This window comes from Flavobacterium algoris (genome assembly GCF_048158525.1).
GTDB classification, from domain to species: Bacteria; Bacteroidota; Bacteroidia; order Flavobacteriales; family Flavobacteriaceae; genus Flavobacterium; species Flavobacterium algoris.
This window is the reverse complement of the sequence record NZ_JBLNKT010000022.1, coordinates 1-57,671: the sequence shown is the minus strand read 5'-3', so window position 1 is coordinate 57,671 and position 57,671 is coordinate 1. Positions and strand designations below refer to the sequence as shown.

The following is a 57,671-nucleotide window of genomic DNA, read 5'->3' as shown; positions in this document are numbered from 1 at the left end:
AACTCTTTGCGCCATTTGTACAACTGTGGTGCTGTTACTCCCAGCTCTCTGGCCAATTCTGATATGTTTGTTCTCTCATAACTCAATTGGACGGCTTTTTCTTTGAAAGCTTTGTCATAAATTTTGCGCACTTGTTTCATAGGTTAAAATTAAGATTATTTCTTAACTTTCTGTGATGGCTAAGTTAGCATGTCCAAAATGACATTTCTTGTTAAAAAACAATAAAGAAAGGTATTTATCTGACTTTTTTATAATCTTTTTAATCGCTCTAATTTTTAGTGTTTAAATTGAAAATAAATTTCATTTGTATTTTAAATCTATAATTTTTATTAATAATAATAAATTATGAAAAATAGATTAAATTCGTAAATATCAGATTAAGTGTGTTTTTAATAATTTAAAACAAGAATAATCTTTCTTTTTTAAATTTTTAAAACGATTTTGTTTCATTTTTTTTTGTATGATTAATAATTTAAAATACATTTCTACCTCAAATTTATATTTTAATAAAAATTAGAATTAAAAAAAAAATTGTAATTTGTAATCTCAAAAAAACTGACAAAAATATTTTTATATAAAAAAATAGAAGCATGAAAAACTTAATATTAATTCGGCATGCGAAGTCAAGTTGGGAGGCTCCATTACATGATAAGGATAGACCTTTAACAAATCAAGGAATGAAAGATGCACACCTTGTTTCCTCACATATTAGTGATTTTATACCTAAAACGTATATGATTTGGAGTAGTTCAGCAGAAAGAGCCTCGGAAACGGCAGTAATTTTTGCGCAAAACATATCCTATCCCATAGAATGCATAGATTATAAAGACGAGCTTTACACCTTTGATGAAAATAAATTAGAGAAAGTTATCAAATCTTGTGATAATGGTATAGAAAGTGTTATTCTTTTCGGACATAACGAGGCTATTACAAATTTTGTTAATAAATTTGGAGATGCTTTTATTAATAATGTTCCTACAGCTGGATTTGTGTCTTTACAATTTGACACAGACAACTGGGATAGGATTAAAAAAGGCAAAACAAAAAAAATAATATTTCCAAAAGAATTAAAATAAAAAAAGTGTTAGAACATAAATATATTGATAGAGAAAAAAGTTGGTTAGCGTTCAATGCAAGAGTACTTCAAGAAGCTGCAGATGATTCAGTACCGTTATTAGATAGATTGCGATTTTTAGGTATTTTTTCTAACAATCTTGATGAATTTTTCAGGGTTCGATTTGCCGCCATCAGACGATTAAGTCTCTCAGGAATATCCGGAGAGAAATATCTTGGGGGTATTTCGGCGCAACAATTAGTAAAGGATATTACCGAAATAGTAATTCAACAGCAATCTGAAAGTCTGCGCATTTTAAATATTATAGAAGCAAAATTAGAAACGGAAAATATATTTATTATAAATGAAAATCAAATTTCCCGCGAACAGGAGAATTTTTTAAAAGACTTTTTTATTCAGAAATTAAGTCCGGAATTAGTGACAATTATATTAAATGATTTAGCCGAATTCCCTTTATTAAAAGATACTTTAGGATATTTGGCTGTAAAATTGGTTATGAATCATACCTCTGAAGTTCGGTATGCAGTTATTGAAATTCCAAAAACAATTAATCGATTTGTTGTTTTGCCTTCCAATAACGAAAAGCAATACGTAATCCTACTTGATGATGTGATACGACATAATTTGAAAAGTATCTTTAATATTTTCGATTATGAAAGTGTTTCAGCACATATGATAAAAATCACCAGAGATGCACAGTTAGACATTGATAGTGATTTGAGTAAAAGTATGATTGAAAAGATTTCTACCAGCGTAAAAGACAGAAGAATAGGGGAGCCCGTTCGGTTTATTTATGATCAGTTAATAGAAAAAGATACCCTTCAATTTTTCCTCGATAAGATGAAAATTGTTACTACTGACAGCATTATTCCCGGTGGAAGATACCACAACAGACGTGATTATATGAATTTTCCAAATCTTGGTAGATTCGATTTATTGTATCTAACGAATGAACCTTTACCAATTCCCGGATTAAGTCTTGAAGGAAGTATTTTAGAAAAAATAAGCACCAAAGATTATTTATTAAATGCGCCTTATCAGTCTTTTTCTTATCTCACTAAATTTTTACGGGAAGCAGCTCTTGATCCAAAAGTTACTTCAATAAAAATCACGTTATACCGATTGGCAAAAAATTCTCAAATCATAAGTTCACTTATAAATGCTGCCAAAAACGGAAAAAAAGTGACTGTTCAAATTGAATTGCAAGCTCGTTTTGATGAAGCTTCTAATATTTCGTATGCAGAGCAAATGAAAACGGAGGGGATTGAACTTATTTTTGGGATAAAAGGGCTGAAAGTTCACAGTAAAATATGTGTTATTGAAAGAACCGAAAATGATAAAATCAAACGTTATGGTTTTATTTCTACCGGAAATTTTAATGAATCTACCGCAAAAGTTTACACTGATGTAACTCTTTTTACCAGTCACCAACAAATTCTAAAAGATATTACAAAAATTTTCGAATTTTTCGATATTAATTATAGAGTACATCGGTACAAACATCTGATCGTTTCTCCTCATTACACCCGAACTCGATTTTATAAATTGATAGATAGAGAAATTTTGCATGCTTCAGCAGGCAGAAAGACTCATATAAAATTAAAAATGAATAGTTTATCCGATTTTAAAATGATTGATAAATTATATGAAGCCAGTAATGCGGGAGTAAAAATACAACTCGAAATTAGAGGTATTTGTTCCTTGATCCCCGGGATTCCTGGGATGAGCGAAAATATAGAAGCGATAAGTATTGTAGATAATTATCTGGAACATTCCAGAGTTTATATTTTTGGGAATGCCGGACAAACGGAAGTTTACATTTCTTCAGCTGATTTTATGACTAGAAATCTGGATGGTCGAGTAGAAGTTACGTGTCCTATTTATGATCAGGAAATAAAAAATGAGCTGATAGACAATTTCGATTTAGGTTGGAAAGGAAATGTAAAAGCGAGATTTCATTCTTATAAATTAGATAATAAATATAGAGTACGAAATCATAATCCGGTTTTTAGAGCCCAATTAGAAACGTATAAATATTATCGAAATAAAATTGACGTTTTAGAAGAAATTGTTTAAAAAGTGGTTTCATATTTGCTATTGTCCTCGAATAATATAAGAAACTAAATTCAAATCATAAATTACGAATGATTAAATTAAAAAAATATGCTGCAATAGATATCGGTTCAAACGCAATGCGTTTATTGGTTGTAAATATTGTGGAGCAAGAAGGAAAAGAACCTCAATTCAATAAAAGTTCCCTTGTGCGTGTACCCATTCGTTTGGGACAAGATGCTTTTACGGTCGGTGAAATTTCTGAAGAGAATATGGAAAGAATGTGTGATGCCATGAAAGCATTCAATCTATTAATGAAAGTGCATAAAGTGGAACGCTATATGGCATTTGCAACTTCGGCAATGCGTGAAGCCTATAATGGTAAAGAAGTAGTGGCAATGATTAAGAAAAAAGCGGATATCAAAATAGAAATCATCGATGGAAAGAAGGAAGCAGCAATAATCGCTTCTACTGATTTGCATCATTTGTTAAAAACAGATCAAACGTATCTTTTTGTGGATGTTGGTGGTGGAAGTACTGAATTTACATTGTTTTCCAATGGTAAAATGATAAATTCCAGATCATTCAAAGCGGGAACAGTTCGGTTGTTGAATGATATGGTTTGTGATGTTGTTTGGGATGAAATTGAAAAATGGATAAAAACAAATACTCAAGAATACGATGAAGTTACTTTGATAGGTTCTGGTGGAAATATCAATAAGCTATTTAAAATGTCTGGAAAAATTCAGGAAAAGCCTTTGTCTTACATTTACATGAATTCACAATATGCGTTTTTGAATTCTCTTTCATACGAACAAAGGATTTCAGAATTAGGGTTGAATCCAGATCGTGCCGATGTAATTCTTCCAGCGACCAGAATTTATCTAAATGCGATGAAATGGAGTGGAGCTAGAAATATTTATGTACCTAAAATTGGACTTTCGGATGGTATTGTAAAAGCGATGTATTACGGTAAAATATAGATTTTTAAATGAATAAAAACAGATTAGAAGCTTTTAGTGATGGTGTTTTGGCAATCATAATCACCATAATGATACTGGAAATAAAAGTTCCGGAAGGGGTGAATTTTAGCGATTTGCTACCTCTTTTTCCTAAATTTATAAGCTATGTTTTGAGTTTTGTTTATGTAGGCATCTATTGGAATAATCATCATCATATGCTGCAAAGTGTTACTAAAGTAAATGGTAAAATTCTTTGGGCAAATCTTCACTTGTTATTTTGGTTGTCACTAATTCCAGTCTCTACTGGATGGATGGGGGAACATAATTTTGCCAAAGCTACTATTACTTTATATGGAGTGATTCTGTTTTTTGCAGCAGTAGCTTTTTGGTTTCTTCAAAATATAATTATTTCCACTGAAGGCGAAAATTCAGTATTGGCCAAAGCGCTCGGTAAAAACTTTAAAGGAAAAATATCGAACCTTTTATATTTAAGTGCAATAGGGATTTCTTTTTTTTACGAAATCGTAGCTGCTTCTATTTATGTTATAGTGGCAATAATTTGGCTTGTACCCGATAAAAGAATTGAAAAAGTTATCAATTCTAATGAGTTAAACTCTTATAAATAAGATTAAGCATCTAAATCTAATCCAAATGTTGTTCGTAAGAGTTCAATATTTGGATTTATTTCAAGAAGTCTGTTGTAGCGGTCTTGATCATTAAAGTTCCTTTTGCTTTCGACACTTTCATTTACAATCACTTCGATTGTAATATCATGATTGTGTAAATGCCCTTTCAAATGTCCCAAAAGACCATTTAACTCTTTTTCAAAATCTAATTTAGAACCTTCATTTGGCAATTCAATCGTGATGGCAGTTCCATTTAATTTAGGATCGTTGATGAGTAACAACGATTCCATAATTTTATATCCTTTGTCGCCTAAACGTTGTGCATATTTATTCCAATACAATAACATTTCCGTTTCGGTAAAAGATTCAGTTGGTAAATGAACGGCTTCTTTTACTATTCCTTTATTGCTTTCTTCTAATGCTTTTTTGGCACGAATACTAGCTAATGAAAAAGCGGAAACTTTTAGTTCATTAGACTGCGTAATGTCAATTTTTACCGTAAGAGTTGGAACTGGAATTGTAAGCGCACTAACTATAGCTTCCGGTTTTTTTTCTTGAACTGTCGCTACAATTGGAGTGTTTACAATACTTTCTACTTTAGCTTTTGGACTTTCTACAATTGAGTAATCGTTCTTTCTAAAATAAGTAGGAGGAATTATAAATTGCTCAACTTTTTTTTTTCTCCATCAAAAGTGATAGAGGCAAGTTGCATCAGACAAAGTTCAACAAGAAGTCGTTGATTTTGGCTTAGTTTATATTTTAAATCACAATCATTTGCAATTTCGATTCCTTTTAAAAGAAAGTCTTGACTGCATTTTTGCGCTTGTATACCATACATTTGTTGCGCTTGTTCCCCAACTTCTAATAAAGATAAAGTAGCAGGTGTTTTAGAAACTAATAAATCCCTAAAATGCGAAGCTAATCCGGATACAAAATGATGTGCATCAAATCCTTTGGACAGAATTTCGTTGAAAGCGATTAATAAATCCGGAATTTTATTTTCCAGAATCAAATCAGTTACATTAATGTACGTTTCGTAATCCAAAACATTCAAGTTTTCCGTAACGGCCTGACGTGTTAAATCTTTTCCACAAAAAGAAACCACTCGGTCAAAAATAGATAAAGCATCACGCATGGCTCCATCCGCTTTTTGAGCAATAATATGCAAAGCATCATCTTCAAAATTTACGCCTTGACTAGTGGCAACTTCGGCTAGATGTTCTTTAGCGTCTTTTACGGTGATTCTTTTAAAATCAAATATCTGGCAACGAGAAAGTATCGTTGGAATAATTTTATGTTTTTCGGTCGTAGCCAAAATAAAAATGGCATGCTTCGGCGGTTCTTCCAGTGTTTTCAAGAAAGCATTGAAAGCTGCCGAAGACAACATATGAACCTCATCAATAATATAAACTTTGTATTGTCCCGTTTGTGGCGGGATTCGGACTTGGTCGATTAAATTCCGAATGTCATCAACTGAATTGTTAGAAGCGGCATCTAATTCGAAAACATTAAAAGCAAAATCTTCATTTGGATCATCATAACCCGGCTGATTGATTTTTCGAGCCAAAATACGGGCGCAAGTTGTTTTTCCAACTCCACGAGGTCCAGTAAATAATAAGGCAGAAGCAAGGTGATTGCTTTCTATGGCATTCAATAGAGTATTGGTAATGGCTTTTTGTCCCACAACATCTTTAAATGTTTGAGGACGATATTTACGAGCCGATACAACAAATTGTTCCATAGAATTTTTATTCGAAAGCAAATATAGGTTTTAATTTAAAGATGGAAAAATTTGCAGCTTGAAAGATTTTATAATTTTTAAAATGGTCTTTATTTCCCAAATTCCCTAGCCCAGATAGAAGTGGAAATCCTTGTGAGCCGGGGTTCGGCGAATAAGATTGCAATGGATAGCTGGAAGTAGCTCCAAAATTAAAATGCAGTTTTAAGAGTGTAAAACTTTTGAAGAATTTAAAAATTTCAATCCTGATAGCGGATGTTCCGGAACTCCTTTTTGTTGGATTAACACTTTGAATTTCATACCCATATCGATCAATAATCTGTAGTTAATGATTGATTCCTGCATGGCTTGTGCCAGATTAGTCGGATTATTATTTAAAGCTGAATTTTGATATTCTTTGATGCCCAATGCCAATAAAAATTGCGCTTGATCCACAATTCCGCAACAATCCATTCCGTATTGGGCGCCCCAATGTGCTATCGCAGAAAAGTTGATGTGCGTTGTAATATCCTGTTGTCCGATAAATTGATAAGGATTGTCGTTTTTTTGATGTTTGTAATAGCATAAGAGCGTACCACAACTCCTGCGTTTGCTGTATAATTCAGCCGATAATGATCCGTAATCTATAGTTATCACGTAGCCTTTCTGCAAGGATTGAGAAACGTCTTTGATCCAAGATACGGCCTCCAAATTAATTTCGGTGCGAAATCGTTCTGGCAATTTTACTTTTAATGTAGTTAAATAATCGGTGAGTTCTTTTTTTGCAGGTTTTAAAATTTCAATAAAATTCTCTTTATAGTCTACGAACACTTCTTTAAGTTCGTTTTCCATAATTACCTGATGAACGGAGAAATTATCAATCAATTCATTGGATAAAATACATCCATTAATTTCAGAAATTTCATGAATGGAGTTATACCAGCTTACTTTTTCATGCAAATGTTTCTTTTGAATTTCACGCATGCTAGAGCTTTTTTCAATAATGCAGTAGCTTAAGCTGTCGTATAAAGAGCTGTTATTCTTGAGATAATCTAAAATATCATGGCACAATAAACCAGTTCCAGCGCCAAATTCCACAATTTTAAAAGGCTTTTTTTCTAAAATTTGCCACATTTCTTCGATTTGACGACCAATCATGGCTCCAAATGCAGCATTAAGATTAGCACTGGTGTAAAAATCACCTTCTGCTCCAATTTTATCTTTTTCAGAATTATAATATCCTAACTCAGGGTAATACAATACCATTTCCATGAAGTCCCTAAAAGACAATGGACCTTCTTTTTTGATTCGTTCTATTATAATTTCGGAAAGCAGCATCGGATTTAGAAATTAAATCTTGATTTTATTTCTCAAAAAACAAATAGTCTTTACAGAACTAAGAAAGAACAACCCAAACAAATATTATTTGTTTCTTCGTTTGATGCTGATCTCATTCAAAACTCTTGCGGCATCATTTTCGGAATTTGCAGAAAATCCTGCTACAAAAACACCTTTTTTGCCAGAACTTGATTTTATACCGTAAACTGTTGCTTCGTCATCGGGATTACTATCTCCTTCATAGCGGTAAATATGTTCAATTTCATATCGATCAGGGTTTTTAACAATGTCTTCCACGTGAAGATTAAAATCGAAGGTATATCCGTTTTCATTTAAATCGTCCAAGGCCTCAGAAACGGTTGCGTAATGATACATATGTGACATAATAGAAGATTTATGGTTAATTATTAAAGGTAACTATTTTATTATGAATTTGTTGTCAAAGACTTGTTAAAGTAACTAATCTAAAATCTAAAAACAGGAATAAATATCGTAAATTCGCAGCGCAGACCGCCTTATCGTCGTTTTGAGTAATCAAGAGGGAGGAAAGTCCGGACACCATAGGGAAGCATAACGGGTAACGCCCGTCGGGTTGAGCAATCAATTCAGGACAAGTGCAACAGAAAGTATGTACAGGTAATGCTGTAGTGAAACCAGGTAAACTCTATGCGGTGAAATATCAAGTATATCAGCATTTAAGGGCTCCCCGTCCGTTGTTGAAGGGTAGATAGCTTGAGCTTATGAGTAATTATAAGTCTAGATAAATGATAAGGCTCCGATTTATCGGAGACAGAATCCGGCTTATAGGTCTGCATTTTTTTATTAAAATATTTAATAAAATAAGGATTGTGAAATCTAAAATTAAACCATTAAGAAATTAAGTTTCATTAAGTCATTAGGCTTAATTTTCTTAATTTCTTAATGGTTTAATTTTTAAATAGTGATTATGAAATCGCCAATAAAAACAACTTTGCGTAAGCAAACACTAATAAATTAAAAGGCGATACAGTATATGACCGCTAAAAAATAAATTTTAAAATTATATGAAAACAAGAATTGGAATTTTAGGAATGGGTGGAGTAGGAGGCTATTTTGGTGGATTATTGGCCAAAGCGTATGCCGAATCTGATTCTGTTGAAATAATATTTATTGCTCGTGGGGAAACTCAAATGACGATTGCACAAAATGGATTGAAAATTATTGCAGATGAAAACGAAATGACGGTTTTCCCTAGTATCGTTTCCGATGATTCTGCTATAATTGGAAAACTGGATTACCTTATTTGCACAACAAAAACGTATGACATAGAAGAGAGTCTTCTTTCGATTAAAAAGAATATAACTAAGAATACAATTATCCTTCCTTTATATAATGGTGTCGATGCGCCAGAACGAATCAGTGCTTTATTTCCTGAGAACGAAGTTTTAGAAGGTTGTGTTTATATTGTTTCGATGATTGTATCTCCAGGTGTTATTAAAAAAATGGGGACTTATGAAAAACTCTTTTTCGGATCAGGAACAGCCTCAATTGCGTCATTAAATAAATTGCAGGCGATTTTTGAAAAGGCTTCAATTGAAAGCTATCTTGTTGATGATATTGAAGAAACCGTTTGGGAAAAATTCATATTTATTTCAGCCTTGGCTTCGGCTACATCGTATTTGAATCAGAATATTGGGGAGATTTTAAACAGCCAATCCAGCAGAGGAGTTTATGTTTCATTATTAAACGAAATTACCATGATTGCCGCCGTAAAAGGATTGAATTTACCGGCTGATATTATCATGCAAACAATTCTAAAATTAGAGAAAACCCCTCGAGATGCTACTTCATCAATGCACCGGGATTTGATTGCGGGACGAAAAATAGAACTTTTTTCTTTGACTGAGTTTGTTGTAAATGAAGGTATTAAATATGAAATTGAAACACCTACTTACCAAATGGTTTTGGAGAAGTTGATGTGATAAAAAGAAAATTTTAGTTTTCAATCTTAAATTCCAATCCAATATTCCGAACGCTTTCAATACTGATTCGAGAATCATCTTTGAAATATTTTCGAATTTTACTGATATAGACATCCATGCTTCTTCCCGAAAAGAAATCGTCATTGCCCCAAATCGCTTTTAGGATTTGTTCTCTTTTTATCATTTGATTTTTATAGATATAAAAAAAATGAATAAGAGCCGCTTCTTTCTCTGTGAGTTGCTGTGTTTTAATACTATTTTTTAAGGACAAACGTTTGGTGTCGAATACATAAGAACCAATTGGCAATTCATCAATTTTCGAAAAAAGGGTTTGTTTTTGTTGACTTCTTTTTAAGATATTATTTAATCGTAAAACAAGTTCTTCCGCCTCAAAAGGTTTAGCAATATAATCATCGGCACCTAATTTTAATCCAATGATTTTGTCCTCTTTTAGCTTTCTTGCCGTTAGAAAAATGAAAGGAATTTCAGGATTGATTTTGATGATTTTTTCAGCAAGTGTAAACCCATCCATTTTTGGCATCATGACATCAAAAACACAAATATCAAATATCTCCGATTGAAAAATAACCAATGCTTCTTCTCCGTTTTGTGTCCAAGTCACTTCATACTCATGTAACTCTAAATATTGTTTTAGAACACTTGCAAAATCAAAATCGTCTTCGGCTAAAAGTATTTTTTTCAATTGTGAATAATTAGACTTTAAACATAATAGTAAAAACGGCGCCTTTTCCTAAATCACTGATAACCGCGATTGAACCTTGATGTGCTTTTATAATTTGATGTACGTAATAAAGTCCTAATCCCAGTCCCTTTGTATTATGCAAATTGCCTTGCTCAACTCTATAAAATTTATCAAATAATAAAGAATGCTTATTTTTAGAAATCCCAATTCCATCGTCTTTAATACTAATGTTAAATTGGTTTTGGATTAATTCTGTTTTAATGGTGATAGTGGTGCTGCCATATTTTACTGCATTTTCAAGTACATTTTGAATGGCAGTTGTTAAATGAAATTGGTCTAATAACAAAGTTGTTTTGGAAGTATTGAAGTCTGTAATGAGATTGATTTTAGGGTTTGAAATTTTGAAATCTTCAATAATTGTATTCAAAAAAATCTCTGAATCAATTGCTTCTTTTCGTAATTCAATTTCGTTTTTACCTAATGAATTTGACATTACTTGGTCAATCAAATTTTGCAAACGATTATTTTGACGTGTAATTGTATGAAGAATAGTATTGAATTGGACTTCATTGTTCCGAATGTCTTTTCGCTCCAATATTTTAGTGGAAATCCCCAAAGTGGTCAATGGTGTTTTGAGTTCGTGGGTGATGTTATTGATAAAATCAGTTTTAACATCATTCACCTTTTTTTGTTTTATTAATGCTTTGAGAGCTATTACGAAAAGAGTGATTAATGTTATAATCGAAAGTAAGGATAAAAATAAAACCATTCTCATTCTTTTTAGAATTATGGTTTCCCAATCCATTACAGAAACATACATAGAATCTTCAGTAAGCAATTTATAATCCTGCATTTGTGAAGAACCACTGATTGTTGCTACATAATTTCGGACTAAAAAGGCATTATCCAAAGAAGCTAAATTTCCATATAATTTATTTTTTATAAGTGGTTTTTCTGAAAAAATGGTGTCCGTTTTTTTTCGACTGTTATAAATGATAAACTTGTTAAGGACAATGGCAAAATCTATAGTAATATTTGGAATTTCTCTTTCAAATTTAAGTTGTAATTTTCGGGTCAATTCGCCTCTGAATTGATTTTGAAGCAAAGCATTTTTAATTTTAAATTTGGTTCTTTTATCACGAATATAATGCTCCGCTAACTGTTTATAAAGCAAGTCTTTTTTGTTGACAATCGTCGAGTCAATATCACTGTAATTATTTGAAATAGTAGCAATTTCCTCTTTAATTTCCGAATGAAATTGAGCCACTTTATAATCATAAGTTGTTTTAACCAAATAGCATTGCACAACTGATAACGCTACCAAAGCAATGACAGAAAACGCAATTAATAAATTGATTCGTTGTTTCATTTGTTAAAAAATACAATTCAAAAATAAGTCTTTTATTATTCAATTTAGTTATTAACCTCGCATTAACCTTCGATTAACTTATGTAGTGCTTATTTAGAAGCATTTTTGCAATGCTTTGAACATAATTACAAATTTATATGAAAAGAAACACAGGAATTAAATATAACATCATTGCAATTTATCTCTTTATATCAGGATTTGGATATGGACAAAATGCAACTCCAAAAGACAGTATTTCTACCAAATTAAACGAAGTAATTGTAAGTGGTCAAAGTAAAGTATTTACCAACAAAAATGGAAATATTAAAGTTGATATTGCGAATTCTATTTATAATTCAATTCCTAATACAATAGATTTATTGGTAAAATTACCCAATATTCAAGTTAGTGCTGATAAGGAAATCATTACGATTATAGGAAAAGGAAATCCTTTGATTTACATCGATAATCAAAAAGTAGGAATGAATGATTTGAATACCTTATCAGTTGATGCTATTAAAACCATTGAAATTATTAATAATCCATCTTCTAAATATGAAGCATCTGGAAGAGCCGTTATTTTAATTACCAGAAAGTTTAGTAAAAAAGAGGGTTTTCAAACTACGTTATCTGAAGTGGCATCTTTTAAAAAACAGTTCAATAATTATTTAGGAATTAATTCCAGTTTAAAGAAAAACAAATTCGAGTTTAAAGCTAATTTTAACTACAATCAAATTAAAGTTTGGGAAAGTAACGGCAATGATTTTACGATTCCATTGAATGCTATTATTTCAAATTATTTGGTTACCGCAGTTACTAAACGACCACAATTTATTTTTGGAGCGGGTGTTTTTTATAAAATTAATGAAGAAGATTATTTGTCTTTAAATTTTAGCAGAAGAACCCAAAAAGATATTTTTAATATCATAACTGATACCTATAATGAGCAGCAAAGTACAATTAATACAGTCAATACTTTTAATGCTAATGACGAATATAGAAACTTTTCTAATGGATTTTTAAACTACAATCATAAAATAAAAAGTATCGATGGGATTTTATTTTCGGGTTTTCAATATTCCAAGTTCAATCAGGAAGTTGCCAGCATAATTTCCAATAATTATAATAATACCGGTTTTAAACTATCACAAAATAGAAATCAAAAAATAAGCATTGGAGTTTTTTCGGGAAGATCTGATTTCGAAAAAGAGTTTAAAAACAAAATGAAGTTGGAACTTGGAACACTTTACCTTCAGGCAAATTCTAACACTAACTTTTTAGTAGAAAATGTAAATCCAAGCAGTATCATAAATTCAGATTATAAATATATAGAAAAGAATATTGCTGCTTATTCCCAACTTTCCGGAAGCATCAAAAAAGTAAATTATTCTTTTGGTTTGAGAGCTGAAAATACAATTGCAAAAGGGAAATATCAATCAGAAAAGGCTTTATTAATCGATAAAATTTATATCAATCTATTTCCAAAAGCAACAGTAGAAATTCCGATAGACAGTACAAATACAATTAATTTCAATTATGCTAAAAGTATTTTAAGACCTAACTTTTCCACGACAAGTCAAGTTTCGGCATATATAAATCCCTATTTTGTTTGGTCTAATAATATCAATCTGGATCCAACAATTACGGATGAAGTCGCTTTAAGTTATCAATATAAAGACAAATCGGTAAAAGTGAGCTATAACAAAATTAACAATCCGGTTTATTATGGTTCTTCTTATGACACCTCTCAAAACATATTGACTTTCAAAACCACAAATTTTTGGAAAGAAACAGGTTTTAATTTAGAATTTACGCTTCCATTTAAACATGAATTTTGGACAACAACCAATACTTTAAATTTTGCCTTGAGTAAAATTGAAGATAAGCAAGCCATTTTAAATGATGTCAAACCATATTTATATTACTATTCTAATCATTCGTTCCAATTGCCAAAAGGAATAGAAGTAGCACTAACAGGTTGGGGTTTGACAAGACAGCAGCAAGGAGTTTTTGAAAGAAGTGCTTTGTTTACAATGGATTTTGCAGTTTCAAAAACGCTCTTTAAACACTTTGATTGTGCAATAAATTATAATGATATTTTCAGACAAATGAAATTTCATGAAAATTTTACTATCAACAATATATCCGCAAAAGGAATCTATTATACCGATTCAAATTTAGTTTCCTTTTCAGTAAAATATTCCTTTGGAAAAATAAAAAAAACTGAATTTAAGGAGAAAAATATTGATGAAAATTCGAGTAGAATTCGATAAATAAAATTTTTAGTAGCATTTATATTTTAAAATAAATTCTGACAAATTGAATTTTAATTTATTATGTTTGGTTTAGATTTAATTTTTTAAAAACATAATAATAGATTATTTATGCAACCATCAAGATTTAAGAAAGTTATTCTTGCCTTTTTCATTTTAATGACAATTTCACATTCAAACGCGCAAGAAAAGCCAGCCGTAGAAAAAAGTCAATTTAAAATTAATGTTTTACTTCCAGGATTTGTTTACGAACACGGTCTAAGCGATAAAAATACGCTTTATTCAGAATTGAGTTCAGGTTACGGATATACATCAAATGGTTATGGGGAAACCTGGAAATTTTATCCTTATATTAATGAACAGTTTCGTCATTATTATAATTTAGAGAAAAGGGTAGGAAAGGGAAAAGTTACTTCCCATAATTCAGGAGGATTTGTAGCTATGACCGCTATTTATAATTTCAAATCAATTGCAACGAATGATAACTTTTTATCCGAAAATTCATCGATTACTATTGCCCCAGTTTGGGGTTTTCAACGAACATACAAAAGGAATTTTAATCTTGACTTGAATATGGGTGTTGGATATAATTTTAAAAAAGATAACAGTGATTTTGTTCCCGTCTTAAATTTTACTTTGGGTTGGGTAATTGGAAAATAGTTACTTTAAATCTTTACCAAAAACAGAAAAGCTCTTGTAATTTACAAGAGCTTTTCTGTTATATATACGATCAAGATTATTCTTCTTCACCATCGTTTTGATCTGATTCATTTTCAGAATCTTCTTCTTTTTCACCAGAGCCTATTTCGAAAAAACTAAAAATTGAACCGCCGTAACTTTTCTGGAATGAAAAGTGAATCATGTGATCCAGTTTGGTATATTTCGAATGCTCGATTACCATCATTCCTCCTTCATTAAGCAGTTCTTTTTCGAAAACTAATAAGATGATTTTTTCGAAAGTTTTTTGGTCCAAAGCATAAGGGGGATCTGCAAAAATAATATCATAAGACGTTTTACATCTTTCTAAATAAGCAAAAACATCACTTTTTGTGGCAGCAATATTAAAATCATATTCGGCTGCAACTTGCTTAATGAATTTTACACAACCAAAATCACCATCAACAGAAGTGATTGGCGTGCTTCCTCTTGAGGCAAATTCGTAACTGATATTTCCGGTTCCGGCGAATAAATCCAGTATTTTAAGTCCTTCAAAACTGAAATGGTTGTTCAAAACATTGAATAATGCTTCTTTAGACATATCGGTAGTGGGACGAACTGGAAGTCCTTTTGGTGGAAAAATGCGTCTTCCTTTGTATTTTCCTGAAATGATTCTCATGAGTTGAAAAGTATAAAATGATTTCTGTTTTCGGCCTCAGAAAAATAATTGTTCCATCGCAAATCTTCCACATCAATTAGGGAAACGTTGCGAATATATTTGAAAGCGATTTTGAAATAATCACTTTCGGTATCAATATTTCCGATTAGTTCCAATGGGAAATTTTCGGGATTTAAATTCAATTGTTCGGCCGTAAATAAGATGTAATACAAGAAATCTTCTGGCGTGCTGTAATCGAAAGAATTGAAAAGCAATAATTTTTGGTTCTGAACCACAATGATTTCAAAATGTCCTGTATTAATATGTACAAACATTTTTTTATCATCCTTATTTTTGGAAGCAATCAAAAGTTTTGAAACCAAAATACTGTTTGCATGTTTGTAATCGAAAGAACCAAATTGGTCAATAAAAAAATTATTGATATTCACATACGGAATATAAACCGCATTCATTTGATAGTTTGGAATTTCATCAAAAGCAAAAAAATCCGTTTCAAAAACCTTAGTGTTGTATTGCAAATAACTCCCTAAAAAGTTCTCGTCAAAAAGAGCAGTGGGAACAAAAGTGGAAAGATTGTTATTGTGAATAATCAAAATTTCATCATACGAATCCTTTAATTCTGGATAATCCCGAAAAGCATCACCAAACAATTCTTCAATTTTTGTGGCTTTATGAAATGTATCAAAATGTACTTCGTTAAATGAAGTCACCGTATTGTTTAGCGTGTCAAAACAACAAAAAGAAAGCCCAGTCAAGGAAACTTGAATGGACAATTTTTTATATTTTTTTTCGGTGATGTTCGTATTTTGTATTGACATAATTTGATTTTCAATCCATTTCTACCTTATATATAGTACAAGAATTAAATGCGGTCACAAACTTACAATTTTTTTACGATTCTAATACCAATTTATGCAATTGCCTCGATTTTCATACTTATATTTGATGTTCATTTATAGCAATCAACTTCACATGAATTCTTCCTTGTTTTACAGTCTTTTACAGAGAAAATTTCCTTTTCAGCCCACTTATAAACAAGATATTTTTTTTCAAAAAATTGCTATTTTTTTAACCGAAGTTGATAATAAGACCATATTCGTATTAAAAGGATATGCCGGAACTGGAAAAACGACCGTAATTTCTACTATTGTAAATAGTTTATTGGACATCAATAAAAAATATGTCTTGTTGGCTCCAACAGGTCGTGCGGCAAAAGTAATTGCCAATTATTCGAATAAACCGGCTTTTACAATTCATAAAAAAATCTACTTTCCCAAGAAATCTTCCGGTGGTGGCGTTTCGTTTACATTGCAACAAAACAAACATAAGAATACGATTTTCATTGTCGATGAAGCTTCGATGATTTCGGATACGAATTCGGATTCTAAGTTATATGAAAACGGTTCTTTATTGGATGATTTGATTTCGTATGTATATTCGGGAACGAATTGTAAGATGATTTTATTGGGTGATACCGCACAGTTGCCTCCGGTGAATTTAGATATCAGTCCGGCTTTGGATATTCGTACTTTGGGAATGAATTATGATAAGGAAGTAGAACATATTGAGTTGGACGAAGTCATGCGTCAGGAAGAAAATTCCGGGATTTTGCATAATGCAACTGAACTTCGGGAATTATTGAAAGATTCCTTTATTGACGAATTCAAATTTGATGTCAAGAAATTTAAAGACATTGTTCGGTTGACCGATGGGTATGATATTCAGGATGCCATCAATTCTGCCTACAGTAATTATAGTATAGAAGATACCGCTTTTATTGTTCGTTCCAATAAAAGGGCGAATCAATATAATGAGCAAATAAGAACTAAAATCCTCGATAAAGAAAGCGAACTATCAACCGGCGATTTCTTGATGGTGGTAAAGAACAATTATTTTTGGTTGAAAGATTCTGATGAAGCGGGATTTATTGCCAATGGTGATATTATCGAAATATTAGAAATTTTCAATATCAAGGAATTGTATGGTTTTAAGTTTGCCAAAGTAAAAATTCGAATGATTGATTACCCCAATCAGATTCCATTTGAAACGGTATTGTTAATGGACACCATAAAAAGCGAATCGCCATCGTTAACCTATGAAGAATCCAACCGATTGTATCAGGAAGTATTGAAAGATTATGAAGGCGAAACCAAATTTCAAAAATTCCAAAAAGTAAAAGCCAACGAATATTTTAATGGCTTGCAAGTCAAATTCTCGTATGCAATTACGTGTCATAAATCACAAGGTGGACAATGGAATACTGTTTTTATAGAACAACCATATTTACCCGATGGAATCAACAGAGATTACATACGTTGGTTGTACACTGCAATGACCCGAGCAAAAAATAAATTATATTTGATAGGATTTAAGGATGAGAATTTTGTAGAATAATCTTTTTAAATTAAACCATTAAGAAATTTAAGGTTATTAAGCAATTATACTAACACCTTAAAAAACTTAAATTTCTTAATGGTTTAAAAATAAATATTTGTTTATGAAAATATTAAACAGCTTACATGAAATTTCAGGTTCTTTTTCGAATACCGAAAAAATGCCTGTTTTGTTTTTAGGACACGGAAGTCCGATGAACGCGATTGAAGAAAATCAGTTTGTGACGGGTTTTCGAAACTTAGCAAAAACCTTACCGCAACCAAATGCCATTTTGTGTATTTCAGCACATTGGTTCACCAAAGGGACAAAGGTTACCGCAATGGAAATGCCAAGAACGATTCACGACTTTGGAGGTTTTCCGCAAGCGTTATTTGATGTGCAATATCCAGCGAAAGGAAGTCCTGAATTAGCGATAGACACCAAACAATTGTTGACACCAGTAGAAGTAGAGCTAGACGAACATTGGGGTTTGGATCATGGTGCTTGGAGTGTCATTAAACATTTATATCCCGAAGCCAATGTTCCCGTGATTCAGTTGAGTATTGATTACACTAAATCCGGGCAATACCATTTTGAACTGGCACAGAAACTAAGTGCGTTGCGTACCAAAGGAATTTTGATTGTAGGTAGCGGCAATATTGTTCATAATTTGAGATTGGTCGATTATCACAATTTCGATAAAGACAATTACGGTTTCGATTGGGCAATTGAAGCAAGGGAAGCCGTAAACAATTATTTATTGGACGGGAATTTCCAACCGTTGATTGATTTTGAAAAACAAAGCAAAGCGTTTCAATTAGCGATTCCTACGCCGGAACATTATTTACCCTTGATTTATACCTTGGGATTAAAAGGAAAAAGCGAGGAACTAAGTTTGTTCAATGATAAGTTATTGGCGGGTTCTTTGAGTATGACTTCGGTGAAGATTATGTAAGGATAGATACTAAAGAAGTTTATTTTAGAATAGCTCTTTTTCTTTTCTAAAATATTAACAATCCTAAAACCAATCTCTAAAAAATATTTATTGTGAAAATACAAGATGATAAAAAATTAGATAATCCGGTTTGGTTTTCATTATCAGAAACGCATCAAAGTTTTGCGGTGGATTACGGTAGTGTAAAATTCTATCATCCTGATTATTGTCCGTTTGGTGGTTTTGAAAAAGGCAATGCAACTGAAAAGTCTATCGATGAATATTCTGCGATGGTTGACAATTTTTTTATTGTTGGAGAAAAACCAGAACTTTCAAATCTATTAAAGTTAAATAAAGAATTGGTTTGTCTTCAAATAATTGTTTACAATCCAATCGATATTCTAATTAATGATCCAATCATAATACTTACTGACGAACATATTGATGCTTTATATGAGTTGGTAAACTTGGTGCAGCCAGGATATTTTAAAAAGAAAACTGCTTTATTAGGCAATTATTACGGTATTTTCAAAAAAGATGAACTTGTTGCCGTGACTGGTGAGCGCATGCAAATGAATGATTTTATTGAAGTCAGCGCAGTAGTTACACATCCCAATCATACAGGAAAAGGATACGCCAAACAATTAGTTGCCCATACCGTAAATGAAGTTTTGAACCAAAATAAAATTCCTTTTTTACATGTGATTGAAGATAATAATGGAGCAATACAATTGTACGAGAAATTAGGTTTTTCAATTAGGCGGAAAATTAGTTTTTGGAATATCACAAAGTAAACTTAGGTTGATAATTAAGAACAATTTTGTAAATCCTAAAAACATACTAACTTAGCACCAAGCGAACTTGATTGTTGCTTTTGCCCCAGATAAAAATTAAAACTTTGCGACTTAGTGCCTTCGTGGCAAAATTAAAAATATAAAAATGAAAATAATAGCAGTCATTCCCGCCCGTTACGCTTCGACACGATTTCCCGCAAAACTAATGCAGGATCTGGGAGGTAAAACGGTCATTTTAAGAACTTATGAAGCAGCCGTAAACACGCAATTGTTTGATGATGTTTTTGTGGTAACCGATTCGGATTTAATTTATGATGAAATTGTTTCTCATAGTGGAAAAGCCATTCGAAGCATCAAAGAACACGAATCAGGAAGTGATCGAATTGCAGAAGCGGTCGAAAATCTGGATGTTGACATTGTGATTAATGTACAAGGAGACGAACCGTTTATTGATGCGGAACCTTTGGCAAAAGTCATTGAAGTTTTTAAAAATGATTTGGATAAAAAAGTAGATTTGGCTTCCTTGATGCGTGAAATTACAAACGAAGAGGAAATCAATAATCCCAATAATGTAAAAGTTGTGGTGGATCAAAACGGATTTGCTTTGTACTTTTCACGTTCGGTGATTCCGTATCCAAGAGAGAAAAATGTGGGCGTTCGTTATATGCAACACATCGGGATTTATGCCTTTAGAAAACAAGCTTTATTGGATTTTTATAGTTTACCGATGAAATCATTGGAAGCATCTGAAAAACTGGAGCAATTACGCTATTTAGAATTTGGAAAACGTATCAAAATGGTCGAAACTACACATGTCGGAATCGGAATTGATACTCCGGAAGATTTAGAAAAAGCAAGAAAAATGCTTTAAGAATAACCATGAATTCACGAATTTTTTTAAACTTTATTTCAAAAATTACGTGAATTCGAGGTAAAATAGTTTGTTAGCATTTACTAAATCATTCCTTTTAAATGTTATAAATAAATCCTCATTTGAAGGCATTGTTATAAAATTTCAAATAGTCAATAAAATGTAGTAGTTTTAGCCTAACTAATTTATTGACTTATGAAAAAAATAATGCTCCGTCTTATTCTTTTGGGATCTATTTATGGACATGCACAAATGAAAGCAGATGATGTAAAAACGTTTACTCTTACAAACGGAATGAAGTTTCTGGTTGTGGAAGATTTCTCTATTCCAAATGCGAATATGTATTTGTTTTATAAGGTGGGAAGCCGAAATGAATACCAAGGTATCACTGGACTTTCTCATTTTTTTGAACACATGATGTTCAATGGAGCTAAAAAATATGGTCCAAAACTCTTTGACCAAACCATGGAATTTAACGGTGGCGCCAATAATGCCTATACTACTGAAAATGTTACGGTATATTCCAACTGGTTTCCAGCATCAGCATCTGAAGTTATATTTGATCTTGAAGGCGACAGAATTTCCAGTTTGAGTATTGATCCTGCTATGGTAGAAAGTGAAAGAGGTGTGGTTTTAAGTGAGCGTCGTACCGGCCTTGAAAATTCTCCATGGCGTTTATTGTCACAGTCTATGCAGGCGACTGCTTTTCAGGAACATCCGTACCATTGGCCAGTTATAGGCTATGAAGATGATATGAAAAACTGGACCCAACAAGATTTGGAACACTATTTTAAAACCTATTATGCTCCAAATAACTGTGTAGTTGTAGTTTCTGGCGCTATCAAAATGGAAAAAGTGAAGCAATTTGCTGAAAAATATCTTGAAATTATTCCGGCACAACCTGCTCCGCCTAAAGTTCATATTGTGGAACCTGCTCAAACTGGGGAACGCAGAATAGTTGTTAAAAAAGAAGTGGCTACTCCATATCTCATGATTGGGTATCATACGCCAGAATCTAAAAATGTGGATTATTATGCATTGAATATTCTTAGTTCAGTTCTTTCAAGTGGAAATTCATCACGATTGTATGCTTCTCTGGTAAATCAAAAACAATTGGCTACACAAGTATTTACTGATTTTGGAGATAGTTTTGATCCTAAACTTTTTAATTTCTATGCAGTTGCCAATAAAGATGTTAAAGAGACTGATTTAGAGCAAGCGATTTATATTGAGATTGAAAAAATAAAAAAGGATGGCATCAGTGAAACTGAACTTCAGAAAATAAAAAACCAAAAACTGATGGAATTTTACTCCCAAGTAGAAACTATCGATGGAAAGTCAAATAACATAGGTACTTACGAAGTGTTTTTTGGAGATTATAGAAAAATGTTTGACGCACCAGCCAACTATAATAAAATTACTGTAGCTGATGTGCAGAATGTTGCCAAAAAATATTTTACAAAAAGTAACAGAACCGTAGGTGTATTAAAAACAAATGTAGAAGATTAACTTTATGAAACAGATCAACCAAAAACTCATGATATTCTGCCTACTGGTGATTACTAGTATAAACCTATCAGCGCAGCGCTTTAAATTACCAAATTATACCACTTTTAAATTGCCAAACGGACTTACTGTTAACCTTATGGAACAACACGATGTTCCCGTTATCAGTGTTTCAGTCATTCTTCCAGCCGGTGCAATCTATGACTATAATAAATCTGGTTTAGCATCATTGACTGCTACAGCACTAAAACATGGCACTAAAAACTTTACAAAGATAAAATTAGATGAAGAATTAGATTTTATTGGGGCTGATGTAAATACGTATGCTTCAAAAGAATTTTCTGGTCTTACTTCGAAATTTGCAACTAAGGATAAAGAAAAAGTACTCGGTATCATTAAAGAAATACTATTGAATCCTGTTTTTGATGCTGCCGAGTTTGAAAAAGAGAAAAGCCGTTTATTAGTTACATTGGAACAACAAAAAGAAAGTCCAAGATCAGTAATAGGAGCCTATTTTGATTCTCTTTTGTATGGGAATCATGCCTATGGAAATGTTATAAATGGAAATAATACAACGGTTAGCAAATTAACAGTCAATGATGTTAAAGATTTTTATAACACAAATTATAAACCGAATAATGCTGTTATAAGTATTGTAGGGGATTTTGTTTCGAATGAAATGAAAGTTAAACTAACCAAGTTGTTTTCGGGTTGGGAAAAATCAGCAAAAGACGAAGAAAATCCAGCTTCAAAAACAATTAACATTCCTACCGAAAATAAGGTATTGCTAGTTAATAAAGGAGATGCCAAGGAGACAACATTTTATATTGGTGCACCAGGCGTGAATCGAAATAATCCAGATTATGTAGCTATTGATGTTGTCAATACCTTATTTGGAGGACGGTTTACTTCCATGTTAAATGATGAACTTAGAGTAAATTCGGGTTTGACTTATGGAGCTTCAAGTAGATTTAATGCTTTAAAGAATGGTGGTTCTTTTGTGATTAGCACTTTTACAGCCGTTAAAACGACGGAGCCTGCAATTGATAAAGCTTTGGAGGTATTAAATAAATTACATGCAAATGGGATTGATCAAAAGGCATTGAGCTCTGCCAAAAACTATGTGAAAGGACAGTTTCCTCCTCGATATGAAACTACAGATCAATTAGCCAACTTATTGTCTCAAATGTTTTGGTATAATTTTGATAAATCGTTCATCGATAATTTTGAAAAAAATGTAGATAGCCTAGATTTAGCAAAAGCGAACCAAATCATTGCTAAATATTTTCCTAAGGATAAGTTGCAATTTGTATTAGTAGGAAAATCAGAAGATATCAAAAAGATTGCTGAAAAATATGGAAAAGTGACTGAACGGGAAATAAAGAATGATATAAAGAAAGTAAATTAAGAAAATAAAAATAGGGGATTAGGTTTCCCTATTTTTTTGAAATAAATTTATATTTGAAAAAAAACGCAGATTCACAGATTTAATTAATAATCTATGAATCTGCGTTTCTATTTAATAGTAGCAGTTTTTATTCTAATTTTTCAATTACGATTAATTCATTGTGTATTTCAATTCTGGGTATGGTTCTTATTCTGAATTGATTTTCATAAAATTCTGAAACATATTTTCGATTTCTTATATTTTGGGTTTCATTCAAAATCATTGTATTGAAAAGAATGAAACCTCGACTTTTTAAAAGAAAGCAGATTCGGTTGATAAAAAATGTTTCAAATAAAAAATTGGGCATTGTAGTATCTTGGAAGATATCAATAATAATTAAATCGTATTTATTTTTGGTTTTCAAAACAAATTCAAAGGCATCTTCAATAACAATATCAAGTTGGGGTATTTTATCTAAGGCAAAATATTTATTAGCCACCTTAATTATATCGGAATCAATTTCTACTCCGGTTATTTTTCCTTTAAATTTAATTTCATCAACCAACGTTTTTATAACACTGCCTCCGGCTACTCCCAAAACAAGAATATGTTCCATAGCTGCTATTTTTTCAAAGCCGATGTTTTTTAGACCAATTCTTAAAATGCGTTGTAGGCTTCCATACGAATAATTGGCATTTTCAGAATCTAAAACTAACTCCCCATTTGCCCAAGTCACTTCAATCGATTTGCTCAATGAAGATTTTGATTGATAAATTTTTATAGGAATAAGGTAACTGAATATTTTTTTAATCATTTGTGACAATTTTACTCAAAAAATATTTGAGTTGTAATACTATTTAACGGAAGATATTTCTAGTTATTATTAAAGCTAATTACTAATACTTCACAAAAGTAAAATAACCAAGTAAACTAATTCTTATAAAATATTTTTTCGACTTGGTACAAATATATTGATTATTCCAGTATTGTTATACATTATGATGCGGTCAAATGTATATTAATTACCTAATGGAATAAAATAAAATTACATGATTTTGAAGCAAAAAAAATACCTAAAACAACAAGTGTTTTAGGCATTTTCGAACTAAATTGAAAATATTTATTTGAACAGCTTAAACCACTGTGTTTTTAAAAATCCCGATCTCTTCAATCTCCAGTTCCACTACATCTCCAGGTTCAAAAGGACGGTGAACTGAAAAATTATTTTCTATCAAACTTCCCCAACCAACAGTACCGGATTCTAAGATATCTCCTGGCATAAGGTTTACATTGTTCTCTGAAGCGCGTTCCATCATTTGTGGAAAAGTCCAATGAACGGTTTTATAGTTCCCTTTGCATATTGTTTCTCCATTAATTCTTGAAGTCATCTTTATATCGAAACGATCGGTTGTACTTTTTGGCATAGCCAAATGTTCCTGATGCGATTCTCTTGAAATGCGGCAACGGTATTTTTCAAATTCATCTTTGGTAACGATACAAGGACCAATTGCATTAGCAAAATCTTTTCCTTTATGTGGGCCAAGTGGAACAGTCATTTCATGTTTTGGATGGCACGGGCTGTCCAGTCATTAAAAATAGTGTAACCAAAAATATAATCATCAGCATTTTCGGCTTTAATGTCTTTTCCTTTCTTACCAATTACGACCGCCATTTCTAATTCGATGTCGAGCTTAGTTTCATCGTCAGGACGAAGAATGTTATCTTCAGGACCATAAATAGCTTGATGGTTTGCAAAATAAAAAATAGGTATTTCATACCAAGCCGCTCCAACCGTATGACCGAAAGATTTGGAAGCATTAAGCCATGTGTTGTTCAAAACCTATATAGTCTCTAAAACTTCTTGGGTTTGGCAAAGGAGCCAAAAGGGTTACTTCTTCTAATGTATAGTGTGGAGGAATAGCTTCTAAATTGTTGTTTTTTATAATTTTATAATAATCTTCATGGCCATCAATAAAACTCAACATATCATTAGGCAATCGTTGATCTGCTTTTTGCATTTCAACCACGCCATTATCTTTTAGCCAACCAATCTTAGTTTGCCCTTTATTATTTTTAAAAGGTACTAATTTCATTTTTCTTTTTTAAAATAGGTTGTGCCAACATTCCAGTAGTTTCCCCCATAGTAGCACCAATATTTGCATCTTCAGGTGATTGATGTACAGGAAAGAGAGAAAAGAAAGAAAGCAAAATTGAATGTTTAGAGAATAGATTTTTTAGAAACAATTCATTATTTTGGTAAAATGAATATAATAACGATAAAACCTCAAGAACTTCTTGAGGTTTTATTTAGAATTTTATGTGTTTTAATTTATAAATAGATATTAATTATTTTGTGCAAAAGATAAGGAGTGATGAAGAAACAATTTTATAAATGGATATTTTTCAAGCTTATGGGTTGGAAAATAGTTGGAACAATTGATACAGATATAAAAAAATGTGTAATGATGGTTATGCCTCATACTAGTGCGCATGATTTTTATTTGGGTATTTTCACCAGAGGAATAACTGGCTTAGAAATGAATTGGGTTGGAAAAAAAGAATTGTTTCGTTTTCCTTTCGGGTTTTATTTTAGATACATGGGAGGGGAACCATTAGATAGAACAGGTGGATTGAATAAAGTAGATTCTATTGCAGCTATTTTTCAACGAAAGGAAATTTTTAGACTTGCTGTTGCTCCCGAAGGAACCCGTAAAAAAGTAAGCGAACTAAAAACAGGATTTTATTACATTGCACTAAAAGCAAATGTTCCCATAATTCCTGTTGCTTTTGATTTTGGTAAAAAAGAAGTCAATTTAGGAAATCTAATAATTCCTTCAGGAAATTTAGAAGCTGATATGCTTATTTTGAAAAAACATTATTTAGGAGTTGAAGGTAAAATTCCTGAAAAAGGGTTTAAGGAATAAATTAAATCTCTTTTATTTTAAAAAATAACAAGACTATTTATTATTATAAATCGTTCTGAAAATTAATCTGAAACATAACTTTTAAATGTTCCATTTTTATAAAAAATTACAATCTTATCAATTTCACTCGAAAAAGATTCCTTTGCTATATTTTGACTTTCCATTTTTTTTGTATCCAAAGAGTTTATTGGATTCGTGTCTTTTATTTCTGAGAATAAATTTTCAGGAATAATTTCGTTGTTTAATGGAGTAGGGATATTTTGTTTTACAACTTCTTCAAATACATTTTCTGTGGTATCGATTTGCGCAGTGTTTTTTGGAAACGTTCCTTTTCCATTCAAAATCCAATACAAATCAACATCAGGAAAAACATCTAAAATTTTAAGGATAAAATCCAGACTTGGTTTGTTTCTTCCCGAAAGAAGGTGAGACAAACTCGAACGCTGAACGCCAATTTTATCTGCAAAAGAAGAAGCATTCAGACCGTAATAATCCAGTATAATTTCTAGTCTTTTTATAAAATCGTCTATGTTTACCATTGTAAATTTTGATTAATAATAATCTATTTACAAATGTAACTAAATTAAGTTAAATTGCCAAAATTACAAGTGTAAATAGTATTTATTTAAATATTTTTATTAATGTTTTAATATAAATAAAAATATTTAAGTAATTGATAAATAATAAATTATCTTGTAATTATATTTAAGGTAACATTTGTCAATTATAAAGAGTTTGCTTTAGAGTAAATAACAAGAAAAATTGTTTACATCATTGAAATAATTTAAATTTTACTTGTTTACAAATGTAAATATAAAGATGTTTACTTTTGTAAATCAAATAATATAGTATGAATTTAGAACAATTATTCAATCAATATAAAGAAGAATCTATCCACGGCCGTTATATTACTTTAGATTCAATTGAGCCTTTATTACAGAAATTAAACACCAATAATCAACTTAAAATTATTGGGAAATCAGTTCTTGAAAAGTCTATTTATTCCTATCAAATTGGTGAAGGTAAAACCAGAATTTTTCTTTGGTCTCAAATGCATGGAAATGAAAGTACAACTACAAAAGCACTTTTTGACTTTTTAAATGTATTAAATAGTGGGTCAGATTTGGCAAAACAATTGCTTAATGCTTTTACTTTTTGTAGTATTCCGATGTTAAATCCTGACGGAGCAACTTTATATACGCGTGAAAATGCTAATATAGTAGATTTGAATAGGGATTCTCAAGACCTTTCTCAGCCTGAAAGCAAGATATTGCGACAAACTTTTGAAACTTTCAAGCCGGATTATTGTTTTAACCTTCATGATCAACGTACTATATTTGGAGTTAGTGATACTGGTAAACCAGCGACATTGTCATTTTTAGCGCCTTCTTATAATAAAGAGCGAGAAATCAATGATTCGAGATTGAAAGCTATAAATCTAATTGCGGCTATAAACGATGCGTTGCAACAGTATTTGCCGAATCAAATAGGGCGTTTTGAGGATTCGTTTAATATAAATTGTATAGGAGATACTTTTCAGTATTTAGGTGTACCTACTTTATTGTTTGAAGCGGGACATTTTGCAAATGATTATGAGAGAGAAGTAACAAGAAAATTTGTCTTCATGGCGCTAATTTCGAGTTTTGCGTCACTTTGCGAAAACGTTATAGTTAGCAATGGAATTAACAAATATTTGAATATTCCTCAAAATAAAGTCGTTTTTTATGATTTTATGTATAAAAACATCAGAATAAATTATGATGGTATCGAAAAAATCACCAATTTTGCATCACAATACAAAGAAGAGTTATTTGAAAATCAGATTTGTTTTAACGCCTATATTTCACAAATTGGCGAATTAGAAAATCATTTCGGTCATTATGAGTATGATGCTAAAGGAGCACTATATAAAGATGACTATGATAATTTTCCGAAATTAAATCAAAAAGCTGATTTTTGCTTAGATAATGACATAAAATTTGTTAACGGAATGATAAAAATATAATATTTATATCGTTTTATTAATTTTTATGTATATTTTTATACTTTGTAATAGCAATTATTAATATTAATTAAAGAAATATGAGTAAGTTTCGTTTAGATGAAGTAGATCACCAGATATTAGATATGTTGATTGACAATACAAGAGTTCCGTTTACAGATATCGCAAAAAAATTGTTAATTTCTGCAGGAACAGTGCATGTTAGAGTAAAAAAAATGGAAGATGCCGGAATTATAATGGGATCTTCATTAGTTCTTGATTATGATAAATTAGGATATTCTTTTATTGCATATGTAGGTGTATTTCTTAATAATACTTCTCAAACAAAATTTGTTTTAGAGCGTATTAATGAAATTCCTTACGTAACTGTTGCGTCTGTAACAACGGGAAAATTTAATATTTTTTGTAAAATTAGAGCTAAAGACACGAAACATGCTAAAGATGTTATCTTTATGATTGATGATATAGAAGGAGTCTACAGAACTGAAACTATGATTTCTCTTGAAGAAAGTATAAATGATAAGAAGCGCTTGATGCATACTATTTTCAAAAATATGTAATTAATCTTGAACGCTATATTTTAAAATATAACCTCAAGTTTGTTCTTGGGGTTTTTTTATGATAAATTGACTAACTAAACCAACTACAACTAAATTATGTACACGCTGCCTAAAATAGAACGTTTTAATCAAGACGTTCTTTCCAAATATCACATTTATAATAGTGTTTTTATTACATTACCTTTTGATTCTATAGACAATACAGGTGTTTTGCTTCCTTTGTTTACAGATGTTTGTGATACTGGTTTTAAGAAGCAAGAAACTCCTAAAGAAATTGTCGATTTTTTTGCTAAAAGATACTTGCATAGCGCCTCAGAAACAGAAAAAATTGATTTGATGTTTCGTTTTATTCAATACATTGAAAGACAGATTGTTTTGTTTGATGCTATTGAAGATGCTGCTTTTCCTGTAGTTAATAATATGGAAGGAAGAGGTTCTTTGAGGGATATTAAAGAAAAATCAGAAGCAAAAGAGAAGGAAGAAGAGTTGATTGATTTCTTGGAAAATTTCAATGTAAGAACTGTTTTGACAGCTCATCCTACACAATTTTATCCTGGCGCAGTGCTGGGTATCATTAATGATTTAACGGATGCTATCCGTCAAAATAATTTACTTGATATCAAGCAATTGTTAGCTCAATTAGGGAAAACCCCTTTTATTCAAAATGAAAAACCGAACCCTTTTGATGAAGCGGTAAGTTTGATTTGGTATCTTGAAAATGTATTTTATAAAACTTCGGGAGATATGGTTCATTATCTTCAAAAGAATATTTTTAATGGAAATTCAATTAAGAACCCGTTAATTAAACTTGGATTTTGGCCAGGTGGAGATCGTGATGGAAATCCATTTGTGACAACAGGTATTACTTTGAAGGTTGCAGAACGTTTAAGAACTTCTATATTAAAATGTTATTACATTGAAATTAGAAATTTAAAACGTAAGTTAACTTTCTCAGGTGTAGATGTTTTAGTTTCAGAACTTGAACATAAGCTTTATCGTTCTGTTTTTTATTCAACAGGAGATATTTTTATCACTTTGGAGGAATTTAAGTCTCAGTTGAAAAAAATAAAGCAAATAATTATTGACCAACACCAATCATTATATCTTGATGAGTTAGATTCATTGTTAATTAAAGTGAATTTATTTGGTTTTCATTTTGCGTCTTTAGATATTCGTCAAAATAGTAAAATTCATGATGCCGTATTTAATGACGTTGTTGAGTTTTATTTGAATTCAAATCCAGCTGTTTTTCCTGAGAATTATTTTGAATTGTCAGAAGAGGAGAAATTTACAGTTCTCTCTAATACTAAAGGAGATTTAGATCCAAATGTTTTCAATAATGAAATGACTAAATCAACTATTGAGTCAATTCAGGCTATAAAAACAATCCAAGAGAAGAACGGTGAATTTGGTGCCAATCGTTATATTATAAGTAATAATGAAAGTGCGCTTAATGTGATGGAAACCTTCGCATTGTTCCGGTTAAGTAATTGGGAAAATCCTACTGTTGATATTATTCCGCTTTTTGAATCTGTTGATGATTTGCAAAACGCGCATGCTATCATGGAGAAATTGTATACAAATCCAGCTTATGCGAAACATCTAGTAAACAGAAATAATAAGCAAACTATAATGCTTGGTTTCTCTGATGGTACAAAAGATGGGGGTTATTTAATGGCAAACTGGAGTATTTATAAAGCCAAAGAAGAGCTTACTGAAATCTCTCGAAAATATGGTATAAAAGCTATTTTCTTTGATGGTCGTGGTGGTCCTCCAGCTCGTGGTGGTGGAAAAACGCACAAATTCTATGCTTCATTAGGTCCGAATATTGAGAATAACGAGATTCAGGTTACGGTACAAGGACAAACCATAAGTTCTAATTTTGGTACTTTAGATTCTTGTCGTTATAATTTGGAGAATTTATTGAGTGCGGGTGTAACGAATCAAGTTTTCAGCAAAGGTCAGAATGAATTATCAACTAACGAGAAAGATATTTTAGACCAATTGGCAGAATTAGGATATGAAAAATACTTGAGTTTCAAGAATCATCCTAAATTCATTCCATATTTGGAACAAATGAGTACTTTGAAATATTATGCTAAAACTAATATTGGAAGCCGTCCGTCAAAAAGAAGTAAATCGGAAAGTTTGGATTTTGCAGATTTGAGAGCAATTCCTTTTGTAGGTTCTTGGAGTCAATTGAAACAAAATGTTCCTGGATTTTTCGGAGTAGGATCAGCATTGAAGCATTTTGAAGACACGGATCAATGGAATAAAGTTCAAGATTTATATGACAACTCTTTGTTCTTTAAAACTTTGTTGGAAAATAGTATGATGTCATTGGCTAAATCATTTTTCCCATTAACAGCATACATGAAAAAGGACCCTGAATTTGGTGCTTTTTGGCAAATAATCTATGATGAATTTTTGGAAACAAAACGTTTGCTTTTAAAAATTGCGGGTCATAAAGAGTTAATGGAGAATTATCCTGATGGTAAAGCATCTATACAAATAAGAGAGCGTATTGTATTGCCATTGTTGACGATACAGCAATATGCTTTATTGAGAATTAATGAAATTAATAAAGAGAAAAATCCTGATGTAGACTTGATTAAAGTGTATGAGAAAATTGTAACACGTTCTCTTTTTGGAAATACAAATGCAAGTAGAAATTCAGCTTAATTGAAAAAATAATGAAAACAGATCAATTGCCTGTTAGTGAATATTCTGAATTTAACGCAACTTATATTAGAGCTGCGGGAAATATTGATATGATTGAAGAATTGGAAATTTGTCTTCACGATTTTATTCGTTTTGTACAAAATATTCCAATGGATAAATTTGATTACAGATACGCCGAAGGGAAGTGGACTATCAAAGATATTATTCAACACATCATCGATACGGAACGTATTTTTGGGTATCGTGCGTTGCGAATTTCAAGAAATGACAAAACATCATTGCCTGGTTTCGAAGAAAATGATTATGTAGACAACACAAATGCAAATGATAGAAATATTCAGGACTTATTAGCAGAATTATCAGCAGTTAGGCATTCAAATCTGTTTCTTTTTAAAAGTTTTTCAGAAGAACAATTAAAAAGAATTGGAATTGCTTCTAATACGTCTATTTCAGTTCGTGCAATAGGTTTTATTCTTATTGGTCATCAAAAACACCATCAAAAAGTTTTTCAAGAAAGATATTTATAGGGTCTCGAAGCAAGTTGACCAGATTTTTAACTTGTTTTCAAAAGACATTGTATTAGCAGGACTAGTTGAAGGCATCACATAATACGTGATGCCTTTCATTTGTCCGAATTTTTTTAGAAAATATTTATGACTTTCTTTTCCATTAAAGATGATTTTAGTGATTGCTGGAAATTCTTTAAACAACGATTCAAAATCATTTTCTTTTTGATTTTTAATATGAATATCTAAACTTCCTTTTCTTTCGCAATTTTCCAATACATCCCACAATCCAATTTTATTTTTTTGCAATAACTGAATCTTTTCTTCAAAAATTTCTGATACAGGTAAATTACCCAGCTGTGTGTACATTATTTTCCAAAAATGATTTCTTTTATGTGCATAATATTCCTGTTTTTCAAGAGAAGCTATGCCAGGCATGGTTCCCAAAACCAAAATTTCAGTTTGAGAATTTACAAATGGAGGAAATGAATTTATCATACTAATTTTTAAAATACAGCGTTTTCTTTTTCTAGTATAGCCAATGCCAATCGTATTTTTCCGTAATCCATTTTCTCTTCAAAATAATCAAAATACGGTTTCAAGGTATTTGGTAATTCCAACTTTATTTGTGCTTCGGCAATTTGAGATACTTCTTCTTTAGATATAAACGGATTCAAATCTATAGCAGCTCCGTCAACATATAATTTGGCTAAATGGGACATAATCGTACTCAAACCCAATTTACGCTTTTGAGAAATTTCTTCAACAGATAATCCGTTTTGATACAATTCTAATGTTTCTTTATAAGTTGTGGCTTCTTTCTTTTTTTTGACCACCTTAGATTTTTGAAAATCAATTATAGTTTTTATAAAGGCGTCACCATATTTTTCCAGTTTAGCTTTCCCAACGCCATCAATGGCTAATAATTCCTGATCACTAATGGGTCTTTCAGTTTCCATTTGGCGCAAAGCCGCATCACTAAAAATTACATATGCAGGAACTGATTCTTCTTTTGAAATTTCATAACGTAGTTTTCGTAACGTATCAAATAATGAATTTGAAGTAGATTTACTTTTCACTTCGTTGATTTCTTGTTTGTCGATGTTGATTTTTTGAACAATAGTCAATTGGACTTGCTCTCCTTCAAATAATACTTTTTTGGCAAATGCAGTCAGTCTAATTTTGTTTTGCTGATGAAAAGCAATTTCGCAATAACCCAAATTAATCAGTTGGATTAAATATTGATTCCAGTCAAACCAGGAAAGATCAGTGCCAACACCATATGTTTTAAGATTTTGATATTCTTTTTCGTAAATATAAGCATTTTTTGAACCACGCAAGAAGTCAATGATTACAGGTAGTGGCTCCGTTTCTTGCAAACGAATAATTGCGGATAATGCTTTTTGTGCAATAACAGTTCCATCAAAAAAGGAAGGTGGGTTTTTGCAAATATCACAATTTCCGCAGTTTTCTGTAACGAGTTCTCCAAAATACGAAAGCAATATTTTCCTGCGACAACTCAAAGCATCAGCATATTGTTTCATTCTTTCTAGTTTTGCCAGTTGTACTTCGGCATTCAAACCTTGTGATGCAAATTTTTGTAATTGGATTACATCACCATAGCTTTCGAACAATACCGTTTCTGAAGGTAATCCATCGCGACCGGCACGGCCAATTTCTTGATAATAACCCTCTATGTTTTTAGGTAAATTATAATGAATCACCCAACGAACATTCGATTTGTCAATTCCCATTCCAAAAGCTATTGTTGCGCAAACCACTTGACAATCATCATTGATGAATTCATCTTGGGTTTTAGACCGAATTTTATTGTCTAAGCCGGCGTGATAGGCTTTTGCATTAATGCCGATTTTTTGCAGTTTTTCGGCAAGTTCTTCCGTTGTTTTTCTACTTAAACAATACACTATTCCTGATTCGTTAGGCTTTTCTTTGATAAAATCGACAATCTGTTTTACTCGGTCTAAAGCTGGTCGAACTTCCAAACTCAGGTTTTTTCTGTCAAAAGAAGCTACGAATATTTTAGGATTGATTAAATTTAATTGCTCGCTAATGTCTTTACGCGTAGCTTTATCAGCCGTTGCAGTCAAAGCTAAGATTGGAGTAGAAGGGAAGCGATTTTTTAGATAGCCTAAGTTAGTGTAAGCAGGACGAAAATCATGCCCCCAAGCCGAAATACAATGGGCTTCGTCAATAGCAATAAGACTTATGATTAAACTATTGAAAATGTTATCAAGATAAGAAAGGCTTTCTGGTGCAAGGTAAACTAACTTTATAACGTTCGATTTTAAGCTTTCAATATAAAATTGACGTTCGTCTTCAGTTTGACTACTATTTATAAAACAGGCAGCAATACCATTTGCTTTCAAACTATCGACTTGATCTTTCATCAAAGCAATTAGTGGTGAAATCACGATTGTAATTCCTGGAAAAATTAATGCCGGTAATTGAAAACAAATTGATTTACCTCCGCCAGTTGGCATAATTGCCAAAGTATCTTGGCCAGATAGGACACCGTTTATTATGTCTTCCTGATTAGGTCTGAATTTTTCAAAACCAAAGTTTTCCTTGAGTTTGGCATGTAAAATTTGTTGCGTCATTTTGGCGTATATTTTGAATTAATAAAAAAAGGAACTCGTTTGGGAGTTCCTTTTTTATTTTTATCGAAAAAACGAATTAATCTTCGTTATCTTCATCGTCTTCGTCCGAGGTGTCTTTATCTTCTTTTTCATCGTCATCATCATCACCGTCATCTCCACTATCTTTATCGGGCTTATCAAGGTTTTCATCGTCGTCATCATCATCTACTGAATCATCATCATCAAGTTCTAAACCGCTTATTGGTTCAACTACTGCATCGATATCATCATCTTCATCATAATTTTCAATTCGGTCTGCTAATTTTGTACTGACTTTTACTAAATAAATGGTGTCTTCTGTACGAACTTCGACAGCTTCTATTAATTCATTTTTAGCATTTCTAAAACGGATAATGTTTGAGTCATCATATCCTTCAGGAAATTTTTCTACCAAAAGGTTCAAAATTTCATTTGTAAGTTTTGCGTAATCAACTATTACTCTTTTCATAAAGTTATTCTATAAATCTAATAAATATGCGAAAATTAAAGGTGCCACAATTGTAGCATCGGACTCAATAATAAACTTGGGTGTTTTTATGTCTAATTTACCCCAAGTGATTTTTTCATTCGGAACCGCTCCAGAATAAGAACCATAACTGGTTGTTGAATCTGAAATCTGACAAAAATAACTCCAAAAAGGAATATCATGCATTTCCATATCTTGGTATAACATTGGTACTACACATATTGGGAAATCTCCTGCAATACCTCCACCAATTTGGAAAAAACCTACGCCGTTAGTACTGTTTTTTGGATACCAATCTGACAAGAAAACCATATATTCAATACCTGATTTCATCGTAGATGCTTTTAACTCACCTTTGATTACATATGATGCGAATATATTTCCCATCGTACTATCTTCCCAACCTGGTACAATGATAGGTAAATTTTTCTCAGCAGCTGCATACATCCAGCTGTCTTTTAAGTCAATTTCATAATATTCTTCAAGAACACCGGAAAGTAACATTTTATACATAAATTCATGTGGAAAATATCTTTCGCCTTTGTCATCGGCGTCTTTCCAAATTTTATAAATATGTTTTTGCAAGCGACGAAACGCTTCATGTTCCGGAATACAAGTATCGGTAACTCGGTTTAAACCTCTTTCTAATAAATCCCATTCATCTTGAGGAGTTAAATCTCTATAATTTGGAACTCTTTCATAATGAGAATGGGCTACCAAATTCATAATGTCTTCTTCAAGATTTGCTCCAGTACAAGAAATAATATGAACTTTATCCTGACGAATTATTTCTGAAAAAATCTTCCCAATCTCTGCTGTACTCATAGCGCCAGCCATGCTCACCATCATTTTTGCACCGTTGGTTAATTGTTGCTCGTATGCCTTAGCTGCGTCAACTAAAGATGCAGAGTTGAAATGCAGGTAATGCTTTTCAATAAACTGACTGATCGGTCCTTTGCTCATTTTTTTAAATTTAAAGATTTAAAAATCGAAACATTGAATTTGTATTTCAAATTTAACGAATTTTTAAAGTGACTAATTGTATAATTAAGAATTTATTTTTTGTCGTAACCTAATATTTTTAAAACATCATCGGAGGTTTGTTGTTCTGAGAAAACCTCAGTTGCCAAAATTCCATTTTCATCTCTATCTATCAGTATGTGTTTGGGTTGTGGAATTAAGCAGTGGTGTAAACCACCATATCCACCTATAGTTTCCTGATAAGCTCCGGTATTGAAAAATCCTATATATAATGGTTTTTCTTTGTTGTATTTTGGCAAATAGATGGCATTCATGTTTTGCTCTGAATTGTAATAATCATCACTATCACATGTCATTCCGCCTAACAAAACTCTTTCGTAAGTATCATTCCAGCGATTTATTGCTAACATGATAAAACGCTTGTTAATAGCCCATGTATCTGGCAAAGTGGTGATAAAAGAGGAATCAATCATATTCCATTTTTCTCTGTCATTTTGTTGTTTTTGATACAAAATCTGATAAATTGCTCCACCGCTTTCGCCAACAGTAAACGAACCAAATTCTGTAAAGATATTTGGAACATCAACTTCTGCTTCATCACAAGCTATTTTTATTTGATTGATAATCTCATCAATCATGTATTGGTAATCGTACTCAAATGTCAATGAATTCTTGATAGGAAAACCACCACCAATGTTTAATCCATCTAGTGTAGGACATTCTTTTTTAAGCGCGACATATACTTTGATACATTTTACTAATTCATTCCAATAATAGGCATTGTCATTTATACCCGTATTAATAAAAAAGTGCAACATTTTAAGTTCCAGGCTTTTATTTTCTTTTATTTCTTTTTTATAAAAAGGAACGATGTTTTTGTATCCAATTCCTAATCTTGAAGTATAAAACTCAAATTTAGGTTCTTCTTCAGCTGCAATACGGATTCCAATTTTGAATTTTCCTTTTATTTGAGCTTGAAGTAAATCTAGTTCTTCATAATTGTCAATAATTGGAATTGCATTTTTATGACCATTATTTACTAATCTTGCAATGTTCTCAATATATTGATCTCTTTTGAAACCATTACAAATTACATAAGTACTTTTGTTAATTTTTCCATTTTCCAATAAATTTTCAACAATATTGATGTCAAAAGCAGAGGAAGTTTCAATATGGATATTATTTTTGAAAGCCTCATTCATTATAAATTCAAAATGAGAACTTTTTGTGCAATAGCAATAGTAATATTTAGCCTCATATTTATTTTTTTCCATTGATTTACGAAACCAGCTTTTGGCTTTGTTAATGTTATTGGAAATTTGAGGTAAATAGGTAAATTTTAATGGTGTACCATATTTTTCTACGAGTTTCATCAAGTCTATATTGTGAAACTGAAGATTGTCTTTGTTTAATGTAAATTCTTCTTGTGGAAAGTAATAGGTTTGATTTATTAAATCAGAATATTTTGTATTCATTTGTTTTTTAGTATTTTAGATTAAATATATGTAAAAAATAATTAATCTAAAATTCAAACTCTGATATTTGCATAAATTATTTGAAGCTTTTCGTGGTCTGATTTCAAATATTGAAAAACATCAAAACTAAAGTTCCCTTTGATAGAATAAAAACGTTTCAATATTCTTAAAAAAGACATATTGTTTCGGTTTTTCTTAGAACTATAATTTCTCTTGTTTTGACTTTTTTTCATCGCAGCAAATGTAAAAAATATTATATAGGTAATGCAATCCTTTTTATAAAAAAATAATTAAGATTTATAATCCAGAAACGCTTTAAGAATTAATTCATTTTCAACTGATTGATTGATTTTTATTTTCCCGATACCTTCAATTAATGCAAACTGGATGTTACCGTACTCATTTTTTTTGTCGTGAATAAGTAATTCTAAAATAGGTTCGATATCATTTTCTTCAAAAACAATGTCGTCGTATATACTCTTAATACTCGATTTTATTTGAATATATTCCTCTTGATTGATCAAGTTTTTATTCCATGAAATGTAACTTTCCAATATCATTCCAACAGCAATTGCTTCTCCGTGTAATAAAGTTGTCTTGTTTTCATTCTCCAGAAAATAGCTTTCAATGGCATGTCCTAAAGTATGACCAAAATTTAATGCTTTTCGAATGTTTTTCTCAGTTGGATCTTGTTTTACAATTTCATTTTTTATTTCGACAGAACGATATATTAATTCGTCAAAATCAGCAAAATCGATAGCTTTCAAATCTAGAAATTGTTCCCAATATTCTTTGTCATATATCAAGCCGTGTTTCAGCATTTCGGCAAGACCGGAACGCATTTCGTTTTGTGGGGATGTATTAAGATATTGTGTATCAATAAGAACCATTTTGGGGACATTGATAACACCAATTTGGTTTTTTAAATTTCCTAAATCAACACCATTTTTTCCACCAACAGAAGCATCAACCATGGATAATAAAGTAGTAGGGATATGAATAAAATTGACTCCTCTCTTGAATGTTGATGCCACAAAACCACCTAAATCAGTAACGACACCGCCACCTAAATTAAGTACTAGGCTTTTTCTATCAGCACCAAGTTCAGTTAATACATTCCAAATTTGGACACAAGTTTCTATATTTTTATTGTGTTCTCCAGCTTCAAACTCAATAATTTCAATAGTAAGATCAGTTTCTAAAAAGGGTAGAAATTTTGGTAAACAAAACTCATTTGTATTGTTGTCTACAATAATAAATAGGTTAGAATACTTGTTTTCTTTTAAATGAAGGTTTAATGCTTCATATCCTTTTTCGTTGAAATGTATAGGGTAACTGTTGGCTTGAATTGATTGCATCTTTATTGATTAATTGAAAGGGCAAAATAAGGTAATTTTTGGGGAATAATATTCAAAACTCTATCTATATTTGTACAAAAATATCACAAATAATGGAAAAAATATTCAATAATACACAAGTTGCGTTTGCATTAAAAAGCGATACCGAACTCGATAGAGCTTATTTTCTTTTTAAAATGATTGATAATCAGCCTTTAGTTCGAATTGGAACAGCGGTTACTAATTTTGCACTGAAAGCAAATCTTCCGGTTGAAGGTTTAATTCGCGCCACCGTTTTTGACCATTTTTGTGGCGGAGTAAATGAGGTTGATTGCCTTTCTGTAGTAGATAAAATGTTTACTAAAGGAGTTTCCTCTGTATTGGATTATTCTGTAGAAGGTAAAGAGGAAGAAGATCAGTTTGATGCTGCATTGGAAATGACTTTAAAAACGATCGAATTTGCCAAAGAGCGTAAAGCAATTCCTTTTGCAGTTTTTAAACCAACGGGATTTGGACGCTTTGAATTGTATGAAAAATTAGGAGAAAAGCAAACCTTAACGACCGAAGAAAAAGCGGAATGGAATAGAGTAGTGGAGCGTTTTGATTTGGTTTGTAAAGATGCCCATTCTAAGAATGTAGCACTTCTTATTGATGGTGAAGAAAGTTGGATGCAAGATGCAGCTGATGATTTAGTTACCGAAATGATGCGCAAATACAATAAAGAAAAGCCAATTGTTTTCAATACGTTGCAAATGTATCGTTGGGATCGTTTGGATTATTTGAAAAAATTACATGAACAGGCAAAGAAAGAAGGCTTCTTTATAGGAATGAAATTGGTTCGTGGTGCCTATATGGAAAAAGAAATTGCGCGTGCTGAAGAGAAAGGCTACCCGTCACCAATATGCGCTTCAAAAGAGGCTACAGATGAAAATTATGATGCTGCAGTACGCTATATGATTGATCATTTAGATTCGATGTCTATTTTTGCAGGAACCCATAATGAGGAAAGTACTTATATGTTAATGGAATTAATGCAAGAGAAAGGAATTAAATCAAACGATGACAGAATCTGGTTTGGTCAACTGTACGGAATGAGCGATAATATCAGTTACAATTTAGCCGCTAATGGCTATAATGTTGCTAAATACCTCCCTTTTGGTCCAGTTAAAGATGTGATGCCGTACTTGATTCGTCGTGCCGAAGAAAACACTTCAGTTGCTGGGCAAACGAGTCGGGAATTATCAATGATAAAAGCGGAACGCAACAGAAGAAAAGGGAAGTAGAAATCAGTGTTCACTTTCTAGTATTCAGTTAAATTCATAAAAAACTCCATTCAGCTTATTGAATGGAGTTTTTTTATGTCAAATGATTAATGAAATTTAAGAATTGCTAAACTGCAGATTGCTTAAGTTTTTATACATTCCATTTTCTAAAGCAATCAGTTCCTGATGCGTTCCTTGTTCTGTAATTTTTCCATTATCAAGAACTAAAATTTGATCTGCGCTGCGAATAGTAGAAAGACGGTGCGCAATAATGATACTAGTTCTTCCTTCCATCAAGATTTCTAAAGCTTCCTGAACTAGTTTTTCACTTTCGCTGTCTAATGAAGAGGTGGCTTCATCGAGAATTAGAATACTTGGATTTTTTAGCAATGCTCTCGCAATGGCAATACGTTGTCTTTGCCCGCCAGAAAGTTTAATTCCTCTTTCCCCTACAATAGTTTCAAACTTTTCCGGAAAACTTTCTATAAAATTTAAAGCATTGGCTTGTTTTGCAGCCAGAAGAATTTCTTCCTCAGTAGCATCCGGTTTTCCGTAAGCGATATTTTCTTTGATGGTTCCACCAAATAAAATCACATCTTGCGGGACAATACTCATATTTCCTCGAAGATTTTCTAAATCATATTCGTAAATATTTTTCCCGTCAACCAATATTTCTCCGCTATCAATATTATAAAAACGCAACAATAAAGAAGCAATAGTCGATTTTCCAGTTCCACTTGGACCAACAATCGCTATTTTTTGACCATAATTAGCGGTGAAACTAACATCTTTCAATACTTTGATTTCTTTTCTCGAATGATAACTGAACGCTACATTTTTGAAAGTGACATTCCCTTTTATTTTATGTGCAGCCGATGCCGATGCATTTTGAATTGAATTGATTTTTTCAGGAGTTTCATCCAATAATTCAAAAACACGTTCGGTTGCACCAATTGCTTTTTGGATTTGTGCATAAAGCTCCGCAATCCCTCCAAATGAAGCACCTACAAATGTAGAGTACAATACAAATGAAATTAATTGTCCTACGCTCATTTCTCCGCTAATGCTTAAACGAACGCCAAACCAAACTACGGCAACAATAGCTCCGAAAAGACAAAAAATAATGAATGAAGCGAAGTATCCTCTATATTTCCCTCCTTTGATGGCTATTTTAACGACTTCTTTTATTTTTCCATTATAACGGGCAATCTCATACCATTCATTGGCGAAAGCCTTAACAATAGTAATTCCTTGCATGGTTTCTTCAACAATAACCTGACTTTCGGCAACTTTATCTTGAACGTTTTTCGAATATTTTCTGATAAATCGTCCAAAAATAACCGCAGCAACAGCCACAAGCGGAACAACGGACAACATCAACAACGTTAATTTGATACTTTCATTCGCCAATAAAAGAATACCGCCAATAATTAAAATGAATTGTCTTAGGAATTCGGCTATAGTGGAAGTTAAGGTATCTTGTATTTGGGTTATATCAGAGCTGATTCTACTGTTCAATTCGCCCACACGCTTTTGTGAAAAGAATGACATGGGCAACTTTACCAGATTGCTATACAATGCCAATCTAAGATTGGCTAACGTATGTTCCGTAAAATTGACAAATAAAGACAATCTAAAAAAGGAGAAAATAGATTGAAAAAATAAAATAACAACTAATCCCAAGGCTATAAAATTGGCTTGAGAATTGTCCTTGTTTTTTACACAATCGATAAGCATTCCCATTAATTTAGGAAAAGCCAGTGCGGTTGCACCTGTTAGCAGTAAAAAAACTAAACCTACATAAAATTTCCAACGATGGTTTCCTGCATATTGGAATATTACGGTTGCTTTTTGGAGTGAACTTGCGGTAATTTTTGATTTTGGTAAATCATTTTCTTTAAACCTTGCCATTATTTATAATTTATTGTCACAAATGTAAGACTATAACGAGTCAATACAAAAAAAACAGTCTGGTTTCATCCTGTATTTAAAGTGCTATTAGAGAGTGTGAAAGAGAATTATTATTGTTTTTTATTTTATTTTTTTAATATTTCGCTTGTAAATACGATTTCTAGGTGTATATTTGCACTCGCAATAAGGAAATGAAAATTACTAAATTGTACTGGGGCGATTAGCTCAGCAGGTTCAGAGCACCTCGTTTACACCGAGGGGGTCGGGGGTTCGAACCCCTCATCGCCCACAAGTTTAATAACAAATGGTTTCAAAAGCCGATAAATCTTAGGATTTATCGGCTTTTTGCTTTTGGGCATACTTCAAATTATTCATTCAATCTTAATTCTTAAGGGACAAAATCGAGACCCTGCAAATTTCAAAAATTAGGGTCTCGCTAAATTATCTTAAGTCTTGCAAACAGTCGTACTAACAACCAGTTTATTACTTGTTCAGAATATGTACATCTTGTTTGCTGTCATTTAGAAAATTAAATTGAATACTAATTAAAAGGTCACCACTATGAAAGCAAAAATTACCTTGCACATTTATGCAAAAACTACAAAAGCTAATGCAGCTGGACAATTACCAATTTATATTCGGTTAACAGTTGACGGGCAGCGTTTTGAATTCAGTTCCAAAAAATTCATTGAAAAAAGTAAATGGTCACCAGAACTATCTAAAATGAAAGGTGCATCAGAAGGAGCTAGAACATTAAATAACTATCTTGATTTGATGAAATCTAAAGTTTTTGATATTCAAATGGAGTTACTTCATAAAAATGAAGATTTATCCCTGGAGAATTTCAAATCCAGAATATTAGGAACCCATCAACGAGAAAGAATGCTAATACCTATTTTTCAAAATCACAATGACAAAATAGAGGAACTTATAGGGAATGGTTATGCTTATGGAACACTGGAACGCTTCAAAATATCTTTGAAACACCTGCAAGAATTCATTTTGTGGAAGTATAATATTGCAGACATAAGCATTAATAAAATTGATTATGCCTTTGTAACTGAATTTGAATTCTATTTGCGAAGCGTTAAAAAATGCAATAATAATACTGCTGTAAAATATGTTAGGAATTTTAGAAAAATAATTAAAATCTGTTTAGATAATGATTGGTTAGATAAAAATCCTTGTAGCCGATACGAAGGAAAAATGAAAGAAGTCGAACGAGATTTTCTTACTGAAGAAGAACTAAACAGGATTTACAACAAACGGTTTTCATCAGAACGATTAACTTTAGTGAAAGACATTTTTATATTTTCCTGCTATACTGGATTGGCTTATATTGATGTAAAAGGATTAAAGAAAGACCACATAGCAATAGGCATCGATGGCGAAAAATGGATTTTTAAAAATCGCCAGAAAACAGATACCAAGTCAAAAATTCCAGTGCTGCCAATTGCCCAAGAAATCATTCAAAAATACGCCAATCATCCAAAGTGTTTAAATGAAGATAGTGTCTTACCCATTTTAACTAACCAAAAAATGAATGCTTATCTCAAAGAAGTTGGAGATTTATGTGATATTTCAAAAGAAATCACTTTCCATATGGCTCGACACACTTTCGCAACATCTGTAACGCTTACAAATGGTGTTCCTATTGAAACTGTAAGCAAAATGCTTGGTCATAAAAATATTCAGACCACCCAGCATTATGCTAAAATATTGGACAAAAAAGTGAGTGAGGATATGGAATTATTAAAATCCAAATTGGGCAATTTTAAACAGGATAGAAATGTCTCGGATAGAACTAATTCATGGAATGCATAAGTTAGTTCCTAGTAATCCAAGTTTAACAATGGCGCCTTCTTTCAATTTGTTAGGGATTAATATTTCGGAAAGAATGTAGGTTAATAAGTTATTCTAAAACTTAAATTTGGAGTTCGTCGAAGTGAAAAAGTTTTTACATCTTCAATAGAATTTGTAATCGCATTTATTCTATAATATTCATTAATTTCATTTTTCCGATTAAATATATTCAATACAGAAAAACCTAGTTTATATTGAATTTCATTCAAGCTTTTCCATTTGTATGTTGTCGAAAAATTAACTTGAAAAAAATCATCCAGTACTTTATTATTTGGGATATTATAATCAATTTTTGGATTTGAGGAATTACTATAATTTATTGCTGAACTCATAGGAGTTGTCTTGGGTTTTCCAGAATACCATTTTGAACCCAATGCTATTTTTACATTTTTTCTTTCATAGATTCCAGCCCAAGAGATAATTTGATCTAATTTAAAGTTGTTTGGGAATACTGGCTGATCTAAATTTGGAAAGTGATAATTGTTATTATTATAAGTATAACTCAACCAAGTAATAAAATGATTTATTTTCTTTTGAACCAGTATTTCAATTCCTAAAACTTCATAATCACCATTAATTTTTAAAAATTCTAATTGGTTTTGAAATCCTTGGCTTGAGCTATTAATTCCTGTTACCTTTTTATAAAAATTTTCTAAAGTAAATAACCAATTGTTTTGGATATAAAACAAACTAATCGATGCTTGTTTACTTTTTTGAATAGGAATAGTAGTGTTGTTTGCCAATATCCACCGTCTTTTTTCTATTCCAAAATAATCTTTCTGCAGATCGATAACCTGATAACAGTTTTGACTTTTGAATTCACCTAATACTTCTAAATTAAAATGTTTTGTGATAGCATAATTAAACTGTAATCTTGGTTCAAAAAGGAGTTTTTTAAATTGTTCTATATAGTTTAACCGCAATCCTGTATTAAAATATATTTTGGATAAGGTATCGTTATATTTTCCTTCAACTATGAGCGCATGAGTTCGCAGAACTTCTTTAATTCTTCTGTAAAATATTGGACTATTTACTTCATCTAAATTTATAGTGCCAATTTCGTTTAATTGATATCCGTTATTAAAAGTAAATTTTGAAGTGATTGTATGACTATTCTCAAACTTAAAACCATTGTCTAACACTTTATTTTCCTGTCTTACAGTTTGATTATCCAGTATTTTGTTTTTTTCGGCATTAAGTTCATAGGACGAAGTGTAAACATTGAAATTACTACTGTTTTTTGCATTCCAGTTTCGTTTCCACGAAAGATTGCCTCCGTAATTTTTTTGATATAAAATATTATTTTCCGATTGAATTATAGTATTAATTCTGGTTGTCTGAAAAACTTTAAGTTGATCATTTATAGTTATAAAATCTAAAATAAGATGGTCTTTTCGTCCAATTTTTTGAGAATATTTAGCAGTAATATCGTAAAAATTAAATTTCTCGTCACTTGAATAATCGATATTTTGATTATTGGAAAAATTAGTAATACTTGTGTTTTGAAAAGCTTTATTATAATATTCTTTATAGGTAGGCGTTTTTACTAAATCGGTTATGGATCTTCTTGCAGCAATTTCCAAGAAACCTTTTTTAGTGATATTAAACTTTGAATAAATATCAGCATTAATCATATTTATTCCTGCACTAAAACTGTTTTTTTCGAATTTATTGGGGTTAGAGGAAATATCAATAACACTCGATACACCTTCTCCAAAAAAAGCAGAACTTCCGTTTTTAGTTATAGAGATAGTATGGGCTAAATTAGGATTGAACGCTGAAATTAATCCAAAAAAATGTCCAGTTTGGTAAATTTTTATTCCATTCCATAAAAATAAATTTTGATCATGGGTACCGCCTCTCACATTAATACTTGAAATGCTTTCATCAGTGCTATAAATACCGGGGATTTGCAACATGGTTTGTAAAACATCAGATTCAATTAAACCGGGTAACATTCCAATATTTTTGGGCTTTATTTCAAATGTTCCACCCTCTTTTTTTGAGATTCCAGAGGTTAAAAAATGATTAGTTATTATATTATTTAGCTTAGAAACTTCAACTTCAATATAAATTTTTAGGAAATTTTTATTTTGTAGATCAGATACAGCAATTTTTTTAGTGGTAAATCCAATACAACTAACTAATAAATCAGTTGAATTTTCTTTTTTTAGTTCAAAATATCCTTTTTTATTGGTTGAAGTACCAACACCATTTTCAAACTTAATATTCACATTTTCCAATGGAGAATTATCTTCTTTCGAAAATACATATCCACAAATATTTTTTGTGTCTAATGCATTATTGCTGAAAATAGTAATGGATTTATTGTCTATATTTTCAAAGAATAGATTGGTTTTTTTTTGAAGATAATCAATCTTCTTGTTCAGGGACAACGATTTTTTTGGAGGTACAATTTTAAAAACAACTATTTCATTATCAATGTAATTAAAATAAATATGATGTTGTTTTTCTATTGATTGTAGAATATCTTTTAATGCAATTGCTTTGCTTCTGTCTTGAGCTGTTATACTCAAGGCAAAAACAAAGCAAAAAAATAAGACATAAATACGTTTAATAAAAAACATTTATTTTCCTTCAAAAATTATTTTGTTTGGAGCAATTTTATTCGATTCTAAATGATAGGTTTTCGCAATAATTTGAAGAGCAATATCAAGATTGTCAATAGGAATTTTACCAGTAAATAATTCACCCGAATATTTTGCTTTCACTTCAATAGAAACGTTGTACTGCCTTTGAATTTCATCTAATATATTACGCAAATTTTCTTTATTAAAAGCAATTGTATTTTCTAGCCATTCTGGTTTAGAAGTATTAACGGTTGTATTTATCTGCTTTCCATTTTCAAAAGTAACACTTTGCCCGTGGGTTAAAATCACCTCTTTTTCTTTGTAATTTACTTTTACCCTTCCTTCAAAACAAGTTACATCAAAACGACTTTTTCTTGCTTTTACATTAAATTGAGTTCCAAGAACAGCAACCTTTCCAAGATCAGTTGCAACTTCAAATTTTTTGCCTTTTGCTACTTTAAAATAAGCTTCACCATGTAACTCAAGGTTTCTGTTGTTATCCCAATTCCATTTTTTATATTCAATTTCTGAACCAGCATTCAAAACTACTTCGGAATTATCGGGCAACAAAAAAGAAGCACTTTTGCCATTAGGTGCATATTGGGTTTGTGAGGCAAAGTTTTCTACCATAAATGTAATTCCTAACCCGATAACTAAAACGGCAGCCACTTTAAATAACCAATTTTTATATAGAAGAATAACTTTAGGTATTGTTTTTTTATGACTTATAACATGTTCTAAAACTTTCGTTTCATTAAAATTGGGCACTTCTAAATGAGCAGTATAATTTTTAATTTTTTCATATTTTTCATAATCCGGATTAGCTTTAAATTCAGCTAATTCGGCTTCTGTCAAATCGTTGTTTAACCATTTTGCTAAAATGTAATTCTCTTCCATTGTATTAATCTTATTATATTTAAAACAAGTAAAAACAAATTTACCCTACTTTATACTATCAATTTCTTTTCTTAGTTCTACTAAAGCCAAATGTATTCGCTTTTCAACTGCTTTAATACTTATATTTAATTCTTCTGCAATTTCGCTATATTTTTTACCATCAATTCGATGCATCAAAAATGCAACTCGTTGTGTTTCATTCAAATTTTCAATTGATTTTAAGAGCTTGCTTTTGAATTGCTTTTCTTCGAGTATAAATTCCGGAGTTTCATTTGTTTTATTAAGACTGGTAAAATTCTTTTCATATTCCAAAACTACTTTTTGATGTGCAATTTCGTTAAGAGAGTTATTATTGGCAATTATATAGATATAAGATTTTGCTTTTTCAATGGGAACCGCAGCACAGTTTTGCCAGAGTTTAATAAAAGCTTCTTGGGTTAAATCATCTGCTTGGTCTTTATTTCCATACTTATAAAAAAGAAAATTGCGAAGTGACTTTGCATGACTTTTAAAAAAGGTTGAAAAAATAATTTTATCACAAGTTTCTGATAATGAATTTATTGTCATTTATTTCGTAATTTTTTACTTTACAAAGATATATTTATTTTTAAATTTTGGTAGGGTAATGTTGATGTAAACTGTTTTATTATTAAACCTCTAATTTTTTTATATGACATGAGCATAATAAAAACTCAATACAAATACTGAAGGGGGTATACGAAACGGGGTTCGATGACACAAACAAAAACAATATAAAAAGTCACCAATTCCAGATTCCGTTAAAAAACAAATATTAGCTATATATGAAAACGATTAAATATTTATTAATGAGCTTTACGGCAATAGTATTTATTTCTTGTCAAAATGAGGAAACATTGGTTATTCAAGATACTACTCAAAACTTAACGGCCATCTCTCCTCTTACGGATTTGATTTCTAGGGTATCACAAAACCCTACTTCTAAGGATAATATTTTGGACAATTCCAGTTGTTTTAATGTTCAGTTGCCAGTTATTGTTATTGTAAATGGAACGCATATTACCGTATCTAACCAAAATGATTATATAAAAGTTCAAGCTGCATTAGATGCCTTTACAAATGATGATGATATAGTAAATTTTGTTTATCCAATAACAATTCAGTATCAAAATTTCACTACGCAACTCATTGCAAATTCAGATCAATTAAATGACGTTAGTAATAATTGTCATAAAGAGGATGGGTTTGATGAAATTGACTGTATACATATAAATTACCCAATAAAAATTAATATTTACAATGCAAATAATCAAATTGCAAGTACTGTTATTTTTCAAAACGATAAAGACTTATATAACTTTTTAGAAAACATAGAAAGTAATGTGTTTATTTCTATCAACTATCCAGTTTCTATTACAAACTTTAATGGTCAAAATGTTGTAATTACAAACAACTCAGATTTCGAAAATAATATTGAAACTAGTATTAAAGATTGTGATAATAATTCAGGTGTAGGAGGAAATCTGGATTTAACCTCGATTTTGAAGGATGGGACATGGCATGTTTCTTACTTTTTTAACAAAATTGACGAAACTTCAAATTACAATGGTTATAATTTTACTTTCAATTCTAATGGGGCTGTTTTGGCTGTAAAAGGAACGAATAATATTGGTGGAACTTGGTTAACTTTTGTAAATAGTGACCAAGATAAATTGCAGTTGAAATTTGATGACAGTAAATTAGATGAATTAAAAGACGATTGGAAAATTACGGAATATACTACTACCAGCGTTAGACTGAAAAAGGAAAGCAGTAGCAGTGGAGAAACGGATTATCTGTATTTTACTAAAAACTAAATATAAACCCTATTAATTACTTTAAATTTTAAGAAACCAAGTTTTATAAATTCATATATAAAATAGGTTGCTAAAAATATTAATTCTTAATTACTTAACCCCTTAAATACTATATAAAATGAAAAAACTATCAATTTTAGCTTTACTGGTCATAATGGCAAGTTCTTGTACAGATAACCCTTCGGTTAATGGAAATGTTACATTGAAAGCATCTGCTGTGTCTGCAACAGGCATGACTTCCACTACAGCTCGTGTGGCATCTTCCGTAACTATCACCGACTTTAAGATTAACATTGGAAATATTAAATTAGAAACTGATGAAGAAGATGTTAGGCATAACGAGGATTCTATACATGAGGACATTAAACTTGTAGGCCCTTTTTTATTAGATCTCCTTGATCCTAACAAAACTTTGTCTCAATTTATCACTTCTGTAACTGTTCCAAATGCGAAATATGAGGAAATTAAGTTTAAGTTTGAAAAAAGTATTCAGCCTGGCGAAATGGAAGGTAAAACTTTTTTAATTAAAGGTACTATAAATGGTAAAAACTTTATTATTTGGAGTAGCGAGGATACTGAACTTAAAATGGATTTTGCAGATCCAACTAAAGATTTTACAGTTAATAGTAATGATGTAACTCTTAATATTAAAATACAACTGGACGCTCTAATGGCAAAGTTAACAACATTAGCCAATCAAAATCTACTTCAGGATACCGATGGTGATGGAGTTATAGAAATCAGTACTGATAATGATGATGCACACCATGATTTAGGGGAGCAAATAAAATCGCTACTTGAGCAAGAAACAGACTTGGATGACAAAGACTAATTAAAATTAAAAAAAAAGAGAAGCCGAAGTAGCTTCTCTTTTTTTTTAAAGCAAAATCTTAATTAAATGTTAACTAATTTATACTGGCACAGTTGTTGGATTTGCAAAAAAAGTATTTATATCAAGAGTTAATATAAAATCATTAAATTAAATATTCAAAAATGAGAACATTAAAATTAATCGCTGCAGGAATAATCCTTTTTGCATCCAACTCAATTCATGCACAAATTTCAGTAAGTCTAAACATAGGTTCACCGCCATCTTGGGGTCCTGTAGGATATGAGGAGGCAGACTATTATTATTTGCCAGATGTTGAAGCTTATTATGATATAAGAGCTACTCAATTTATTTATTTTGATGGAGGAAGATGGATACGATCAAGATATTTGCCTAGAGAGTATAGAAATTATGACCTATACAATGGATATAAAGTGGTTTTGAATGATTATCATGGTTCAAGACCTTATAGAAATTTTGATAATGATAGAATGAGATATTACAGAGGTTATCATGGCAGACCGCAAAGATCAATAAGTTATAATAATAATCGAAGAGAATATGACAATGATGATTATGACAATGATGAGGGGCATGGAAGTAAACATGGGGATGAGCATGAAAGAGACTAATTCCTGATAAAAAATGATAGAAGAGAGGGAGCCCAAAATCTGCTTGAAAATGAAACAGACTTAGATGACAAGGACTAATTAAATTAAAACGGATTTATTAAAAAAGAAGCTATCTTTAAAAGGTAATCTCTTTTTACTTCTATTCGGTAGTGTCTCACTAGTCTTCTAAATAAAGCCATTCTACCGTGACCTCTTTTAACATGATTAATTCTGCTGCAAAGAAGTTCCTCGCTTCTTTATGATAATGCTTTAAATAGTCGAGAGAGTGTTTAGAAACACTTTATAATATTTACTTTTTTCCAATTTCTTTATCTTTCTTATGAGCGAGTCCGAGACAATTGATAGTAAATTTGTCTGTATATTTCAAAAGCATTTTCGTTTTGTATAGTTGTTTTTAAGACTTTAACAAATTGCTTAAGAAAAGAAAGTTACCTTGCCACTTAATTTATAACAATTTAAATACAAATAATTATGAGAATGAGATATTTTTTTATTACTATAATATTCGTTTTAGCGAGCGGATTATTTTTGAATTCATGCTCAAAGGATGATGCTGCACTTCCAACAATAACTTTTAATCAAACCGAGGGTAAAGCTAATTCACAAGGCGAATATACAGTGAGCGGCCATATCCAATCTGAGATTGCGCTTTCTAAGGTTATAATTACAAAAGAGGGATCAAGTACTCCATTTTTAACGGATGATACAACAGCAAAAAATAAAACCGACTATGATTTTGCGTATTTGATTACAGGTGTTACTGCTAACACCTATCTAATAGTTGATATTTATAATCAAGCTAATGATAAAACAACAGTACGATTTTTAATTCGTCCTTAATTAAAGGAACTACCTTTTATAATTATATTTGCTGAAGAATACTACCTGAGCTGTGCAAAGGTATACTTTCCAAAAAATATACTTCCTTATAAGCTGCGCAAGGTGATAAACTTTGCGCTTTTTTTTTGGGATTAAATCTGAGCGAGTTGGAAAACTCCAAACGATCTTTTTTAGATTCATGATTGTTAGTTTTAAGGATTATTGTTTTAAAGACCGTTCGATTTCAGAACTGATATTTGAATAATGCGACATGTATTTTTTATACATGTACATCCATCAAGCTACTTAAAGGTCCAAACACCTTGAGAAGCCAAACAATTACAACTAGCACAACCACAATGTTTAATATTTTTTTTTTATAAAAAGAAATCTCGCTTAAAAATGACTTAAGCGAGGTTGTTTTTTATGTTATTTAGTGTCGATTTAGATTTTTAGAGAAGTTGGCAACGGCTGCCACTGTTGTGTAGTGCTTACATTCACAATGTTTATAACCTAATTTTTATTCCACCGTTCAATATAAATCCGTCTGTTGGTGTATAAACTTCTCTAAATTGTGGATTTTGAATTGTTCCCGAATACATATTCTCCCATTTCGATTGTCGGCTGTCCAAAAAGTTTTCAAGGTTCAAGAATAAGCTAAAATACTTGAATTTGTATTCTCCCGAAACTCCCATAACCCAATAATCTCTAACTTTTTCATTACTTGTCAAATACTGATTTCCAACATAAAAAACCTCGTAAGCGATTCGCAATTTTTCTTCCCATTCATACATTACGTTTGCGTTTATCCTATGTTTTGCCGTTAATGGATTTACTGTAGAATTATTATCAAAATTTCTTTGTGCATCAATGTAAGTGTAACCAATGTAACAGGAAACATCATCAAAACGGAGTTTTACGTTTGTTTCAAAACCTTTGGTTTCTATATTTCCGTTGGCATTTTCAAAGGCATAATTTACTGTCAGAGGAACTGGATTAAGAACCAACGGATTTTTGATAATGGTGTAAAAAAACATTTGATTAATGGCAAAACTTACTTCGTCAAAAATGATAGTTTTATAATTGACATCAGCATTTAATCCATACGATTTTTCAGGATTAACTTTTGAAAAATCAAGTGAATTTATATTTTGAAACGCTTTTTCTTCGGTTTCTTCCGAGAAAATGGTTGGTGATTTGTATCCTAAACCACCGCCAAATCTTGAAGATAATTTTTCGTTGATTTTATACAATAATGACAAACGAGGCAAAACAAAAACATTGCTTCTGTTTGTAATGTCTAAACGTAAACCGCTTTCCAAAATAAATTTTTCGGTTATGTTCAGATTGTTTTGAGCAAAAACACCAAAGGCAGCATTGTAATAATCTAATTTGTCATCGATTAAATTAATTTGTTTGAAATTATCCGAAACTAAATTCGCTCCCAAATTCCATTCTGATTTTTCGTTAGGGATTAAATAATTGGCTTCTGTAAAAGTGGCTACTTGTTGCCCCTCAAAATTATAAGCTTGCTTCTCAATTTTTCGATTAAAATACCCAACGCTATTTTTAATTGTCAATATATTTTTATTGTCAAATGTTTTTTCAAACTTTGCTTGTGTCGAATATCGATTACTATTGTTTCGCTCAAAAAACGTATGCGTAGCATCTGCTTTGTTGTCTATCACTTGCATATCTCCACCAATTCGTTTTTCAAATCCTGCGTTTGCACCAAAACTAAAAGTCGTTTTTTCATTTGGATAATAGAAAAATTTTGGACTTATGGTATATCTGTCAAATTTTGGAATATCTGAAAAGCCATCATTATTTGCATCATAAGCATTTTGAGAATTGCTTGCAACATACATTGTAAGTCCTGATTTCCTATATCTTTCAGCATAAAAACCACTTAAATCCAATGCTTGTGTTTGATTTACATTCGCTAAAAACGAAATTTCTCTTGTGTCGGTTGGTTCTTTTGTAATCAGGTTTATCAATCCCGCAATGGCTCCGCCGCCATAAAGCGTCGATGTGGAACCTTTGATAACTTCCACACGTTTTAAATTCAAAGGTGGAATTTGCAAGATACTCAAACCACTTGCAAAACCAGAGTACAAAGGAAATCCGTCCTGTAAAAGTTGCGTATATTTCCCGTCTAATCCTTGAATGCGAATACTTGCACTTCCTGAAACTTGGGAAGTTTGTTGTGTTTGAATTCCTGTGCTTTCGGTAAGCAACATTTTGATATTTCCCGGTTGCATCGAGGATTTTTCTTCTAATTCGCCCGCTGCAATAGCTTCGATTCGAGTCGGAGTGTTTTTTATTGTTCGGCTACTTCTTGTTGAAACAACTTTAACCTCTTCTAATTCTTCCGATGTTGGTTCTAGAAATATTACAATAGTTTCATTTTGAGGGAATAAAATGTTTCTTTCAATTTTTCGATAACCAAAAGAACTGAAAACAATGGTTTGTTTACCGTTGGGAATGTTTTCAAGGACTACAAAACCTTTTTCGCCAGAAGTTGACCCGTTTTGAGTTCCGTTTAGAAATACAGAAACGCTGTCAAGAGCCTCTTTTGTTTTTTCATCTTTGATGATGGCTTTAAAAGTGTTTTGGGCAGTTACTAAAAATGGAAATAGCAAAAGAATGAATATTATTTTTTTCATTTTGGATTTAAATAGAATTGTTCTGAAATAGTGAAACTGGCAACTGCGTAGCAATTGCCTAAAAAAGTCAAATCAGAAAATCATCAAATCAAGTAAGAAGAATATAGAATAAAAAGCTTATCCCGTTTTGGAAAGAAAGAGCTTTTGTAGAATGAATTGCATTTAGATGCAGGTAGAATTCCATTTAAATGGAATTGAATTGGCGTGTTACAATTAATGTCGCAATGCGGAATACTTTGTGTTATACTATTTGAAAATGACTCATTATCAAATTTTTGGATATAAGTATGACTTTCATTTTCGAAATTAGCCTTCTCCTCGGTATCCGAAAATTCAAATACGGTGTTGACATAGCAACACGATATCAGAATTAGAAGTACTATTTTAATGTATCCTTTCATCGTCGCAAATGTACAAACAATAATCTTGTTTTGTCGGCAAATTGACTGTAATTCATAAATGAAGGATTAGGTTAACCGTCCAACTTTTGGGAGTAAGTCCAACCAAGCATCTTTTTCATTTCTTCCGTCTAGTTCTCCAACTACCATTATAATGATAATTTTTCCTAAACTCATATATCTTACCTCGCATATAAGCTCCCACGGGAATAATTATTATCAATATTATTATTTCATACCATTCCATACCTCAAATAGAGAAGCTATAAGATTTTTTGTTTTAGAATGAAATCAAATAATCCTTTTTTGATAAGCTTTAATCCCGAATTGATAAGTATTCCGTATCGCTGTAAAACAGAAAAAGATGCTATCTTAGCACCTTTCTCATATATTCTTATTCCAGTCTATAAATCCAGTAATTTAAAAACAAACCTCCCTCAAATGACTTAAACGAGGTTGTTTTTTTATACGTTTTCTGCCGATTCGGATTTTTTCAGAGGTTGTGCAACCTGAGTTTTTCATTGTTTCTGCTACGTGCACAACGAAGCATAGCTGTTAGCGACTACTTTTTTAGCTAAAAATGAAGTTTATTAAACTTTTTTCTAATTTTTTTAGATAAAATATTATACCATTTTTGTGATATAACAATATTTTTCCATTTCCATATATTTTCATTTTCCCAACCTTCAGGAAATCCCATAGCTTTTACATCAATCGTTGGGTATTTTTTCAATAAGTCAAATAATTTTTCTTTGAAAGTATGATTTGGATTTATCGTATTTAGTAAATAAATAATCATTGATAAAATGTAGTACGTCCTATTGTTTAAATCAATTGGAGGTTGAGTAACATCATGGTTAGGAAGAGTCGTAATATTTAAAAATGGGTTTATAGGCGATGTAGGGATAGAAGGTGTAATACTCATGTTTCTATTCCAAAGTCTTCCATGATGAGCACAAACATTACGAATATAAACCATACTATGGAGCCAAGATTGGAATGTGGTTTCGTTTACGCCAAAAGAATTAGCAATAAATCTTTTTTCTCTGCTCGGTTTAAGATTTTTAAAAACAATTGAAAGGCTACCGAAAGATGTAATCTCCAACATCATCCAACTTGGTGGTAAATTTTCAGAATAATTTAATTTAAAGTTTTTGATAAATTCTTCATCACTATCGCTAAAATCTTTTGTAAAACGTGCATTAGTCTTGTTAAAAGTCCAATTATTTTGAAAAAGTGTGGAATCATCAAACCAAAATGGTCCATGAGTATGCGACAACGTATAAATCATCCTAGCTCTTACAGCAACTTCAATTTTTTCAAGCTCTCCTGATATTAGTTTTCTAAGTTCTCTATCAAAACAATAAAGTTTAAAAGCATTTTTTAAATTTGAGTTTTCTTTAAAAATATGATTTGATTTAGGTATTTTCAGCATTGGATACCAATACCCACTTAATCTATAATAACTTATCTTTTCTAAAAGATGTATTGCTTTAGAATCATTTTCTATTGTAAGATTTCTGTCTTTAAGTCTTTGTAGTTGGTCTGTATATGAAAGGGCTGGTTTAGTATAAGGAACTTTTGCCATCAATATAAAATAGAAAATCCACCCTGAGCGCGCTATTAATTACAAGGAAGCGGGGTGGACGTGTTGGTGCAAATATAATATGTTTTATATATAAACACACGGATAGTTCATATTAAATACTTATAAGCGATTGATTTTAAATAGTATTTGATTATAGTTTTAGTTATTTTTGACAGCTTGTCCCTCACTTATTTATATACTCAGTAATTGACAAGTATTCCATACCCCTATAAAACAGAAAAAGATGCCTAGGCATCTTTCAAATTCTTATTTTTTGTTTACTCATCAACTCGGTATTTTTTAATATCAAATTCAAAATCAAACAACTCTTTAGGATGAACTTGTAAAGCTCTAGCAAACTTCATTAAAGTTTTTAGCGTTAAATTTCGTTTACCACTTTCATACTTACTTACCTCTGCAGAATCAATACCCGTCAAAAATTCAATGTCCTGTTGAGTTTGGTTATTCTTTAATCTTATTTCAGAAATTCTTCTTCCTATATATTTTTGTAAATCTGCATTTAATTCCATTTCAATATGTTTTCAAGCAATTTCCATTTTATTAGTAAAAATATTATTGGGATATATGCCAGTATTTAAAAAATATTTCTATATTTGTTTCCTATTCAGAAATGAATTGTATTTTTGCGATCCTTCAAATAAAATATTGAAGCATTCGCTTAGAATCTAGCTCTTGAAAACTGGTAATTTTTGCAACTAGATGATAAGTAAGATGCTCACGTCCCATGGCGTGGGCTCACTTATTGTTGCACGGTATACCAGTACCTCAAGGGCAGTAAGCTGAGTTCCATGCCATTTTTTTTGGCCCAATATTTTGGCATTACTCAACTTCATTCTTAGCACCGCTTCTTCATTTTTCATAGTCTCGCAGCAGTTTAACACGCTAAAACCCGCATGCCTATGAGTAAAATAAAAACACATCCCTAAAACAGCCTAAACTAAACCTTAGCAGTGGTTTCAATCACTAAACCACAAAATCCTAGTTAGGAAAACACCCTTTTCTTAACCGGTCGGGAATTTCTATGCCAACTTTAAACGAATAACAGACAACAGATCACCCAAACCAAATAAATAATTCGCGAATTCGCGGTAAAACCCATAACCCATGACCTAAAACCCATAACTAAAAAACACCTGCACCGAAAGGTCCTTTGAATAAAAACACCTAGTTAATTTAATTTGAATTTGTTAATAAAAGGTGCAGGTAATTTAGCCGCAACATCAACTCATAACCCCTAAGCCTTAACTAAAAAAAAAAACCATGAAATACTACAGGCAAATACAAATAGGAATAATTATACTTTTTATAGCAACGATGTGCATGTGGCTTTATGGTTGAGATACAGGTTATTTAGCAGCAACATCAACTCATAACTAAAAACGCCTATGATATAACAAATGTCTAGTCCTGAAAAAACGATACAGGATTAATAAAAAATAAAAGTACAATTTTTAAACAGTAGTAAGCTCCGGTTTACTACTGTTTTTTGTTTTATAGGTTCTCATTTTAATTA

The 57,671-nt window shown here is 31.4% G+C and carries 49 protein-coding genes, 1 tRNA gene, 1 other RNA gene and 1 pseudogene (1 of these 52 running past the window's edge); 26 read left to right on the top strand and 26 right to left on the bottom strand.

Annotated features, from left to right (window positions below):
* Nucleotides 1-140, bottom strand: the 5' portion of a protein-coding gene (locus tag ACM55I_RS11805) for a transposase (RefSeq protein WP_416847007.1). 160 nt of this gene lie to the left of the window's left edge; the window shows 140 of its 300 coding nt (coding positions 1-140); it begins with the start codon at nucleotides 138-140; the stop codon falls past the left edge of the window.
* A 450-nt stretch (nucleotides 141-590) separates the two neighbouring features.
* On the opposite strand from ACM55I_RS11805, the gene ACM55I_RS11800 reads away from it, so the two are divergent.
* The 4 genes from ACM55I_RS11800 to ACM55I_RS11785 all read left to right on the top strand — a co-directional run bounded on the left by ACM55I_RS11800 (nucleotide 591) and on the right by ACM55I_RS11785 (nucleotide 4,715).
* Nucleotides 591-1,076: a SixA phosphatase family protein gene (locus tag ACM55I_RS11800; RefSeq protein ID WP_039107998.1), complete on the top strand. Its 486-nt coding sequence runs from the start codon at nucleotides 591-593 to the stop codon at nucleotides 1,074-1,076.
* A 5-nt stretch (nucleotides 1,077-1,081) separates the two neighbouring features.
* Nucleotides 1,082-3,151, top strand: a complete 2,070-nt coding sequence (ppk1, locus tag ACM55I_RS11795; RefSeq protein WP_416847006.1) for a polyphosphate kinase 1 — start codon at nucleotides 1,082-1,084, stop codon at nucleotides 3,149-3,151.
* Between the two features lie 68 nt (nucleotides 3,152-3,219).
* On the top strand, nucleotides 3,220-4,110 hold the full coding sequence (locus ACM55I_RS11790; RefSeq protein ID WP_416847005.1) for a Ppx/GppA phosphatase family protein: 891 nt from the start codon (nucleotides 3,220-3,222) through the stop codon (nucleotides 4,108-4,110).
* Nucleotides 4,111-4,118: 8 nt separating this feature from the next.
* Complete coding sequence (locus tag ACM55I_RS11785) at nucleotides 4,119-4,715, top strand: TMEM175 family protein (RefSeq protein ID WP_416847003.1); 597 nt, start codon at nucleotides 4,119-4,121, stop codon at nucleotides 4,713-4,715.
* 2 nt (nucleotides 4,716-4,717) lie between these two features.
* On the opposite strand, the gene ACM55I_RS11780 is transcribed toward ACM55I_RS11785, so the two are convergent.
* From ACM55I_RS11780 to ACM55I_RS11765, 4 genes are all read right to left on the bottom strand, one after another.
* A complete protein-coding gene (locus tag ACM55I_RS11780) occupies nucleotides 4,718-5,062 on the bottom strand; it encodes a DNA polymerase III (protein WP_081897846.1) in 345 nt (114 codons plus the stop codon).
* A gap of 308 nt (nucleotides 5,063-5,370) precedes the next feature.
* On the bottom strand, nucleotides 5,371-6,456 hold the full coding sequence (gene dnaX, locus ACM55I_RS11775) for a DNA polymerase III subunit gamma/tau (RefSeq protein WP_416847002.1): 1,086 nt from the start codon (nucleotides 6,454-6,456) through the stop codon (nucleotides 5,371-5,373).
* 201 nt (nucleotides 6,457-6,657) lie between these two features.
* A complete protein-coding gene (locus ACM55I_RS11770; RefSeq protein ID WP_416847001.1) occupies nucleotides 6,658-7,770 on the bottom strand; it encodes a class I SAM-dependent methyltransferase in 1,113 nt (370 codons plus the stop codon).
* Between the two features lie 84 nt (nucleotides 7,771-7,854).
* Nucleotides 7,855-8,154 carry a hypothetical protein gene (locus ACM55I_RS11765; protein WP_416847000.1) on the bottom strand — a complete coding sequence of 100 codons (300 nt, stop codon included), beginning with the start codon at nucleotides 8,152-8,154 and terminating at the stop codon, nucleotides 7,855-7,857.
* Between the two features lie 118 nt (nucleotides 8,155-8,272).
* On the opposite strand from ACM55I_RS11765, the gene rnpB reads away from it, so the two are divergent.
* Nucleotides 8,273-8,590: RNase P RNA component class A (rnpB, locus tag ACM55I_RS11760), an RNA gene on the top strand.
* A 223-nt stretch (nucleotides 8,591-8,813) separates the two neighbouring features.
* Nucleotides 8,814-9,731, top strand: coding sequence for a ketopantoate reductase family protein (locus ACM55I_RS11755; RefSeq protein WP_416846999.1), 918 nt, complete (start codon nucleotides 8,814-8,816; stop codon nucleotides 9,729-9,731).
* Between the two features lie 13 nt (nucleotides 9,732-9,744).
* On the opposite strand, the gene ACM55I_RS11750 is transcribed toward ACM55I_RS11755, so the two are convergent.
* Both ACM55I_RS11750 and ACM55I_RS11745 read right to left on the bottom strand, forming a co-directional pair.
* The gene (locus ACM55I_RS11750; RefSeq protein ID WP_416846998.1) at nucleotides 9,745-10,434 is read right to left on the bottom strand and encodes a response regulator transcription factor; all 690 of its coding nucleotides are present in this window, start codon (nucleotides 10,432-10,434) and stop codon (nucleotides 9,745-9,747) included.
* A gap of 10 nt (nucleotides 10,435-10,444) precedes the next feature.
* On the bottom strand, nucleotides 10,445-11,803 hold the full coding sequence (locus tag ACM55I_RS11745) for a sensor histidine kinase (protein ID WP_416846997.1): 1,359 nt from the start codon (nucleotides 11,801-11,803) through the stop codon (nucleotides 10,445-10,447).
* Nucleotides 11,804-11,940: 137 nt separating this feature from the next.
* Here ACM55I_RS11745 and ACM55I_RS11740 point away from each other — a divergent pair, with 137 nt between their 5' ends.
* Nucleotides 11,941-14,055 (top strand): outer membrane beta-barrel protein, encoded by a 2,115-nt coding sequence (locus tag ACM55I_RS11740; RefSeq protein WP_416846996.1) that lies wholly within the window; start codon nucleotides 11,941-11,943, stop codon nucleotides 14,053-14,055.
* Nucleotides 14,056-14,166: 111 nt separating this feature from the next.
* Nucleotides 14,167-14,715 (top strand): hypothetical protein, encoded by a 549-nt coding sequence (locus tag ACM55I_RS11735; RefSeq protein ID WP_416846995.1) that lies wholly within the window; start codon nucleotides 14,167-14,169, stop codon nucleotides 14,713-14,715.
* 76 nt (nucleotides 14,716-14,791) lie between these two features.
* On the opposite strand, the gene ACM55I_RS11730 is transcribed toward ACM55I_RS11735, so the two are convergent.
* Together ACM55I_RS11730 and ACM55I_RS11725 are read right to left on the bottom strand one after the other, a co-directional pair.
* A complete protein-coding gene (locus tag ACM55I_RS11730) occupies nucleotides 14,792-15,391 on the bottom strand; it encodes an RsmD family RNA methyltransferase (protein ID WP_416846994.1) in 600 nt (199 codons plus the stop codon).
* Nucleotides 15,388-16,209: a DUF3822 family protein gene (locus tag ACM55I_RS11725; protein WP_416846993.1), complete on the bottom strand. Its 822-nt coding sequence runs from the start codon at nucleotides 16,207-16,209 to the stop codon at nucleotides 15,388-15,390. Before ACM55I_RS11725 ends, ACM55I_RS11730 begins: the two co-directional genes overlap by 4 nt.
* Nucleotides 16,210-16,363: 154 nt before the next feature.
* Here ACM55I_RS11725 and ACM55I_RS11720 point away from each other — a divergent pair, with 154 nt between their 5' ends.
* The 6 genes from ACM55I_RS11720 (at nucleotide 16,364) to ACM55I_RS11695 (ending at nucleotide 23,277) form a co-directional block, all read left to right on the top strand.
* Nucleotides 16,364-17,785, top strand: a complete 1,422-nt coding sequence (locus ACM55I_RS11720; protein WP_416847012.1) for an ATP-dependent DNA helicase — start codon at nucleotides 16,364-16,366, stop codon at nucleotides 17,783-17,785.
* A gap of 103 nt (nucleotides 17,786-17,888) precedes the next feature.
* Entirely contained in the window at nucleotides 17,889-18,719 is an 831-nt protein-coding gene (gene ygiD, locus ACM55I_RS11715) for a 4,5-DOPA-extradiol-dioxygenase (protein WP_416846992.1), read from the top strand.
* A 92-nt stretch (nucleotides 18,720-18,811) separates the two neighbouring features.
* Nucleotides 18,812-19,492, top strand: coding sequence for a GNAT family N-acetyltransferase (locus ACM55I_RS11710; protein WP_416846991.1), 681 nt, complete (start codon nucleotides 18,812-18,814; stop codon nucleotides 19,490-19,492).
* Between the two features lie 145 nt (nucleotides 19,493-19,637).
* A complete protein-coding gene (kdsB, locus tag ACM55I_RS11705; protein WP_416846990.1) occupies nucleotides 19,638-20,363 on the top strand; it encodes a 3-deoxy-manno-octulosonate cytidylyltransferase in 726 nt (241 codons plus the stop codon).
* Between the two features lie 195 nt (nucleotides 20,364-20,558).
* Nucleotides 20,559-21,872: a M16 family metallopeptidase gene (locus ACM55I_RS11700; RefSeq protein WP_416846988.1), complete on the top strand. Its 1,314-nt coding sequence runs from the start codon at nucleotides 20,559-20,561 to the stop codon at nucleotides 21,870-21,872.
* A 4-nt stretch (nucleotides 21,873-21,876) separates the two neighbouring features.
* A complete protein-coding gene (locus tag ACM55I_RS11695) occupies nucleotides 21,877-23,277 on the top strand; it encodes a M16 family metallopeptidase (protein ID WP_416846987.1) in 1,401 nt (466 codons plus the stop codon).
* Between the two features lie 127 nt (nucleotides 23,278-23,404).
* Here ACM55I_RS11695 and ACM55I_RS11690 read toward each other — a convergent pair whose 3' ends face one another.
* The 3 genes and pseudogenes from ACM55I_RS11690 to ACM55I_RS11680 all read right to left on the bottom strand — a co-directional run bounded on the left by ACM55I_RS11690 (nucleotide 23,405) and on the right by ACM55I_RS11680 (nucleotide 25,349).
* Complete coding sequence (locus tag ACM55I_RS11690) at nucleotides 23,405-24,070, bottom strand: spermidine synthase (protein WP_416846985.1); 666 nt, start codon at nucleotides 24,068-24,070, stop codon at nucleotides 23,405-23,407.
* Between the two features lie 319 nt (nucleotides 24,071-24,389).
* Nucleotides 24,390-25,093, bottom strand: a pseudogene (locus ACM55I_RS11685) (fumarylacetoacetate hydrolase family protein).
* On the bottom strand, nucleotides 25,074-25,349 hold the full coding sequence (locus tag ACM55I_RS11680) for a hypothetical protein (protein ID WP_416846983.1): 276 nt from the start codon (nucleotides 25,347-25,349) through the stop codon (nucleotides 25,074-25,076). The pseudogene ACM55I_RS11685 and the gene ACM55I_RS11680 overlap by 20 nt, the downstream one beginning before the upstream one ends.
* 279 nt (nucleotides 25,350-25,628) lie before the next feature.
* Between ACM55I_RS11680 and ACM55I_RS11675 the strand changes: the two genes are divergently transcribed.
* Nucleotides 25,629-26,180 (top strand): 1-acyl-sn-glycerol-3-phosphate acyltransferase, encoded by a 552-nt coding sequence (locus ACM55I_RS11675; RefSeq protein ID WP_416846982.1) that lies wholly within the window; start codon nucleotides 25,629-25,631, stop codon nucleotides 26,178-26,180.
* Between the two features lie 62 nt (nucleotides 26,181-26,242).
* On the opposite strand, the gene ACM55I_RS11670 is transcribed toward ACM55I_RS11675, so the two are convergent.
* The gene (locus tag ACM55I_RS11670; RefSeq protein ID WP_416846980.1) at nucleotides 26,243-26,719 is read right to left on the bottom strand and encodes a helix-turn-helix domain-containing protein; all 477 of its coding nucleotides are present in this window, start codon (nucleotides 26,717-26,719) and stop codon (nucleotides 26,243-26,245) included.
* Nucleotides 26,720-27,030: 311 nt separating this feature from the next.
* Here ACM55I_RS11670 and ACM55I_RS11665 point away from each other — a divergent pair, with 311 nt between their 5' ends.
* The 4 genes from ACM55I_RS11665 (at nucleotide 27,031) to ACM55I_RS11650 (ending at nucleotide 31,951) form a co-directional block, all read left to right on the top strand.
* Nucleotides 27,031-28,185: a M14 family metallopeptidase gene (locus ACM55I_RS11665; protein ID WP_416846979.1), complete on the top strand. Its 1,155-nt coding sequence runs from the start codon at nucleotides 27,031-27,033 to the stop codon at nucleotides 28,183-28,185.
* A 77-nt stretch (nucleotides 28,186-28,262) separates the two neighbouring features.
* Nucleotides 28,263-28,742 carry an Lrp/AsnC family transcriptional regulator gene (locus ACM55I_RS11660; protein ID WP_035672404.1) on the top strand — a complete coding sequence of 160 codons (480 nt, stop codon included), beginning with the start codon at nucleotides 28,263-28,265 and terminating at the stop codon, nucleotides 28,740-28,742.
* 96 nt (nucleotides 28,743-28,838) lie between these two features.
* Nucleotides 28,839-31,424, top strand: a complete 2,586-nt coding sequence (locus ACM55I_RS11655) for a phosphoenolpyruvate carboxylase (protein WP_416846978.1) — start codon at nucleotides 28,839-28,841, stop codon at nucleotides 31,422-31,424.
* Nucleotides 31,425-31,435: 11 nt separating this feature from the next.
* Nucleotides 31,436-31,951 carry a DinB family protein gene (locus tag ACM55I_RS11650; protein WP_416846976.1) on the top strand — a complete coding sequence of 172 codons (516 nt, stop codon included), beginning with the start codon at nucleotides 31,436-31,438 and terminating at the stop codon, nucleotides 31,949-31,951.
* Here the strand turns inward: ACM55I_RS11650 and ACM55I_RS11645 are convergent.
* The 6 genes from ACM55I_RS11645 to aroB form a co-directional block, all read right to left on the bottom strand.
* Nucleotides 31,946-32,428: a DNA-deoxyinosine glycosylase gene (locus ACM55I_RS11645; RefSeq protein ID WP_416846975.1), complete on the bottom strand. Its 483-nt coding sequence runs from the start codon at nucleotides 32,426-32,428 to the stop codon at nucleotides 31,946-31,948. The two genes, ACM55I_RS11650 and ACM55I_RS11645, sit on opposite strands and share 6 nt — an antisense overlap.
* 8 nt (nucleotides 32,429-32,436) lie before the next feature.
* Nucleotides 32,437-34,548 (bottom strand): DNA helicase RecQ, encoded by a 2,112-nt coding sequence (gene recQ, locus ACM55I_RS11640; RefSeq protein ID WP_416846974.1) that lies wholly within the window; start codon nucleotides 34,546-34,548, stop codon nucleotides 32,437-32,439.
* A gap of 76 nt (nucleotides 34,549-34,624) precedes the next feature.
* Nucleotides 34,625-35,035, bottom strand: a complete 411-nt coding sequence (locus tag ACM55I_RS11635; protein ID WP_416846973.1) for a DNA primase — start codon at nucleotides 35,033-35,035, stop codon at nucleotides 34,625-34,627.
* A 9-nt stretch (nucleotides 35,036-35,044) separates the two neighbouring features.
* Nucleotides 35,045-36,016: a deoxyhypusine synthase family protein gene (locus ACM55I_RS11630; protein WP_416846972.1), complete on the bottom strand. Its 972-nt coding sequence runs from the start codon at nucleotides 36,014-36,016 to the stop codon at nucleotides 35,045-35,047.
* A 92-nt stretch (nucleotides 36,017-36,108) separates the two neighbouring features.
* Entirely contained in the window at nucleotides 36,109-37,509 is a 1,401-nt protein-coding gene (locus ACM55I_RS11625; RefSeq protein WP_039108056.1) for a type III PLP-dependent enzyme domain-containing protein, read from the bottom strand.
* Between the two features lie 290 nt (nucleotides 37,510-37,799).
* A complete protein-coding gene (gene aroB, locus ACM55I_RS11620) occupies nucleotides 37,800-38,867 on the bottom strand; it encodes a 3-dehydroquinate synthase (protein WP_416846970.1) in 1,068 nt (355 codons plus the stop codon).
* Between the two features lie 92 nt (nucleotides 38,868-38,959).
* Between aroB and ACM55I_RS11615 the strand changes: the two genes are divergently transcribed.
* Nucleotides 38,960-40,129 carry a proline dehydrogenase family protein gene (locus ACM55I_RS11615; RefSeq protein WP_416846968.1) on the top strand — a complete coding sequence of 390 codons (1,170 nt, stop codon included), beginning with the start codon at nucleotides 38,960-38,962 and terminating at the stop codon, nucleotides 40,127-40,129.
* A 96-nt stretch (nucleotides 40,130-40,225) separates the two neighbouring features.
* Here the strand turns inward: ACM55I_RS11615 and ACM55I_RS11610 are convergent, their stop codons facing one another.
* Nucleotides 40,226-42,019 (bottom strand): ABC transporter ATP-binding protein, encoded by a 1,794-nt coding sequence (locus ACM55I_RS11610; RefSeq protein WP_416846967.1) that lies wholly within the window; start codon nucleotides 42,017-42,019, stop codon nucleotides 40,226-40,228.
* Nucleotides 42,020-42,233: 214 nt separating this feature from the next.
* On the opposite strand from ACM55I_RS11610, the gene ACM55I_RS11605 reads away from it, so the two are divergent.
* Both ACM55I_RS11605 and ACM55I_RS11600 read left to right on the top strand, forming a co-directional pair.
* Nucleotides 42,234-42,308 (top strand) — tRNA-Val (locus ACM55I_RS11605).
* 272 nt (nucleotides 42,309-42,580) lie between these two features.
* Nucleotides 42,581-43,843, top strand: a complete 1,263-nt coding sequence (locus tag ACM55I_RS11600; RefSeq protein WP_416846966.1) for a site-specific integrase — start codon at nucleotides 42,581-42,583, stop codon at nucleotides 43,841-43,843.
* Nucleotides 43,844-43,923: 80 nt separating this feature from the next.
* Here the strand turns inward: ACM55I_RS11600 and ACM55I_RS11595 are convergent, their stop codons facing one another.
* From ACM55I_RS11595 to ACM55I_RS11585, 3 genes are read right to left on the bottom strand one after another with little or no spacing between them, the layout of a single operon-like run.
* Nucleotides 43,924-46,470: a TonB-dependent receptor gene (locus ACM55I_RS11595; RefSeq protein ID WP_416846965.1), complete on the bottom strand. Its 2,547-nt coding sequence runs from the start codon at nucleotides 46,468-46,470 to the stop codon at nucleotides 43,924-43,926.
* A complete protein-coding gene (locus ACM55I_RS11590) occupies nucleotides 46,471-47,370 on the bottom strand; it encodes a FecR family protein (RefSeq protein WP_416846964.1) in 900 nt (299 codons plus the stop codon).
* A gap of 45 nt (nucleotides 47,371-47,415) precedes the next feature.
* Nucleotides 47,416-47,937 (bottom strand): RNA polymerase sigma factor, encoded by a 522-nt coding sequence (locus ACM55I_RS11585; protein ID WP_416846963.1) that lies wholly within the window; start codon nucleotides 47,935-47,937, stop codon nucleotides 47,416-47,418.
* Nucleotides 47,938-48,173: 236 nt separating this feature from the next.
* Here ACM55I_RS11585 and ACM55I_RS11580 point away from each other — a divergent pair, with 236 nt between their 5' ends.
* The 4 genes from ACM55I_RS11580 (at nucleotide 48,174) to ACM55I_RS11565 (ending at nucleotide 51,506) form a co-directional block, all read left to right on the top strand.
* Complete coding sequence (locus ACM55I_RS11580) at nucleotides 48,174-49,205, top strand: hypothetical protein (protein ID WP_416846962.1); 1,032 nt, start codon at nucleotides 48,174-48,176, stop codon at nucleotides 49,203-49,205.
* 118 nt (nucleotides 49,206-49,323) lie between these two features.
* Complete coding sequence (locus tag ACM55I_RS11575; protein WP_416846961.1) at nucleotides 49,324-50,037, top strand: hypothetical protein; 714 nt, start codon at nucleotides 49,324-49,326, stop codon at nucleotides 50,035-50,037.
* Between the two features lie 161 nt (nucleotides 50,038-50,198).
* A complete protein-coding gene (locus ACM55I_RS11570; protein ID WP_416846960.1) occupies nucleotides 50,199-50,666 on the top strand; it encodes a hypothetical protein in 468 nt (155 codons plus the stop codon).
* A gap of 471 nt (nucleotides 50,667-51,137) precedes the next feature.
* The gene (locus ACM55I_RS11565; protein ID WP_416846959.1) at nucleotides 51,138-51,506 is read left to right on the top strand and encodes a hypothetical protein; all 369 of its coding nucleotides are present in this window, start codon (nucleotides 51,138-51,140) and stop codon (nucleotides 51,504-51,506) included.
* 485 nt (nucleotides 51,507-51,991) lie between these two features.
* On the opposite strand, the gene ACM55I_RS11560 is transcribed toward ACM55I_RS11565, so the two are convergent.
* The 3 genes from ACM55I_RS11560 to ACM55I_RS11550 form a co-directional block, all read right to left on the bottom strand.
* A complete protein-coding gene (locus ACM55I_RS11560) occupies nucleotides 51,992-54,151 on the bottom strand; it encodes a TonB-dependent receptor (protein ID WP_416846958.1) in 2,160 nt (719 codons plus the stop codon).
* A 972-nt stretch (nucleotides 54,152-55,123) separates the two neighbouring features.
* The gene (locus tag ACM55I_RS11555) at nucleotides 55,124-56,137 is read right to left on the bottom strand and encodes an Abi family protein (RefSeq protein ID WP_416846957.1); all 1,014 of its coding nucleotides are present in this window, start codon (nucleotides 56,135-56,137) and stop codon (nucleotides 55,124-55,126) included.
* Between the two features lie 278 nt (nucleotides 56,138-56,415).
* Nucleotides 56,416-56,667 carry a helix-turn-helix domain-containing protein gene (locus ACM55I_RS11550; protein WP_131993911.1) on the bottom strand — a complete coding sequence of 84 codons (252 nt, stop codon included), beginning with the start codon at nucleotides 56,665-56,667 and terminating at the stop codon, nucleotides 56,416-56,418.
* Between the last annotated feature and the right edge of the window lie 1,004 nt (nucleotides 56,668-57,671).

Excerpts from the sequence above, each read along its gene's own strand:
- ACM55I_RS11800 (WP_039107998.1), top strand. The coding sequence starts at position 591 with ATGAAAAACTTAATATTAATTCGGCATGCGAAGTCAAGTTGGGAGGCT.
- ACM55I_RS11790 (WP_416847005.1), top strand. The coding sequence starts at position 3,220 with ATGATTAAATTAAAAAAATATGCTGCAATAGATATCGGTTCAAACGCA.
- ACM55I_RS11785 (WP_416847003.1), top strand. The coding sequence starts at position 4,119 with ATGAATAAAAACAGATTAGAAGCTTTTAGTGATGGTGTTTTGGCAATC.
- ACM55I_RS11780 (WP_081897846.1), bottom strand. The coding sequence starts at position 5,062 with ATGTTATTGTATTGGAATAAATATGCACAACGTTTAGGCGACAAAGGA.
- dnaX (WP_416847002.1), bottom strand. The coding sequence starts at position 6,456 with ATGGAACAATTTGTTGTATCGGCTCGTAAATATCGTCCTCAAACATTT.
- ACM55I_RS11770 (WP_416847001.1), bottom strand. The coding sequence starts at position 7,770 with ATGCTGCTTTCCGAAATTATAATAGAACGAATCAAAAAAGAAGGTCCA.
- ACM55I_RS11765 (WP_416847000.1), bottom strand. The coding sequence starts at position 8,154 with ATGTCACATATGTATCATTACGCAACCGTTTCTGAGGCCTTGGACGAT.
- ACM55I_RS11755 (WP_416846999.1), top strand. The coding sequence starts at position 8,814 with ATGAAAACAAGAATTGGAATTTTAGGAATGGGTGGAGTAGGAGGCTAT.
- ACM55I_RS11745 (WP_416846997.1), bottom strand. The coding sequence starts at position 11,803 with ATGAAACAACGAATCAATTTATTAATTGCGTTTTCTGTCATTGCTTTG.
- ACM55I_RS11740 (WP_416846996.1), top strand. The coding sequence starts at position 11,941 with ATGAAAAGAAACACAGGAATTAAATATAACATCATTGCAATTTATCTC.
- ACM55I_RS11735 (WP_416846995.1), top strand. The coding sequence starts at position 14,167 with ATGCAACCATCAAGATTTAAGAAAGTTATTCTTGCCTTTTTCATTTTA.
- ACM55I_RS11730 (WP_416846994.1), bottom strand. The coding sequence starts at position 15,391 with ATGAGAATCATTTCAGGAAAATACAAAGGAAGACGCATTTTTCCACCA.
- ACM55I_RS11725 (WP_416846993.1), bottom strand. The coding sequence starts at position 16,209 with ATGTCAATACAAAATACGAACATCACCGAAAAAAAATATAAAAAATTG.
- ACM55I_RS11720 (WP_416847012.1), top strand. The coding sequence starts at position 16,364 with ATGAATTCTTCCTTGTTTTACAGTCTTTTACAGAGAAAATTTCCTTTT.
- ygiD (WP_416846992.1), top strand. The coding sequence starts at position 17,889 with ATGAAAATATTAAACAGCTTACATGAAATTTCAGGTTCTTTTTCGAAT.
- kdsB (WP_416846990.1), top strand. The coding sequence starts at position 19,638 with ATGAAAATAATAGCAGTCATTCCCGCCCGTTACGCTTCGACACGATTT.
- ACM55I_RS11700 (WP_416846988.1), top strand. The coding sequence starts at position 20,559 with ATGAAAAAAATAATGCTCCGTCTTATTCTTTTGGGATCTATTTATGGA.
- ACM55I_RS11695 (WP_416846987.1), top strand. The coding sequence starts at position 21,877 with ATGAAACAGATCAACCAAAAACTCATGATATTCTGCCTACTGGTGATT.
- ACM55I_RS11690 (WP_416846985.1), bottom strand. The coding sequence starts at position 24,070 with ATGATTAAAAAAATATTCAGTTACCTTATTCCTATAAAAATTTATCAA.
- ACM55I_RS11680 (WP_416846983.1), bottom strand. The coding sequence starts at position 25,349 with ATGAAATTAGTACCTTTTAAAAATAATAAAGGGCAAACTAAGATTGGT.
- ACM55I_RS11675 (WP_416846982.1), top strand. The coding sequence starts at position 25,629 with ATGAAGAAACAATTTTATAAATGGATATTTTTCAAGCTTATGGGTTGG.
- ACM55I_RS11670 (WP_416846980.1), bottom strand. The coding sequence starts at position 26,719 with ATGGTAAACATAGACGATTTTATAAAAAGACTAGAAATTATACTGGAT.
- ACM55I_RS11665 (WP_416846979.1), top strand. The coding sequence starts at position 27,031 with ATGAATTTAGAACAATTATTCAATCAATATAAAGAAGAATCTATCCAC.
- ACM55I_RS11660 (WP_035672404.1), top strand. The coding sequence starts at position 28,263 with ATGAGTAAGTTTCGTTTAGATGAAGTAGATCACCAGATATTAGATATG.
- ACM55I_RS11655 (WP_416846978.1), top strand. The coding sequence starts at position 28,839 with ATGTACACGCTGCCTAAAATAGAACGTTTTAATCAAGACGTTCTTTCC.
- ACM55I_RS11650 (WP_416846976.1), top strand. The coding sequence starts at position 31,436 with ATGAAAACAGATCAATTGCCTGTTAGTGAATATTCTGAATTTAACGCA.
- ACM55I_RS11645 (WP_416846975.1), bottom strand. The coding sequence starts at position 32,428 with ATGATAAATTCATTTCCTCCATTTGTAAATTCTCAAACTGAAATTTTG.
- recQ (WP_416846974.1), bottom strand. The coding sequence starts at position 34,548 with ATGACGCAACAAATTTTACATGCCAAACTCAAGGAAAACTTTGGTTTT.
- ACM55I_RS11635 (WP_416846973.1), bottom strand. The coding sequence starts at position 35,035 with ATGAAAAGAGTAATAGTTGATTACGCAAAACTTACAAATGAAATTTTG.
- ACM55I_RS11630 (WP_416846972.1), bottom strand. The coding sequence starts at position 36,016 with ATGAGCAAAGGACCGATCAGTCAGTTTATTGAAAAGCATTACCTGCAT.
- ACM55I_RS11625 (WP_039108056.1), bottom strand. The coding sequence starts at position 37,509 with ATGAATACAAAATATTCTGATTTAATAAATCAAACCTATTACTTTCCA.
- aroB (WP_416846970.1), bottom strand. The coding sequence starts at position 38,867 with ATGCAATCAATTCAAGCCAACAGTTACCCTATACATTTCAACGAAAAA.
- ACM55I_RS11615 (WP_416846968.1), top strand. The coding sequence starts at position 38,960 with ATGGAAAAAATATTCAATAATACACAAGTTGCGTTTGCATTAAAAAGC.
- ACM55I_RS11610 (WP_416846967.1), bottom strand. The coding sequence starts at position 42,019 with ATGGCAAGGTTTAAAGAAAATGATTTACCAAAATCAAAAATTACCGCA.
- ACM55I_RS11600 (WP_416846966.1), top strand. The coding sequence starts at position 42,581 with ATGAAAGCAAAAATTACCTTGCACATTTATGCAAAAACTACAAAAGCT.
- ACM55I_RS11595 (WP_416846965.1), bottom strand. The coding sequence starts at position 46,470 with ATGTTTTTTATTAAACGTATTTATGTCTTATTTTTTTGCTTTGTTTTT.
- ACM55I_RS11590 (WP_416846964.1), bottom strand. The coding sequence starts at position 47,370 with ATGGAAGAGAATTACATTTTAGCAAAATGGTTAAACAACGATTTGACA.
- ACM55I_RS11585 (WP_416846963.1), bottom strand. The coding sequence starts at position 47,937 with ATGACAATAAATTCATTATCAGAAACTTGTGATAAAATTATTTTTTCA.
- ACM55I_RS11580 (WP_416846962.1), top strand. The coding sequence starts at position 48,174 with ATGAAAACGATTAAATATTTATTAATGAGCTTTACGGCAATAGTATTT.
- ACM55I_RS11575 (WP_416846961.1), top strand. The coding sequence starts at position 49,324 with ATGAAAAAACTATCAATTTTAGCTTTACTGGTCATAATGGCAAGTTCT.
- ACM55I_RS11570 (WP_416846960.1), top strand. The coding sequence starts at position 50,199 with ATGAGAACATTAAAATTAATCGCTGCAGGAATAATCCTTTTTGCATCC.
- ACM55I_RS11565 (WP_416846959.1), top strand. The coding sequence starts at position 51,138 with ATGAGAATGAGATATTTTTTTATTACTATAATATTCGTTTTAGCGAGC.
- ACM55I_RS11560 (WP_416846958.1), bottom strand. The coding sequence starts at position 54,151 with ATGAAAAAAATAATATTCATTCTTTTGCTATTTCCATTTTTAGTAACT.
- ACM55I_RS11555 (WP_416846957.1), bottom strand. The coding sequence starts at position 56,137 with ATGGCAAAAGTTCCTTATACTAAACCAGCCCTTTCATATACAGACCAA.
- ACM55I_RS11550 (WP_131993911.1), bottom strand. The coding sequence starts at position 56,667 with ATGGAATTAAATGCAGATTTACAAAAATATATAGGAAGAAGAATTTCT.